Raw genomic sequence first — 57,671 nt, forward strand, 5'->3', positions numbered from 1 at the left:
AGACCGGGGCGGGGCTTAAATGATGGCAGGCGCCGGTCATCAATGAAGACCCAGAATCGGGGCTGAAAACAGGGGCTTCCGGGTAGTTGTGATTTCTAAGAACTCTTAAACACAGAACAGAGTATGATTAACTACAGTATCGTAATGCGGATTACAAATCCGCAAAGCCAAAGAGGTTAGGACGTTTTTTTAACGGCGGATTGCAAATTCGCCGAAACGCCTAACGGGTTGCAAATTTTCGGTCATTTTCATTTCCGGTATTCCCGGTCATGGTTATTCCCAGTTATTTTCATTGTATATTGCTTTTTTTTTCGTATCTTTGCAACAAATTTCGTAAAAATGAGTTATTATATAATAAATAGCTAGTTATAGGACCATAAATGAATAGGAAAATCATGAAGATAAATAAAATGAGGAAACAGTTCATCCTCTTCCTTCTGCTTGTTACGGCAGCAGGTTCAGCCTTCGCACAGACTTCCACCATGACTGATGATCAGGTGATGAGTCTGGTAGTGAGAGAGCATGAAAAAGGGTCATCAAATGCTCAGATTGTTACCAAACTGATGCAGCAGGGTGTAGATATCTCGCAGATTCGACGGGTAAGAGACAAGTATCAGCGCCAGTTGAAACAGGGCGGGGTTACTGGTACTTCCGCCCAACTGCAAGGGAAGGAAACCTCTCGTCTTCGTACCAACAATGGTAAACACCGTGAAGATTATGGTAAGGGAATCAGCGAAGAATCGAAGAACTACAGCAACTATCGCATCACTGCACAGAAGGATGATCAGTACAAGCATACTTTCGATGAGAATGACGAGGAGTATATGGATTTCCAGAACGAGATGGATGGTATCATCCCAGATACTGCGATGATGATCAAACGGCTCCTTGCTGAACGGGAAGCGAAAATCAAGAAGGTTTTCGGAAGAGATATCTTCAATAACAAAGAGTTGAGCTTCGAGCCAAATATGAATATAGCCACTCCACAGAACTATCGCTTAGGACCTGGAGATGCGGTTATCATTGACATCTATGGTGCATCACAGAAAACCATAGAAAGCACCGTTTCTCCTGATGGCGAAGTTACCATCGAAGGCTTTGGCCCTGTATCGGTGGCTGGTTTGACCGTAGCTCAGGCAAATGCCCGACTTCGCAATACGCTGGGTAGCAGGTACCGTTCGAGCAAGATAAAACTCACTGTAGGACAAACCAAGACCATTATGGTCAATGTGATGGGCGAAGTAAAAACTCCAGGCACCTATACCCTATCTGCCTTTGCCACCGTTTTCCACGCACTCTATATGGCAGGGGGCACCAACGACTTGGGTACATTGCGAAACATCAAGGTTTATCGCCATAACAAACTGGTTACCGTGGTAGATATCTATGATTACATTCTCAATGGCAAACTGACCGGCAATGTGCGTCTGGCAGATAATGATGTCATCGTTGTGGGAGCCTACGATTGTCTGGTTACGATTACCGGAAAGGTGAAGCGCCCGATGATTTATGAAATGAAGAAAAACGAGAGCGTGAACTCTCTTCTTAAATATGCTGGCGGATTCACAGGAGATGCTTACAAAAAATCAGTTCGCATCCATCGCAAGACGGGCAGAGACTATTCTGTATATAATGTAGAGGAATTCGACTTCTCCAGTTTCCATATCGACGACGGCGATTCTGTAAGCGTAGATTCCATTCTCCCCCGCTACAGCAACACCGTAGAAATCAAGGGAGCCGTCTTCCGACCTGGTATGTACAATCTAGGAGATCAGATCAACAGTGTCCGCACATTGGTAGAACACGCAGAAGGATTGACAGAGGATGCCTTTACGGCACGTGCTGTCATGCATAGAATGAAATCTGACAGATCGCTGGAAGTAATAGCTGTAGATATTGCAGGCGTGATGAATGGTACTGTGGCTGACGTTCCACTCAAGGAAAATGATGTTCTCTTTATTCCGACAAGACAGGAAAAGATTTCAGAGAGAACGCTCACCATCCGCGGAGAAGTACAATATCCGGGAATCTATCAATATGCAGAAAATGAAACGATTGAGGATTTCGTTCTGCAGGCTGGTGGATTGACCGACAAGGCTTCAACGATTAATGTTCTGGTAAGCCGAAGAGTAAATGACGCTAAAGCCACAAGACCAGACAGCATTATAGCCAAGACCTACACGCTCGCCCTGAAAGATGGTTTCGTGGTGGATGGCACTCCAGGATTCAAGCTGATGCCTTTCGATGAAGTGAGCATCCGCAAGAGCCCAGCCTATACGGAACAGCAGAACGTGATGATTGAAGGTGAAGTGATGTTTGGAGGCACCTATACCCTTGATCGCCGCAATGCCAGATTAAGCGATCTCTTCAAGAAGGCTGGAGGAAGCACAGAGCAGGCATATATCAAGGGTGCCCGTCTGATGCGTAAGGCAAACGAAGCTGAAAAAGCACGCATGGAGGCTGTTCTGAAAATGCAGAGAGAACAACAGCAGAAAAATCTTCTGCAGTTGGCTGCAAGCAGTAATAATGCCAGTGCCATTACCCAGACTGCAAAAGATACGCAGAATGCTGATCTGTTGAAGTTCAGCGTTCCTGAAGAATATCCTGTAGGCATCGACTTAGCCGAAGCGCTCAAGCATCCGGGCAGTGATGCAGATATGATTTTGCGAGAGGGTGACAGGCTGATTGTTCCACAATACAATGGAACCGTGAAAATCAATGGTTCTGTGATGTATGCAAACACAGTAGCCTATGAAAAGGGCAAGAGCATTGCCAGCTACATAGATGAAGCGGGTGGATTTGCCTCTGATGCCAACAAGAGCAAGGCTTATATTATCTATATGAATGGCAAGGTGGCTAAAGTTGGACATGGTGCCAAGGCTCAACCTGGTTGTGAGATTGTTGTTCCATCCAAGATGAAACGCAAGATGACAGTAGCTGAAACCATGAGCATGGGCAGCAGCCTTTCCAGCATCGCTGCCATGATTGCAACAATTGCCAATCTCAGCAAATAATGATAATGAAAATCCATAGAACAAAAAAAGCAGGTAACAATCTTCTGTTGCCTGCTTTTTTCTTATACTTTTTCTTATACTTTTTCTTATACTTTTTATACTTTTTCCTTGTTCTTTGATTATTATATGGATGTTTTACTGTTGCTTCAGATACTCAGCACACATCTCTGCACAGCGTTCGCCATCCACACCTGCTGAAACAATGCCACCTGCATATCCGGCACCCTCACCACATGGGAAGAGACCTTGGATACGGACATGCATCAAGGTTTCTCTGTCACGTACGATGCGGACCGGTGAAGAGGTGCGAGTCTCCATCGCAATCAGAGTAGCCTCATTGGTGAGAAAACCATGCGCATTCTTTCCAAAAGTCTTAAAGCCCTCCTGCAGGCGCTTGGAAACAAAAGATGGCATCCAGAAATGAAGCGGACTGCTGATCAAACCAGGAGCATAACTGCTCTTTGGCAAATCATAGCTTAAACGGTTGTTTACAAAATCAGCCATACGCTGTGCTGGAGCAGTTTGCTTCATATTAGCCTGCTGCCAACACTGCTTCTCTACCCTTTCCTGGAAATGCATCATAGCCAGAGGATCCTTCAATTCCTCTTCCGACTGTACAACATCTTCAGGATGTGTCTCTACCACCATACCGGAATTGCTCCAGGCGGTACCACGGTTGCTAGGACTCATACCATTCACCACCAGCTGCTCAGGACCTGTAGCAGCTGGAATCACAAAACCACCCGGGCACATACAGAAGCTATACACACCACGTCCATCTACCTGAGTTACAAAACTATACTCGGCTGCAGGAAGATACTTTCCTCTGCCATTCCTGTTGTGATACTGTATCTGATCTATGAGCTGGGAAGGATGCTCAAGTCGAACACCAACGGCAATACCCTTAGCTTCGATTTCTATTTTCGAAGAAGCCAGATAGCGATAGACATCCCGGGCACTATGACCAGTTGCAAGAATCACCGGTCCACGATAATTCTCCTCTGCACCTGTTGCCAGGTTAACAGCTTCAACCCCAATCACACGGTCACCTTCCAGGATAAACCGAGTCATCTTGGTCTGAAAATGCACCTCACCGCCACTATTGATAATTGTATTGCGCATATTCTCTATCACGCGAGGCAACTTATCTGTACCGATATGAGGATGGGCATCTGCAAGGATGTTCGTATTGGCACCATGCTGACAGAAGACATTCAGAATCTTATCCACGCTACCACGCTTCTTGCTTCGGGTATAAAGCTTACCGTCACTATACGCTCCTGCACCACCTTCACCAAAGCAATAGTTGCTCTCACTATCCACCTTCTGGGTCTTGGTGATGTTGGAAAGGTCCTTTTTACGCTCACGCACGTCCTTGCCACGCTCCAGGACAACAGGGCGATATCCCAGCTCTATCAAACGTAAGGAAGCAAAGAGACCGCCGGGTCCCTCTCCTACCACAATGACTCTCGGACGCGAACTTACATCAGGATATTCCGTATGGACATACTGATCATCCTGAGGCATTTCATTGATATAGGCACGTACCTTCAGATTCACGAAAATGGTACGTTGGCGGGCATCAATACTGCGTTTCAGTACACGCACCTTATTCAAGGTTCTTGCATCCAATCCTTTTTCTTTAGCCAGATAGCGCTTGATACCCTCTTCATTGGCTGCCTGCTCTGGCAGAATTCTAATCTGATATTCCTGAATCATTTACTTTGAAATTTGAAATTTGAACTTTATGATTAGCTTTATGAAAGTGATGAGTGAGAAGTTCATACTTCCATAGTTGCCAGCACTTCGAATGTATCTAATTGATACATTGTGAATTTACCATTCTCCATTGTAGCAAACGTTGGCACATTACCACCCTTAGGGAAGGTGATGCTACCCGTGTTGACAATGGCTTTTCCTTCATCATTGTGAGACAGTTCCCAAAGATGCGAATGGCCATAAATCATTGCATCGTAAGGACCCTTTGGCATATTCTCCTTATTGTAAATATGTCCATGTGTCAAGAGATAGCGCTTACCGTCATCTACCAGCAGAGCATAGGTTTCCATCATAGGGAAATCAAGGAGCATCTGATCTACTTCTGCATCACAATTGCCTCTGACAGCAACTATCTTGTCAGCCAGATCATTCAGTCGTTCCACAATCCCTTTAGGATCAATACCTTCTGGGATTCTGTTACGCGGACCATAGTTGATGATGTCACCCATGATACACATCATATCACACTTTTCCTTCTCGAAGAAATCGAGAACTTTTTCCAAGGCTGGCAAGCAGCCGTGAATATCTGAGAATAATAAATACTTCATTGTGCTTATCTATATCTGTTTCTGTTTCAATTTAACATCCGCAAAAGTACGCAAATTATCCGAAACCTCCAAACTTTTCGAGAAGATTTAACGCTTTTATCATATATAATAATGTATAGAAAGTATTTTAAGCTATAAAAAACTACAAAATAAGGAAAATCGCCTACATATTGCCACTTTTTTAAACTTTTCTTTGGCAGTTTGCTATAAATTTAGTACTTTTGCCCACAAGTTCTGCTTCGGCCCCGGTCGTTTCGGGGGGAGCATTACAATACCAACGCAAAATTCAATAACGTATGAAAGTATTAAAATTCGGCGGAACATCAGTTGGTTCCGTAAAAAGCATCCTCAGCTTAAAACGTATCGTTGAAAATGAGGCAAAGAAACAGAGTGTAGTGGTTGTCGTGAGCGCACTTGGCGGTATCACCGACAAACTCTTGCAAACCTCTCAGCTTGCCCTCAAGGGTGATGAATCATGGAGAGTCGAATTCGATGCCATGGTTGATCGCCACCATAAGATGATAGATACCATCATCACCGACACAGCAGATAGAGAAAATCTTTTTAAATCAGTTGATGCCCTCTTCGAACAGTTGAAGAGCATCTACTTCGGTGTGTATCTGATTCACGACCTCAGCGAGAAGACTCAGGATGCTATCGTGAGCTATGGAGAAAGACTCAGCTCGAAGATTGTTGCCACACTGATTCGTGGCGCCAAGTGGTTTGACTCACGTAACTTCATCAAGACAGCTCGCCTCAATGGCAAGGGGAAGCATACCCTCGACAGCGAGTTGACTAACAAATTGGTGAAGGATACTTTCGCTGACCTTCCTCGCATTTCTCTCGTTCCGGGTTTCATCAGCCGTGACAAAGATACAGAACGTACCACCAACCTCGGTCGTGGTGGTAGTGACTATACTGCTGCTATCATTGCAGCAGCATTGAATGCAGAAGTCCTTGAAATCTGGACTGATGTGGATGGATTCATGACAGCCGATCCACGTGTCATCAAATCAGCTTATACGATCAACGAACTGAGTTATATAGAGGCTATGGAGCTTTGCAACTTCGGTGCAAAGGTTATCTACCCTCCTACTATCTACCCGGTTTGCGTCAACAATATTCCTATCAAGGTAAAGAACACCTTTAATCCAGATGCTCCTGGTACTATCATCAAGAATAAGATAGATAGTGACCAGAAACCTATCAAGGGTATCTCTTCTATCAATGGTACTGCGCTCATCACAGTAACCGGTCTCTCCATGGTGGGTGTCATCGGTGTAAACCGCCGTATCTTTACAGCTCTTGCCAACGAGGGAATCTCTGTATTTATGGTTTCTCAGGCTTCTTCAGAGAACTCAACCTCTATCGGTGTACGTGAGCAGGATGTAGAAGAAGCAGTAAACGTATTGAACCGCGAGTTCCACAACGAGATTGCAGATGGAGCCATGTATCCTATGCATGCAGAAACCGGACTTGCTACCATTGCCATCGTGGGTGAGAACATGAAGCATGCTGCAGGTATTGCCGGTAAGCTCTTCGGTACACTGGGTAGAAGCGGTATTTCTGTCATTGCATGTGCTCAGGGTGCTTCTGAGACCAACATCTCTTTTGTTGTCAAGAGCGATTACTTGAGAAAGTCACTCAACGTATTGCACGACAGTTTCTTCCTTTCAGAATATAAGGTTCTCAACCTCTTTATCTGCGGTGTAGGTACCGTAGGTGGAAAATTGATTGAACAGATCAAAAAGCAGTCTGCAGACTTGATGGAACGCAGCAAGTTGAAGTTGAATGTTGTGGGTATTGCTTCTTCCAAGAACGCCATCTTCAACCGTGAGGGACTCGACTTGGAGAACTATCAGGCAGAACTGAAGAATTCCTTGCCTAGCACACCGGAACTCCTTCGCGATACGATCCTTGCCATGAATATCTTTAATAGCGTATTCGTAGATTGTACAGCAAGCAAGGATGTTGCAGCCTTATACCAGAGTCTTCTGGAGCATAACGTAAGTGTGATTGCTGCCAATAAGATTGCTGCTTCAAGCGAATATGAGAACTACGAGAAGCTGAAGAAGACAGCCATTCAGCGTGGTGTATTCTTCCGTTTCGAAACGAATGTGGGCGCTGGTCTTCCTATCATCGGAACCATCAACGACCTCCGAAATTCCGGAGATAAAATCCTTAAAATAGAGGCAGTTCTCTCAGGAACGCTCAACTTTATCTTTAATGCCATTTCAAGTGTTGTTCCATTCTCTGAGACAGTGAAACTGGCAAAGGAGAAGGGTTACAGTGAGCCAGATCCACGTATCGACCTCAGTGGCATGGATGTCATCAGAAAGCTTGTCATCCTCTCCCGTGAGGCTGGATATCGTGTAGAACAGGAAGATGTAGAAAAGAATCTTTTTGTACCTAACTCTTTCTTCAAGGGTAGCATTGAAGAGTTCTGGAAGAAACTGCCACAGCTCGATGCCGACTTTGAGGCTAAGCGCAAGACTCTGGATATGGAGCACAAGCGCTGGCGCTTCGTTGCCACCCTTGACAAGGGAAAGACCAGTGTAGGTCTGCAGGCTGTAGGTCCTGAGCACCCATTCTACAATCTGGAAGGTTCCAACAATATCGTATTGCTCACCACAGAGCGCTACAAGGAATACCCTATGATGATTCAGGGATATGGTGCCGGTGCCAGTGTAACTGCAGCCGGTGTCTTTGCCAACATCATGAGTATTGCCAACGTTTAATTTCGTTGTATCAATCAATAAAGGATAACAATTATGAAGCATATTATCATTTTAGGCGATGGCATGGCCGACCACCCAGTGGAAAGACTGGGTGGAAAGACCTTGCTTCAATACGCCCATACACCATATATGGATATGCTTGCCAAGAAAGGCAAGACTGGAAGACTCATTACTGTACCCGATGGTTTTCTGCCTGGTTCAGAGGTAGCCAACAGCTCTATCATGGGTTACGACCAGAATGAGGTTTACGAAGGACGCGGTCCACTGGAGGCAGCCAGCATCGGCTACGAGTTGAAGCCAACCGACCTGGCGCTTCGCTGCAACATCATCAACGTTCAGGATGGCAAGATCATTACGCACAATGGTGGTAACCTGGAGACAGAAGATGCTGATGTACTCATCAAGTATCTCAATGAAACCCTGGGAAAGGACTATCCTGATGTAGAATTCGTAACAGGTATCCAGTATCGCCATCTGCTCGTGGTGCATCATGGCAACAAGCACATAGAATGTGCTCCACCTCATGATCATCCTAACGAGAACTGGCATGAATTGCTCGTAAAACCTATCCTGCCGGAATCAGAAATAGAAGAGGGACATATCTCATGCAGCGATACTGCCGCTCTTCTGAACGAGTTGATTATCAAGAGTAAGGAACTCCTGGAAAATCATCCTTTCAATATTGAACGCAAGAAGCGTGGCGAGCGTATGGCAAACCTGATCTGGCCTTGGGGCGGTGGTTACCGTCCACACATGCTGACACTTTCACAGATGTATCCTCAAATCAAGAAGGGCTCTGTGATTTCTGCCGTTGACCTGATTCGTGGAATCGGTCATTATGCGGGTCTTCGCAACATCATCGTAGAGGGCGCTACAGGCCTTTCTGATACGAATTACGAAGGCAAGGCTGCAGCAGCTATCCAGGCCTTGAAGGATGGAGACGACTTTGTCTATGTCCATGTGGAGGCAAGTGATGAGGCAGGGCATGATGGTGATTTGGAACTGAAAATTAAGACCATCGAGAATCTTGACCAGCGCCTCATCAAGCCTATCTTCGACGAGGTTAGCACCTGGGATGAGCCAGTCTGCATCGCCGTATTGCCCGACCACCCTACTCCTGTGGAGATTCGCACCCACGTAAAGGAACCGGTTCCTTTCATCATCTACTATCCAGGTATCGAACCTGATCAGGTAGAGGAATACGATGAGGTAAGTTGTGTAAGCGGAAGCTATGGATTGCTCCAGCTGCAAGACTTCATGAAAGCCTTTATGGCAATCAATTAAATAATAACAACTTAATGATAGTATCCGAAAGCTAATTAATGATAGCGTCCGAAAGCTAATCATAAAGTTCAAAGTTCAAATCTCAAAGTTCAAAGTAAAAATGAAATATTATTCAACAAATAAAAAAGCACCGATCGCCGATTTGCACAAGGCGGTAGTTAAAGGTTTGGCAGAAGACCGTGGTCTCTATATGCCAGAAATCATCAAGAAGTTGCCACAGGACTTCTTCGACAATATCGAGAAGCTAAGCTTCCAGGAGATTGCATACAAGGTTGCTGATGCCTTCTTTGGCGAGGACGTAGATGCAGATTCTCTGAAGAAGATCGTATATGATACCTTGGCATTCGACTGCCCTGTTGTAGAGGTAGAGCCAAATATCTACTCTTTGGAGCTGTTCCATGGTCCTACACTCGCCTTCAAGGATGTAGGTGCCCGTTTTATGGCTCGCCTGCTCCAGTACTTCGTTCGTCAGGAAGGTAAAGAGGAAGTCAACGTACTCGTAGCAACATCGGGCGATACTGGTTCTGCTGTTGCCAATGGTTTCCTCGGTGTAGAGGGAATCCACGTTTACGTGCTTTATCCAAAGGGCAAGGTGAGCAAGATTCAGGAGAGCCAGTTCACTACTCTCGGTCAGAACATCACAGCCCTTGAGGTAGATGGCGTTTTCGATGACTGCCAGGCTTTGGTTAAGTCTGCGTTCATGGACGAGGAGTTGAACAAGCACATGAAGCTGACTTCTGCCAACTCTATCAATGTGGCTCGCTTCCTGCCTCAGGCATTCTACTATTTCAATGCATACGCCCGCATGAAGGAGAAGGGCTTGGCAGACAAGCTGGTCATCTGCGTGCCTAGCGGTAACTTCGGTAACATCACAGCCGGACTCTTCGGTCATGAGATGGGATTGCCTATCCACCGCTTCATCGCTGCCAACAACGCCAACGACATCTTCTACGAGTATCTGCAGACTGGCAAGTACAATCCACAGCCTAGCAAGCAGACCATCGCCAATGCCATGGACGTAGGCGACCCTTCAAACTTTGCACGCATCTACGACCTCTACAAGGGCAACCACGATGCCATCGCTGCCTACATCGGCGGTGCCACATACAAGGACGAGCAGATTGCAGACACGATGAAGAAGTGCTATAATGAAACCAAGTATGTGCTTGATCCTCACGGAGCTTGTGGCTATCAGGCATTAAAGGAGCAGTTGAAGCCAGGTGAGGTTGGCGTCTTCCTGGAGACCGCTCATCCAGCCAAGTTCAAGGAGAAGGTAGACAGCATCCTCGGAACCGACATCGAAATTCCAGCCCGTCTTGCTGAATTCATGAAGGGTGAGAAGAAGAGCATCCAGATGACCAAGGACTTCGATGCCTTCAAGAACTTCCTGATGAACGAATAGTTTTTCAGACAAATCAGAAAAAATGAAGAAAATAATCATGGGCATAGCCCTATTATCCAGTACCTTTCTGACAGTGCAGGCACAGTGCTGCCAGAAAGGTTCTTGCCATTCTGAGCAGACTTCCGGCAAGGACTGCTGCACTCAGAAAGGCCTTTACACTACATCCTATGCCGATAACCCCAAGTTGGTGAAGAAGGCAGAGAAATGGGCCAAGAAGGGAGCCTGGCGAAACGGATTCACCAAGGCAAACCCTCACGCCAGTGTCAACCTGGTAGATTTCTACCTGCAGTATCAGAAGAATCCCAAGCAATGGAAGGCGCTCTTCGAATACATCGCCAAGACCGATCTCCTGACGATTCCAAAGGGCAAGCATCAGATTCCGGGCTCTGACCTCACCGTCAGCGTAGAAGACAGCCAGAACGGACCGCTGGAGAAGCGACAGAGCGAGAGCCATTACAAGCACATCGACTTCCAGTATGTCGTAAAGGGCGTGGAGCGATTCGGCATCATCGACCATCTTACCAGCAAGCCCAACTGCCAGTATCGCCCAGACGTGATTCATTATGATTACGACCAGTCGAAGGCTCGTTTCTACGACAGCAATCCCAACGAGTTCTTTATCTTCTTCCCAAACGATTGGCACATTGCCAAGATCAACAACGATTCCAACGATCAGTCTATTCGTGTAATCGTAATAAAGGTGGATTATGTAGAGTAAAGAAAGATACTTAGAGTATAAAATATTTATTGACGAGAAAAGACATTATGAAGATAGTTATTTTAGACGGCTATGCAGCCAATCCAGGTGATCTCGACTATCACCTGCTGGAGCAGCTGGGCGAGGTAGTGGTTTATCCCCGCACTTCTGATGAAGAAAAGGTGGAACGTGCCAAGGATGCAGACATCATCTTGCTAAACAAGGTACAGATGGATGCTGAAACATTGGCGCAGCTTCCTAACTTGAAGTACATCGGAATCCAGGCTACAGGTTTCAATGTTGTGGATATAGCTGCTGCCAAGAAACAAGGCATCGTTGTTACCAACATCCCTGCCTACAGTACGGATAGTGTGGCACAGATGACCTTTGCCCTCATCCTCGCTGTTACCAATCGTGTAGAACATTACACTCAGGAAAATAGAAATGAGCGATGGGCTTACAATAAGGATTTCTGCTATTGGGATACACCTTTAATGGAACTTGCAGGCAAAAAGCTTGGCATTATGGGATTGGGCAATATCGGTATGAAGGTTGCAAATATCGCCCGTCAGTTCGGTATGGACGTTTGCGCCTGCACCAGCAAGAACTCTTGCGACCTTCCTGAATGGATCCAAAAGGTCAGCAAGGATGGACTGCTTGCCACAAGTGATGTTCTCTCTCTGCATTGTCCTCTCTCAGATGATACCTATCACCTTATCAATGAGGAGAGTATCGAAAAGATGAAGGATACGGCCATTCTGGTGAATACCGGTCGCGGACCATTGGTAGATGAAGAGGCTGTTGCAAAGGCTTTGCACGACCAGAAACTCGGTGCTTATTGTGCGGACGTGATGAGTCAGGAACCACCTTCTAAGGAGAATCCTCTTTTTAAGGAGCCTAATGCCTATCTCACTCCTCACATTGCCTGGGCTACCTTTGAGGCTCGCAAGCGCTTGAATAGGCAGGTAGCTGCCAACGTAAAGGCTTTTCTTGAGGGAAACCCAATTAATGTGGTGAACCCATAAATTGTATATTTATTTCAACAAGACAAACAAACCGCTTATTCCCTAGATTTTATGGGGGATAAGCGGTTTCATCAGCTGTCTCACTGGAACCTATCGTCTTCTTACCAGAATATAGATGATAACAGGTGCACCAAAAAGAGGAGTAACGGCATTGAGCGGAACGATTCCCCCATCTGATGGCAGCGAACAGAGAAGATTACATAGAAGGGCAATAGCCGCCCCCATCAGCATTGTAACAGGCAGAAGCGGTCGATGATTTTCTGTACCAACCAGCAGACGTGCTATATGAGGAGTGGCAAGCCCTATAAAGGCTATTGGGCCACAAAAGGCAGTAACTACTGCAGTAAGCATACCCGTTATGACGAGCAGGGCAATTCGAAGTTTCCTGATAGGAAAACCTAGATTCTCCGCATATTGCTCCCCCAACAGCATTGCATTAAGCGGCTTGATGAGCAAAAGGGAGACCAACAGACCGAGGATGGCAAATGGCACAAACCATCTCACCTCGTCCATAGAAACATTGCCGAAACTTCCCATTCCCCAAATCATATAGGATTTCACACCTTCTGCCGTACTGAAGAAATTCAATAACGAGATGGCGCTGCTGGCAAGATAACCTACCATCAAACCGATAATAAGAAGGACTGTATGACTTCTAACAATGGCAGAAAAAGCTGTGATGATTCCCATCACCAGCATTGCACCTGCAAAGGCTGACACCAGAATAGCCATGAATCCACCAATAGCATAACCACATTCTTCATCCAGAAAACCAAGACAGAGATTATCCAGACTTATGTTGCCTCCAAAGGCTAACATAACGATGGCAACAGCCAATCCTGCTCCACTGCTGATTCCAAAAACATCCGGTCCTGCCAGAGGATTACGGAAAGCTGTCTGGAGCAACAAACCGCTTGTGGCAAGGGCTGCACCTGAAAGCAAAGCTGTGATGGCTTGCGGAAGACGTGATTCGAGGATAATATAGCCATAAGTATCAGAGCCTGTCTGATTACCCGTCAATATACCGACCACCTCCCCGTATGGAATGCTGACGCTACCCCATACCAAATTGCCGAAGAACAACAGTATGATGACAACCACCAGGACAATAGAGATAATGACTTTGTTCATGGTTTCTATTGTAATTGACGATGATAGAATCTCAAGGCTCCCAACATTCTGATATCCTTTGCATACTTCGAGAACTTAGCGTAATCAGCAGGATGCGAAAGGAGGATAAACTCACGAAGCAGGATTTCAGGATGAAAACTGGTGAGTTCAAAATAGGGTTCAGTACTGGTGTCCACTTCGTAAATCTGCTGATTGGCAAAGCAATGAAGAGCCTTGTAGCCATCATACTCCTGAAGCAATTGGGCTCGGGTTAATGGCGCACCGCCGAAATACTTGAATGCCCAGACATCAATATCTTTTCCTTTCGAAAGAATCTGCTCCGGACTCATCGCAAGACTTCCACTGTGCAAATCGTCTTCAAAGACATAACGGGCATTGGCATCCTTTAACAAAATACCTATAGTACTCCGTCCTCCAGGAACATACCATACGCTTCCCGTTTTTCTTTCGGTCAACACCGACAGACCTTGCGGTAACTTCTTGGCAACAGCCTTCAGATGCTGATAATCCTGTTCTATGCGCGTAAAGAGCGAGTCCGCATTCTTATCAAAAAGCATCCCATAAAACTTCATCCATTCAGCTCTTCCCAATGGCGAAGTCTCCATATAATCGGCAACTTCAATCAGAGGAATATGAAGCTTATCCAGCTTACCATATCCTCCACTGTTCTCGAAAGGAGAAACCAGGAGAGCCTCCGGCTTCAAGGAGATGATCCGTTCAATATCCGGTTGCATACTGGAACCACAATCCACCACTCTCTTCCTGATATCTGGAATATTGATATAATTCATATCACATACGCCAGTGATGGCATTCTTGCAACCCAGTTCATACATCAGCTGACAATGAGGTCCCGTGAAGACCACGCTGCTCGTTACCGGTGTACGTACCGTATCTGTAGCGCATCTGGCAGCAGAAGCACGTCGCAGAGCAAGTCGTGTTACGGTTTCATTTCCCTCCTTCCCTTTAGGCACCAAAATGTAGCGATGCAGAAGAGTTCCCTCTTTCCAGGGATTGGCAAGAATCACCTCAGTATATTCTTCTCCGTGCTTCACCATCGTGAGATGCTGCGCATATTTTAACGGGATGGTATCCCCTGCATCCACATCATCTCCAGCCTGCGTCTTACCCACCTGGCAGGATACAAAAAGAGAAGCAATCCCCAAGAACAAAGCTGCCTTAAAAATCCTATGATTGATAAATATCTTTTTCATCATTGAACATAATTATATAATCTGTCTGCAAAAGTACAAAGAAAAAATAAGCCAGACAAGTTTTCTGCAAAAAAAATGCTCCGGGAAAAGTCTTGGAACCTTTCCCGGAGCAATAATTATTATTTCTAAAAGAGTTCAGGCAATATTACTTGCTCTCTGCCTCAGCCTTCTTGGTCTCAGCTGCTGTTGGACCATAGTAGCCGTAGTAAGCCTGGTAGCGAGTGTAACCCCAATTAGCCTGAGCCTTCTCTGGGTCGAGCTCCTTAGCCTTGTCGAGAACCTTGATTGCCTCCTGGTAAACCACCTTGCGGCCATTTGGATCCTGCAAGTTACCAGCCTTGCTGTTGTAGCAAGCACCGAGGTAAACCAAAACTACAACGTTGTCTGGCTTTGCGTCAAGAGCCTGCTTGAGGCAGTTGATAGCATTGTCAGCATCATTCTTCTGGATATACATCATACCCTTGTTAGCGAGAGCAACGAAGTTCTTAGGATTCTTAGCGATAGCACCATCCAAAAGCTCCATCTGCTCCTTCTCCATCTTCAAAGAAGAATACATAGAGTTCAAACCGTCGAGGATAACCTCGTTAGTCTGGTCCTTATCAAAGAGAGTCTTCAACTTGTTAACGTAAGCCAGAGAATCTTCCTTAGTCTTCAAACCATCCTTCATTACATAGAGCTTGAGGTTGAGAGCATCCTTAGCCTCCTTCTCACTTGTCATAGCGATGTCGCAATACTTCTCACAACGAGCAACATCCTTAGCCTGATAAGCATAACGAGCAGCGAAGAGAGCTACCTGACCGATATAATCCTTCTCAGCATCCTTCTGCTTAGCATCAATGCCAGCGAAGAGAGGATCAGAATCAGTATCGAGGAATGCACCCCAGTACTTCAATACCTCATCAGCCTTATTGTTCTGAGCAGCAGTCTGACCAGCGTTTACGAGCTGCTGGCGAGCACCCCAAACACGTGATGCATTGCCATTGAACTTAGGAGCCACCTTACCCTTAGCGTTAGGAAGCTGATCGTACTTATAGCACTCAATAGCATTCATCAATGCATTGTAAGCACCCTCGTTCATAGCATTCTCATCTACAGGATCATTCTTCTTCATGATCTGATTGGTCTGCTGGATGCTCTGCTGGTCGTTAAAAGCCTTCATTCCGAGATCAACAAGCTTGTTGTAAGCCTTTGCCTTCTCAGCATCGTTAGCCAACTGACCCAAATTCTGCTTAACCAAAGCCTCAGCCTCAGCATAAGTCTTAGCCTTCAGCACTGCCTTGAGGGCATCGCTGTCTCCTGCGAATGCTGATGTGGTACCTAGTACCATCATTGCAGCAACGATTAACTTTTTCATTTTGTTTAAAGTTTAAAAAGTTGAAATTTATAATTCTTTACGCGTCTTCAATATAATGTGAACGAGCGTTCAGGATGTTACTCCTGAACGTTCTCGTCTTCTTGATTCTCTAATTCAGTTTCAGCCTCGACTACTTCTTCTGCTGTCTTGGCACCCACTGTGTCATTCTCAATCTCCTCGCTCTTCTTGGCCCAGGCAGAACGGCTTTCCTCCTCTACCGAAGCTTCGAGCTCTGAGCTCATCACCTTACATACGCTGGCAATGACATCATTCTTCTTAGCCAGATTAATGAGACGAACACCCTGAGTTGCACGACCCATCACGCGGCAGTCTGCCACTGCAAGACGAATCACGATACCACTCTGGTTGATGATCATCAGGTCGTTTTCATCAGTAACGTTCTTGATAGCAACCAGACGACCGGTCTTTTCGGTGATGTTGAGTGTCTTCACACCCTTACCACCACGGTTGGTTACACGGTAATCAACTACGTCTGAACGCTTACCATAACCCTGCTCACTTACTACCATGACCGTCTCCTTCTCAGGATCATTGACTACAATCATACCAATCAATGCATCATCACCCTCATCGAGACGCATACCACGAACACCGGTAGAAGTACGTCCCATGGTGCGGATCTGATTCTCATCGAAACGAACGGCACGACCATTGCGGTTAGCGAGAATCAACTCATTATGGCCATTGGTCAAGCGAACATCTACCACCTCATCGCCTTCAACGATATTGATGGCAATCACACCGTTGGCACGAGGACGAGAGTATGCTTCCAGACAGGTCTTCTTGACAGTACCATTCTTGGTAGCGAAGACTACATAGTGGCTATTGATGAACTCTGCATCATTCAATCCCTTCAATCGGAGGAATGCATTCACCTGATCATCGCTCTCAATGTTGAGGAGGTTCTGGATTGCACGACCCTTTGAATTGCGGTCGCCCTCTGGAATCTCGTAGCACTTCAACCAGTAGCAGCGGCCCTTCTTGGTGAAGAACAGCATGGTCTGATGCATGGTTGCAGGATAGATATACTCTGTGAAGTCCTTATCACGGGTGCGCGCTCCCTTGGCACCAACACCACCGCGAGCCTGCTCACGGAACTCTGACAATGGAGTACGCTTGATGTATCCGAGATGACTGACCGTGATAACCACAGGATCGTTTGGATAGAAGTCCTCTGGATTAAACTCATGATCGTCTGGCTTGATCATCGTACGACGTGCATCGCCATACTTCTCCTTCACCTCATTGAGTTCATCCTTCATCACCTTCTTGCAAAGTTCTGGATCGTTCAAGATTTGGTTCAAGTAGTCGATGGTCTTCATCAACTCATTGAATTCATTGTGCAACTGCTCCAGACGCAAGCCAGTCAACTGGCTGAGGCGCATGTCAACAATAGCCTTACTCTGCAGTTCGTCGAGTTCGAAACGCTTCTCCAAGTTGCGCTGAGCATCAGAAGGAGTCTTGCTGGCACGAATGATATGAACCACCTCATCAATATTGTCGCAGGCGATAATCAATCCCTCGAGGATATGAGCACGCTCCTGTGCCTTCTTCAGTTCAAACTGAGTACGGCGGATTGTAACATCATGACGATGATCCACGAAGTACTTCACGCATTCCTTCAAACTCAGGAGACGTGGACGGCCATTAACAAGAGCGATGCAATTTACTGAGAATGAACTCTGAAGAGCTGTCAACTTGAAGAGTTTGTTCAAGAGAACATTAGCATTCGCATCACGCTTTACATCAACCACGATACGCATACCCTGACGACCAGACTCATCGTTAACATTGGCAATACCATCTACTCTGCCTTCCTTGGCAAGATCAGCAATAGCCATCACGAGCTGCTCCTTGTTGACACCATAAGGAATCTCGGTGATAACAATCTTATCGTGATTTTCGCCAGTCTCGATCTCAGCAGTAGCACGTACCACGATTCTACCCTTACCGGTCTCGTAGGCATCCTTCACTCCCTGGATACCATAGATGGTAGCACCAGTAGGGAAATCAGGAGCAGGGATATACTGCATCAAGCCATCTGTATCAATATCATTATTGTCGATATAAGCACAGCAACCATCAATTACCTCACCCAGATTGTGGGTAGGAATATTGGTAGCCATACCTACAGCAATACCGTTACCACCATTCACCAGCAGATTAGGAATCTTGGTAGGCATTACGGAAGGTTCCTGGAGGGTGTCGTCGAAGTTGTTCATCATATCAACGGTCTCCTTGTCGAGGTCGTCCATGATGTGCTCACCCATCTTAGAGAGTCGGCACTCTGTATAACGCATCGCAGCAGGAGAGTCACCGTCCACAGAACCGAAGTTACCCTGTCCATCAATCAAAGTGTAACGCATGTTCCACTCCTGACCCATACGAACCAAGGCACCATACACAGAAAAGTCACCATGTGGGTGGTACTTACCAAGTACCTCACCAACTACGCGAGCACACTTCTTGTAAGGTTTATCACTGGTGTTTCCAATACCCAGCATACCATAGAGAATACGGCGGTGCACAGGCTTGAAACCATCGCGTACATCAGGGAGGGCACGAGCCACGATCACTGACATCGAATAGTCGATGTAGCTAGACTTCATCTCCTCCTCAATGTTTATTTTCATGATTCTATCATGATCCATTGTCTGATTTTCGTCCATATTTAAATTTTAATTGTTTATACCTTATTATATATATACCTATTAACCTTTCTATTTTCAGGCGTTGACAGGTATTTGCCACCATCCAAGAGAGAAGCATCAGCGATAGCCTCCAACCAACCTTGCAAAAATGGCTCGAAATTGCGTTTAAGGGCATTTTTTTGCGTTTTAAGCCGTTTTAGCCTCTGCAAAATCACGACAAAGGTACAAAAATAAAATGAAATAAAAGGCACAGAATCGAAAAAAAACGATAATTTAGCATTAATTGTGTTTTAAATAAGTAAAAAAGTTGCCTAAACTCTTGTTTGTTACCAAAATAATGTGTACTTTTGCATTATAATTTAATGAGTAAGACATGCAAAATCCATTTCAACATATCAACGACGTACTCAACTACAGTGGCAGGGAAGCCTACCGTATGTTGGGAAATCAGGTGAACACAGAGCACCTGATGTTGGGAATCCTGCATTGTAACAACAAGCAGGTGAACGATATTTTCGAGCATTTTGGCATCAACACCGACGTACTCCGCTCCACGCTTTACGATTCGCAGGAACAGGCGATAGACAAAATCTCTGCTGAGGAAATTGCGGAAACAGAAGAAGGACGAGCCTTGAAGTACGACAAGGAGACCAGCGAAGTGATCAGCGAAGCCATTATCGAAGCTCGTCTCTGTGAGGGAAAGGCTGCTTTGGTACAACCGGAGCACCTGCTGCTCGCCATCCTGAAGAAGGACGAGTGCGACCCAGCCAAACTGCTCATCACACAAGGTCTGACCTATAAGAAACTGTTCGACTATATCAATGGCATCAACCTGGATATCGACAACAAACTCAATAAGCTGAACCAAGAAGTAGAGAACTATAAGCGCAACCAGATTGACGGAGATTCAGAACAGGAAACTGTTGATGAAAAGCCAGAAACAGAGACTGCGCTAGAGCAGGAACAAGAATCTGCCGAAAGCGACATCAACATGATTGACCTGCGAGATAAGCAACAGCTTCCGGAAAATCAGGAAGAAGCCGATACTTCTACCCTTCCTGACGGTGCTGCTTCAGCCCAGGACAACCAGGGTGATCTGCTGGATCCAGAGGAGGAACCTCTTGACTTCAGTGAAATTCAAAATTCCAACAACGGAAAGCAGGATGGTAACAACGGCAAGCGTACACGCAATGTAGTGGGCGCCAAGCCAACCAAGTCGAATACTCCATTTCTGGACAAATTCAGCTACGATCTGACCAAGGCTGCCAAGGACGGAAGCCTGGATCCTGTAGTAGGAAGAGACAAGGAGATTACCCGCCTGATGGAAATTCTGGGAAGAAGAAAGAAAAACAACCCAGTATTAATAGGTGAACCTGGTGTTGGCAAAAGTGCCATCGTAGAAGGACTGGCACAGATGATTGCCAAGGGCGACCAGAGTTCCCTCTTCTTCAACAAGCGAGTATTGAGTCTCGATATGACAGGCATTGTTGCCGGCACCAAATATAGAGGTCAGTTTGAGGAGCGCATCAAGGGTGTCATCAAGGAACTGGAAAGAAACCCGAACATCATCGTTTTCATCGATGAAATCCACACTCTGATTGGTGCGGGTGGTGCTGAAGGAAGCATGGATGCTGCCAACATCATGAAACCAGCTCTGGCACGTGGCTTCATTCAGTGCATCGGAGCCACCACCCTCAACGAATATCGCAAGAGTATTGAAAAGGATGGTGCTTTGGAGCGTAGATTCCAGAAGATCATCGTAGAACCTACTACTGCCGAAGAGACGCTGGAGATTCTGCATAACATCAAGGAGAAATACGAAGAGCATCATAATGTGAGCTACACAGACGAAGCACTGAAAGCATGTGTAAAGCTTGCAGACAGATATATGCACGACCGCTCCTTCCCAGACAAGGCCATTGATGTGATGGACGAGGCTGGCGCTCACATTCACATCAACAGCGCAACCGTCCCTGACGAACTCATAGAGGCTGAAAAGAAGCTCAATGCAACCATCGCCAAAAAACAGGCTGCCGTGGCAAGCCAGAATTTCGAGATGGCTGCAACATTGAGAGACTACCAGACAAAGCAGGAACGCGACATTGAGATGATGCGCAAGCAATGGGAACATGGTGATCCGAACCACCGTGTCACCCTAGACGAAACGGAAATCGCCAAGGTAGTAAGCAACATGACAGGCATCCCTGTCCAGCAAATGGCAGAGAGTGAGAATATCCGTCTGAGAAATATGGGCAAGGTACTCAAGGAAAAAGTGATTGCCCAGGACGCTGCCATCGACAAGGTAGTGAAATCCATCCAGCGCAACCGCATGGGACTGAAAGACCCTAACCACCCTATCGGTGTGTTTATGTTCCTTGGTCCTACCGGTGTCGGAAAGACCTACCTCGCCAAGAAACTGGCAGAAGAGATGTTCGGTTCGGCAGATGCACTCTTCAGAATCGACATGAGCGAGTATGCTGAAGGATTCAACACTTCACGACTCATCGGTTCGCCTCCAGGATATGTAGGCTACGATGAAGGTGGACAGTTGACAGAGAAAGTACGCCGCAAACCATACAGCATCGTTCTGCTGGATGAGATAGAGAAGGCAAACAGCCAGGTGTTCAATCTCCTGCTGCAGGTAATGGATGAAGGAAGACTGACAGATGGAAACGGTCGTCTGATAGACTTCCGTAACACCATCATCATCATGACCTCCAACGCCGGTACCCGACAGCTCAAGGAATTCGGCAGAGGCGTTGGTTTCAATGCTGGCGGAATCGGCAGCAACGGAATGCCTATCGACGAAAAGGATAAGGAGTATGCTCGTAGCGTCATTCAGAAGCATCTGTCCAAGCAGTTTGCTCCGGAATTCCTCAACCGTCTCGATGAGATTATCACCTTCGACCAGCTCGATTTGTCAGCCATCACCAGCATCGTAGATCTGGAGCTGAAATTTCTTGTAAAGCGAGTTGAAAATCTGGGTTACCATTTCCAGATGACCGACAAGGCCAAGGAATTCGTAGCCAGCAAGGGATACGATGTGCAGTTTGGTGCCCGTCCACTGAAGCGGGCTATTCAGAACTACGTGGAGGACGGACTCTGCGAGCTGCTGATGGAAGGTAACCTGAAGCCAGGAGCCACCATCAGCATCGGAAAGAATCCGAAGAAAGACGAATTGACTTTCAAAAATATGATAAAAGATTAATTTGGTATATAAAATCTTACATCGGGGAGTTTGCCTGTGAAGGTAGGCTCCCTCCCATTTTGTTAATGATGGTTAACGCAAAGAAAACTCTTCACAAATTATTTTCTCAATTAGAAAATTTTAGTTACCTTTGCATTCACGTAAAGAGAAAAGCCATGATGGCTCAGTTGGTAGAGCAACGCATTCGTAATGCGTGGGTCGCGGGTTCGAGTCCCGCTCGTGGCTCTCTTTTCTTCAGCAAGCCGTGCTTGCATCTCCCTCCAAAAGTTTTTTGTCTGCGAGATTAGCACATCGGTAGTGCACGGGCTTCCCAAGCCTGTGAGGCGGGTTCGACTCCCGTATCTCGCTCCATCCCTCGTAAAGGCTCTTTCCTTATTTAGTCGCTCCCTTATTTAATTCATCCCTGCCATTGTCTGAAAATTCAGCACTAGAAGCGTAAACCTTTACGCACGATTTTTTGGGTTTTTCGATATAAGATACCGATATTTTTTATACCTTTGCATCAGATTTCAGAAAGATAAGAATTTCTTTTCTAATAGGTACGGGTTCCTTTTTAATTAGGTTCAAATTCCTTTTCAGAAAGATATAGGTATCGAGAAAGAAATAGATGATATTCTATTATGAAACTAACGAATAAAACAAATAACAAACAATATAAACAGATCATGAAAGAGCTTAAAGCATTGAACAAGCGCACTGCTCCTAAGAGCGTAGCGCCAGAGAAAATCATTCAGTTTGGTGAAGGTAACTTCCTCCGTGCATTCGTAGATTGGATTGTATGGAATATGAATAAGAAAACCGACTTCAATGGTTCTGTCGTTGTCGTTCAGCCATTGGCTGGCGGTATGGTAGATTGGTTGAATGGTCAGGACTGCCTCTATCATGTTAACCTTCAGGGTAAGGAGAACGGCCAGGCTATCAATACATTGGAGCGTATCGACGTAATCAGCCGTGCATTGAATCCATATTCTCAGAACCAGGCTTTCATGGCTTTGGCAGAGCAGCCAGAAATGCGTTTCATCATCTCTAACACAACAGAGGCAGGTATTGCGTTCGATGATTCTTGCAAGTTCACAGATGCTCCTGCAGCTTCTTACCCAGGCAAGTTGGTTCAGTTGCTGTTCCACCGTTACAAGTTCTTCGAGGGCGATCCTACCAAGGGTATGATCCTGATGCCTTGCGAGTTGATCTTCTTGAACGGTCACCACTTGAAGGAGTGCATCTACCAGTATATCGAGCTTTGGAAGGAAGATATGGGTGCTGACTACGAAGGCTTCAAGGAGTGGTTTACCAACCACTGCTACGTTTGCGCTACCCTCGTTGACCGCATCGTTCCTGGCTTCCCACGCGACACCATCAAGGAAATCCAGCAGAAGGTTTGCTACAAGGATAACCTCGTAGTAAAGGCTGAGAGCTTCCACCTCTGGGTTATCGAGAAAGCAGAGAACATGACCGTAGAGCAGATGCAGGAAGAGTTCCCTGCCCACAAGGCTGGTCTCCACGTTCTCATCACAGACAACGAGAAGCCATACCACGAGCGTAAGGTTACTTTGCTGAATGGCCCTCACACAGTATTGAGTCCTGTTACATACCTCAGCGGTGTGAACATCGTTCGCGATGCTTGCGAGCACCCTGTATTGGGCAAGTACATCCACAAGGTACAGTTCGAAGAGTTGATGCAGACATTGAACCTCCCTATGGACGAGCTTCAGAAGTTCGCTTCTGACGTATTGGAGCGTTTCGAGAACCCATTCGTTGACCACCAGGTAACCAGCATCATGCTGAATTCATTCCCTAAATTCGAGACTCGCGACCTCCCAGGCGTGAAGATCTACTTGGAGCGTAAGGGTGAGTTGCCACAGGGATTGGTATTCGGTCTTGCTGCCATCATCACTTACTACAAGGGTGGAGTTCGTGAGGATGGTGCTCCTATCCAGCCAAACGACGACCAGAAGATCATGGACAAGCTGACAGAGCTTTGGGCTACTGGCGACACCCAGAAGGTAGCAGAGGGCGTACTCGGCTTCGACTACATCTGGCATGAGAACTTGAACGAGACTGTTCCTGGCTTGACAGAGTTGGTTAAGAAGGATCTCGACCTCATTCAGGAGAAGGGTATGTTGGAGGCTGTGAAGACTATCCTCTAATTTTTGAACAGAAAAACAATACCAATTGAAAAGACAATATAAATAGGTATTATTAGAAGGTAAAAAGATAACGTAAAGTCCGGTAAGGCAAGCGAAAGCTTGATTCTTACCGGACTATTTTTTATGAAATGGTCTGATGCTTAAGAAAAATTAAAGCCAATAGCTTAAGATAAATAAAGCCAATAGATGGCTGCAAGAACAGCTACGAGAATAACTCCCACCACCGTCTTGACCAAACAGGTTGCAACCTTCTTCAGGGTAAAGAGACCAACAACCAGCGCCACCAGGGCAAAAGCATAATAAAGGAAATTATTATCCATTTCGTCCCTCCTTTCTGAATGGCTTGCGGTTTGCCTCCTTAGGATTTCTTCCTCTTTCATCGAATGGTCTGTTATCTTCCTTCATCGCTCTGACGAATTCATTTGGAATCGGAGTCTCGAATTCCATTGGCTGATGGGTTACCGGATGATAGAAGCAGAGAACATAGGCGTGCAGGCAAAGGCGACCGCATGGATCATCACCATTACCATACTTGATGTCTCCACATACAGGATGACCCATATCGGCTGTATGAACACGAATCTGGTTCTTGCGGCCTGTTTCCAACTTATACTCTACCAGAGAATGCGCTGTGGTTCGCTGCAGGGTATGAAAATGGGTAACAGCATACTTGCCACCATTGCCAGTATCGCTGGCAAAGGTAATGTACGCCTTGTTGTCCTTCAACCAGTTGGCAACCGTACCTTCATCTTCCTCCATCTCTCCAGAAACCAGCGCCACGTATCGGCGGTCATATACATTATGGTGCCAGTCGTCTTCCAGGGCAAGTTCAGTCTGCTTGTCCTTGGCGTAAATCATCAAGCCCGAAGTATCTCGGTCAAGGCGGTGCACCACGTGAGCCTGACAGTTCTGACGGGTCTTGTGGAAGTAATCATCCAATACGCTCTTTACATTCAGAGTAGAATGACCGGCAGCCATACTGAGAATGCCTACGTTCTTTTCAATGACGATGAGATAACGATCCTCATAGACTATCTTAAGATAACGGCTCTTGAAGACATCCTGGTTCTTCTTGGTCTTGCTCACGCTTACCTTCATACCAGGTTTCAGGGCATAGTCAAATTGGGTGATGGTTTTGCCATCCACCTTGATTCCCCTACCCTGCAGAGTCTGCTTCACCTTGGTCTTGCTAGGACCTTTCACGTTTTCCATCAGCCATTCCAACAACTGAGCAGGCTTTTCCACCTTGTAGTGGTCGTATTCATTGGGATTTCCGTAGCCATAGGCATTGTTGGTGTGCTTACTAAAATTTCCTTTTCTATTTTGTTGTCTCATGTTCTAAAACCAATTTCGTGTTTTGGATTCATCTTTTGTTCTTAACACTCAAACCGAAGAATCAGCCCCTATTGGCGCCAATTCAGCCTACAAAAGTAAGACTTTTCTGCAAAATAACAAAGAGGAGACCAGTTTTTAACTAAAAATTAGTAACTTTTGCCAATAAAACATTGATATACAAATAATTTTTCGTACCTTTGCACCCAAATAAAGATAAAATCAGATAAAAAGATATTTAGAAATAAGGAATGATTACAGTAACAAATCTTGCAATTCAATTCGGTAAGCGAGTGCTTTACAAAGATGTAAACCTCAAGTTCACACATGGTAATATTTACGGCGTAATCGGTGCCAACGGTGCCGGTAAGTCTACCCTGCTCCGTGCCATCAGCGGCGACCTGGAGCCAAACAAGGGAACTGTGGAGATGGGACCAGGCGAGCGCCTTTCCGTTTTGGAGCAGGACCACTTCAAGTATGACGAGTTCCGCGTGATGGACACCGTTCTGATGGGTCATCAGCCTTTGTGGGAAAACATGAAGGAGCGCGAGCGACTCTACTCTAAGCCAGAGATGACTGAAGAGGATGGTAACCTCGCAGCAGAATTGGAGCTTAAGTTTGCCGAGATGAACGGTTGGGAGGCTGAGAGCAATGCTGCCCAGTTGCTTCAGAACCTTGGCGTAAAGGAAGATCGCCACGACAAGCTCGTAGGTGAGCTTTCCAACACAGAGAAGGTGCGCGTGATGTTGGCGAAGGCTCTCTTCGGTAACCCAGACAACCTCCTCCTCGATGAGCCTACCAACGACCTCGACCTCGACACAGTAGAGTGGCTGGAGGAATACCTCAGCAACATCGAGCAGACTGTTCTCGTGGTTTCTCACGACCGTCACTTCCTCGATGCTGTCAGCACACAGACCGTGGATATTGACTTTGGCAAGGTAACTATGTTTGCCGGTAACTACTCTTTCTGGTACGAGAGTTCTCAGTTGGCTCTCCGTCAGGCTCAGAACCAGAAGATGAAGGCCGAGGAGAAGAAGAAGCAGCTGGAGGAGTTCATCCGCCGATTCTCTGCCAATGTGGCTAAGAGTAAGCAGACCACATCCCGCAAGAAGATGTTGGAGAAGCTGAATGTTGAGGAAATCCGCCCATCTAGCCGTAAGTACCCAGGCATCATCTTCCAGATGGATCGTGAACCAGGTAATCAGATCCTGGAGGTTGAAGGTCTGAAGGCTTGCGATGAGGACGGAACAGTTCTCTTCGACAATGTAAACTTCAATATCGAGAAGGGTGAGAAGGTAGTATTCCTCTCTCACAACCCTAAGGCGATGACAGCCCTCTTCGAGATCATCAACGGCAACCGCAAGGCTGACGCAGGTGAATATAAGTGGGGTATTACCATCACAACAGCCTATCTCCCACTCGACAATACAGAGTTCTTCCAGAGCGACATGAACCTCGTAGATTGGTTGAGCCAGTATGGTCCAGGCAACGAGGTGGCCATGAAGGGTTACTTAGGTAGAATGCTCTTCAGCGGTGAGGAAGTACTGAAGAAGGTGAACGTGCTCTCAGGAGGTGAGAAGATGAGATGTATGATTGCCCGCATGCAGTTGCAGAACGCCAACTGTCTGATTCTCGATACTCCAACCAACCACTTGGACTTGGAGAGTATCCAGGCATTCAACAACAACCTGGTAGCATTCAAGGGTAATGTACTCTTCGCCAGCCACGACCACGAGTTCATCAACACCGTGGCAAACCGTATCATTGAGCTCACTCCTTCTGGAACCATCGACAAGCTGATGTCTTATGATGAGTACATCTACGATGAGGCTATCAAGGAGCAGAAGGCTAAAATGTACGGAGTACAATAATAATAGAAAAACATATTAATTCATTTAGTTTTATACAAGTGCCAATTCGATGAGAATCGAGTTGGCACACTTTTTGTCAAAACAACCAATAAAAGAATAATCATGTTTAAAAAATTTAAGGCTATGTCAAAAGAAAAGAAAATTAATATAGAGGACGGTAACGCAAAGGAGCAGGTTCTCAATGAGAATGCAGAACAGAACGCTACCCAGAATAACGATAACGTAGAGAATAAGACTGATGAGCAGAATGCGGAAAAGACTGACACAAAGTCGGCAGATGCTGACAATCAGACAGAGAATACTGACAATGAGGCAGACAAGGCAGAAGTTGACCCTCTGAAGAAGGCTCAGCAGGAAGTAGAAGAGCTCAAGAAGGCTTTGCTTTACAAGACTGCCGAGTTTGAGAACTACCGCAAGCGCACCATGAAGGAGAAGACAGAACTGATTCTCAATGGTGGCGAGAAGACCATCTCTGCCATCCTTCCTGTCCTCGACGACTTTGAGCGCGCACTCGCCGACAAGAGCGAAGATCCTAAGGCTATCAAGGAAGGTGTACAGATGATTTTCAACAAGTTCATCAAGACACTCGAAGGTCTCGGCGTGAAGAAGATTGAGACTGCAGACAAGGATTTCGATGTAGATTTCCACGAGGCAATCGCTATGGTACCAGGAATGGGCGATGACAAGAAGGGTAAGGTAATCGACTGCGTACAGACTGGTTACACCCTCAACGACAAGGTGATTCGTCACGCTAAAGTAGCAGTAGGTCAATAAAAATATAGAGAAAATGGCAAAGAGAGACTATTACGAGGTGCTGGGCGTAGATAAGCAGGCATCAGAAGACGAAATTAAGAAGGCTTACCGCAAGATAGCCATCAAATATCATCCAGACCGCAACCCTGGCAACAAGGAGGCTGAGGAAAAATTCAAGGAAGCTGCCGAAGCATACGAGGTTCTTCACGACCCTCAGAAGCGCCAGCAGTACGATCAGTTTGGATTCAACGGTCCTCAGGGAGGATTTGGCGGTTTCGGCGGTGGCGCAGGCATGGACATGAACGACATCTTCTCGATGTTTGGCGACATCTTCGGCGGTCACGGTGGATTCGGTGGCGGTTTCGGCGGATTTGGCGGAAGTGCCCAGCCACAGCAGTATCAGGGTAGAGACTTGCGCGTACAGGCTAAGCTTACTTTGGAAGAGGCTTACGCAGGTTGCACCAAGAAGTTCAAGATTCGCAAGGACGTACCATGTTCTTCTTGCCACGGTACAGGATGCGAAAGTGGTTCTCAGCCTGAGACCTGCCCTACCTGTCACGGAACAGGTTACACCGTTCGCACTGTCCGCTCTATGTTCGGTACGATGCAGACCCAGGCTGCCTGCCCTACTTGCGGCGGCGAAGGTCACATTATCAAGAACAAGTGTAAGGCTTGCGGCGGCGACGGAATCGTAACTGGCGAGGAGGTTGTAGAAATCAACATCCCTGCTGGCGTTGATGATGGAATGGTTGTAACAGTTCCTGGAAAGGGAGGCGCCGGTAAGCACAATGGTGTAAACGGCGATCTTCAGGTGATTGTACGTGTAGAAAAGAGTGAGAACTTTGAGCGTAAGGACAAGGATCTCTACTACAATCTCGTACTCGACTTCTCTACAGCCGTTCTCGGTGGTGAGGTAGAAATCCCTACATTGGAGGGAAAGACCACCATCAAGATTGAACCGGGCACCCAGCCGGGCAAACAGGTTCGCCTTCGTGGCAAGGGAATGCCAGCCATCCAGGGATACGGTTACGGAAAAGGAGACATCATCGTGAACATCACTGTCTATATTCCTAAGACGCTGAACAAGGAGGAGAAGGAACTGGTGAAGAAGTTCAAGGAGTGCGAGAACTTCCAGGCCGACAAGGCTACCAAGAAGTCTCTCTTCGACAGCATCAAGAATCTCTTCAATAAATAACTCTCTCCCATCATGAGGAGAAAGTGATTTCTAGAGAACAATATCTTTCTAGACAAACAAAAGATTACTGGCAATCTCATCATTGGCTGACGCCGGTGTTGGGATTGCCTCTTTTTGTTTATACACATTATTATATATATAGAGAAAATGAATTATCAAGAAACAACAGAATATCTCTTCAATAGTACTCCTGTCTTTGAGAAAATCGGAGCGAAGGCTTACAAGCCAGGCTTGCAGACGACATTCGCCCTGGATGAACACTTTGGTCATCCTCATCAGAAGTACAAGACCATTCACATTGCCGGAACCAACGGCAAAGGATCCAGCTCCCATACCCTTGCTGCCATTCTCCAAAGTCAGGGTTACAAGGTAGGCCTCTACACTTCTCCCCATCTGGTAGATTTCAGAGAACGTATCCGAGTGAACGGCGAATGCGTTCCGGAGCAGTATGTCATTGATTTCGTTGAAGAGAACCGTGCTTTCTTCGAACCACTTCATCCATCCTTCTTTGAACTCACCACTGCCATGGCACTGAAATACTTCGCAGAGCAGAAGGTGGATTATGCAGTCATCGAAGTGGGACTGGGCGGAAGACTCGACTGCACCAACATCATCACCCCAATCCTTTCCATCATCACCAACATCAGCTTCGACCACACCCAGTTCCTGGGCAACACCCTTGCCGAGATTGCCGGTGAAAAGGCAGGAATCATCAAGCCTGGCGTTCCGGTAGTCATTGGAGAATACCTCCCGGAAACCCGACCTGTATTCGAGAACAAGGCGAAGGCTGAGAATGCTCCTATCCTCTTTGCCCAGGACTTCGACGCAGATCATCTGGAAAACAGCGAAACCTGCGATGTGGACATGGAACTCAAAGGTTCCTATCAGGAGCGCAACAAGAAGACAATCCTGACTGCACTTCATATACTGCGCCAGAAACTCGCCATCAGTGATGAAGCCATCCGTGAAGGATTCGCCCACGTATGCGAACTGACTGGTCTGCGCGGAAGATGGGAAAAGCTCAATGATGCTCCCCTCACCATCTGCGATACGGGCCATAATCTCGCCGGCTGGAACTACCTTGCACCGCAGATCAACTCCGTAAAAGCCGAGACCAAGCACATCGTTTTCGGCATGGTGGATGACAAAGATGTGGTGCACGTATTACAACTATTGAAGGAAATGCTGGAAAACCGGGTAAAATACTACTGGACGCAGCCTTCTACCAAAAGAGCCATCCCTGTAGAGAAACTGAGCGAACTTGCATTAAAGCTTGGCTTACACGGAAGTCTATATCATTCTGTAAAAGAAGCATATAACGCTGCTCTAAAAAATGCAGGAAAAGACGATTTTGTCTTCGTTGGCGGTTCAAGTTATGTAGTGGCAGATTTGCTCTCCTGAAAATTTTTAGTTTTTTTAAATCAAATAATTGCTAAATAATTTGTCACATTCATTTTTTTTTAGTTACTTTGCAGTAGATTACTTTAGAACATAAAGTAGAGTAACTAAAAAAATGACATATTATGAATACAGAACCAGTTAACAAGTGTGGTTTGAAAAGAGAAGATTTTCAGACCACAGTACAGGGAAAGAAGACTGATCTCTTCGTGTTGAGAAACAATCAGGGCAACGAGGTTGCTGTGACGAACTACGGTGGTGCTGTTGTAGCTATCATGATGCCAGACAAGGACGGCAACTATGCCAACCTCGTTCAGGGTCACGACAACATCCAGGACGTCATCAACTCACCTGAGCCTTTCTTGAGCACGCTCATCGGTCGATACGGTAACCGTATTAAGGAGGGTAAGTTTACTCTTCATGGCAAGGAGTATCAGTTAGCATGCAACAATGGCAAGAACCACTTGCATGGAGGTCCTACTGGATTCCACGCACATGTTTGGGATGCTACTCGCATGAGCGACAACGCAGTTGTCCTGAAGTACACCAGCCCATACGGCGAGGAAGGTTTCTCAGGTGAATTGACTGTCTGGGTGGCTTATACCTTGACAGACGACAACGAGTTCGTCATCAAGTATCAGGCAACCACCAACAAGATGACCATCTGCAACCTCACTCACCATGCGTTCTTCTCAATCCAGGGCATTGCTAACCCTACCCCAACAGTTGACAACATCATCTGTCAGGTTAACGCAGACTACTATCTTCCTATAGATGAGACATCTATCCCTACAGGTGAGATCTTGAAGGTAGAGGGTACTCCATTCGATTTCCGCACTCCAAAGCCAATCGGACAGGACATCGATGCAGATGATGAGCAGATTAAGAATGGTTCTGGTTACGACCATAACTATGTATTGAACAAGAAGGAAGAGGGCGAGTTGAGCTTTGCTGCTCGCATCAAGGATCCTGTAAGCTGCCGCACCATGGAGGTTTACACCACAGAGCCAGGTCTGCAGATGTACACAGGTAACTTCCTGGCAGACTTCAAGGGTCAGCATGGTGCAACCTTCCCACGCCGCAGCGCAGTATGCTTCGAGGCACAGAAGTTCCCAGACACACCTAACCACCCTTACTTCCCAAGCTGCAGATTGTGTCCAGGTGAGACCTACTCCCAGAAGACCATCTACAAGTTTGGTGTAGAGAAATAGGATAAATCACTAATAATCAGATAGGAGTTGCTGCCTCTGAAAGAGAACTTCGAGGCAGCCACTCCTTTTTGCGGTAAAATTCTGACTAGAATAAACATTAAATAATAACAATATCAACTATCAAGTTTAAACAATGGAACAAAACAATGGAAACAACAACGGTCGTGTCATTGCAATCATCACGATGTGTTTTATCTTTGCAATGATCTCGTTCGTAACTAACATGGGAGCACCTTTTGGCAACATCTGGGGCTTCAAGTACTCTTGGGCAGCCATGATGGGTAACTTCATGAACTTCGCCGCTTACCTCTTTATGGGTATTCCTGCAGGTAAGATGATCGAAAACAAGGGTTACAAGAAAACAGCTCTCATCGCACTTGCAGTCGGTACAATCGGTTTGATGATCCAGTACTTATCAAGCATCTTCGGTGACGACATCCCAGTATTCACACTCAGCTCTGGCGCAGTTTGCCTCAACCTCATCATTTATCTGTTGGGTGCATTCATCTGCGGTTTCTGCGTATGTATGCTTAACACGGTGGTAAACCCAATGTTGAACTTGCTCGGTGGCGGTGGTAACCGTGGTAACCAGCTCATTCAGATTGGTGGTACATTGAACTCATTGAGTGGTACTCTTACCCCATTGCTGGCAGGTGTGCTCGTAGGTACTGTTACAGCCAACACCAGTATGAGCGACGTTGCTCCTCTCCTCTTCATCGGTATGGCAGTATTCATCGCAGCCTTCTTCATCATCTGGTTCGTAGCTATTCCTGAGCCAAACATCAAGAAGGAAAACGTGCAGTACGACCACAGTCCTTGGTCTTTCCGTCACTGCGTACTCGGTGTCATCGGTATCTTCTTCTATGTAGGTGTTGAGATTGGTATTCCTGCTCAGCTTATCTTCTACATCAGTAGCATGGACTTCACAGGTGCAGCTTCTGTAGGTGGTGCTTTCGCAGCGGTTTACTGGTTGCTTATGATGTGCGGCCGATTCCTCAGCTCATTCATCAGCGGTGCCGTTTCTACCAAGACACAGATGACAGTAGTATCAACAGTAGCTATCCTCCTGTTGCTCACAGCCATCTTCTTGCCAGAGGCAAACACATTGAACTTCTCTTTGGCAGGTGATTCAGAGATTGCAAGCCTTCTCAAGCTCGACGACCACGGTACTGGCATTGTAGCATTTACAATTCCTACCAAGTGTGTGCTCATCGCCATCTGCGGTTTGTGTACTTCTATCATGTGGGGTGGAATCTTCAACCTTGCTGTTGAGGGTCTTGGCAAATACACTGCTCAGGCATCTGGTATCTTCATGATGATGGTAGTTGGTGGTGGTGTAATGCCTCTCATCCAGGATGCAGTTGCTAAGGCTGCTGGCCCTATCGCATCTTACTGGGTTATCATCGCCATGATCGCATACATTCTTTTCTATGCGCTCGCAGGTTGCAAGAATGTCAACAAGGACATCCCTGTAGAGTAAATTCCGGAAAAATCTATTCCCGGGTGAAGCAAAACTTGATTTATCCGGGAATAACTAGTTTATAATCAAATCTTTAACAATAACTTTTTAAACAACAACTATTATGGATATCGAAAAAGTAAGAAGCCGTTTCATCAAGCACTTTGATGGCAAAACAGGTAACATCTATATGTCACCAGGTCGTATTAACCTGATTGGCGAGCACACAGATTATAATGGTGGATTCGTATTCCCAGGTGCAGTAGATAAGGGTATTATGGCAGAGATCCGTCCTAACGGAACAGAGACAGTGATGCTCTACTCTATCGACCTGAAGGACCGTGTAGAGTTCAAGGTAAACGACCCAGAGGGTCCTCGCGCATCATGGGCACGCTACATCTACGGTATCTGCCAGGAGATGAAGGCCCTGGGTGTTGATGTAAAGGGCTTCAATGCTGCATTCTATGGCGACGTGCCTCTCGGTGCAGGTATGTCTTCTTCTGCTGCTCTTGAGAGCTGCTTCGCTTTCGCTTTGAACGATCTCTTCGGTGACAACAAGGTTTCTAAGTGGGATCTCGTTCTCGCTGGCCAGGCTACTGAGCACAAGTACGTAGGTGTAAACTGCGGTATTATGGACCAGTTTGCTTCTGTATTCGGCAAGGAGGGCAAGTTGATGCGTCTCGACTGCAACAGCCGTGAGTTCGAGTACTTCCCATTCGAGCCTAAGGGTTACAAGCTCTGCCTGGTTAACTCTAAGGTTAAGCACGAGTTGGCTGGTTCTCCATACAACGACCGCCGCAACTCTTGCGAGAACGTGGTTAAGCACATCGCTGCCAAGCACCCAGAGGCTAAGTTCGAGACTCTCCGCGATTGCACATGGGAGCAGTTGGAAGAGGTTCGCGCTGAGGTAGGCGAAGAGGATTACAGCCGCGCTCACTTCGTATTGGGCGAGAAGGACCGCGTATTGGCAGTCTGCGATGCTCTTCAGAAGGGTGACTACGAGACTGTAGGTCAGAAGATGTATGAGACTCACCACGGTTTGAGCAAGGAATACGAGGTAAGCTGCGAGGAGCTCGACTTCTTGAATGAGGTTGCCAAGGAGAACGGTGTTACCGGTAGCCGTATCATGGGTGGTGGCTTCGGTGGCTGCACCATCAACTTGGTTAAGGACGATATCTACGACAAGTTCGTTGAGGATGTTACAGCTAAGTTCACAGCTAAGTATGGTCACGCACCTGAGGTTTACCCAGTAGTTATCTCTGAGGGTTCTCACAAGGTTTGCTAATAGATACACATTATTATAATATAAAGGAACTGCAGTTGGTGTTTGCCAGCTGCAGTTTTTTCGTTATAAGATATTGTCCTGACTTGAAAGCTTTTGCCCTTTCAGGGCGACAGGCTTGCATCCACAGTAACCCAGGGCGTTGCCCTGGGCTAGGAGCTTCTGCCCTTTCAAGGGCGTCTGATCCTGGAGCTTTTGGGCGGAAATCAACCATTGATTGAAAAATGAAAATGACCGAAAATGACCTTGACCGGAAATGACCGGAAAAGCTTAATGACACTTAATGACCCAGACCTTAATGACACGACCGAATCATAAACTAACCCAATCATAAAACGAACCCATCATAAAACGAATCTTTGATAAAATTCCACATCTTTACACTACTCCATCATAAAACACAGAAAAAGACAAAAAACACGGGAAAAAGAGCAGAAAAGAGGGGGCTTTGATGCAAATAGTGTTAAAAACACACTATAGAAGAAAAAAAGTTTGGGAAAAGTATTGTGGTTTCAAAATAAAATTGTAATTTTACACCCAAAATTAGTAAACAACATTAAAAGCAACCTAGAAATGAACAACGTAAAGAACCTTTTTATGGGAGTTGGTTTCGCAGCAGTCGCTACCCTCTCAGCATGTTCTTCAAGCAGCAATGCTAGTTTAACACAGTCAGGCTTGAATCCAGCAGACTTCGATTCTACTGTTTTGGGCAAGAAGACTGAGTTAGTTACCCTCAAGAATGCCAACGGCATGGAGGTTTGCCTCACCAACTATGGTGGTCGTGTAGTTTCCATCTCTGTCCCTGACAAGGATGGCAAGCCTACAGATGTAGTGCTCGGCTACGACAACATCCACCAGTATGCAGACACACTCAACTCTCCTTCTGATTACGGATCATCAGTTGGCCGTTACGCCAATCGTATCAAGGACTCCAAGTTGACTCTTGCAGGCAAAACATATAATCTGAAGCCAAACGACAATGGCAACTGTCTTCACGGTGGTGGTGCTACCGGTTGGTTGAACCAGGTTTACGACATTACAGAGAAGAATGATTCTTCTGTAACCTTCACTATCCACGCAAAAGATGGCGAGAATGGTTTCCCTGGCAATGTTACTGCAACAGCAAAATATACGGTAAAGAGCAACAATACACTCGACATCGAGTTTGGTGCTACAACCGATAAGGAGACCGTGGTTAATATGACCAACCACAGTTACTTCAACTTGAATGGCGATCCTTCTAAGGAAGGTTTCGACCAGGTAATGTACATCAATGCTGATAAGTTCACACCTGCAGATTCACTCTATATTCCAACAGGTGAAATCAAGGACGTAGAAGGAACTCCAATGGACTTCCGCACTCCTACCGAGATTGGCAAGAAGGTAGATTACAGCTTCGACCAGATCAAGAACGCTACAGGTTACGACCACAACTGGTGTCTGAACACCTATAAGGATGGCAAGGGCGACGACAAGACCGTCTGCGCAAGCCTCTACTCTCCAAAGAGCGGAATCCTCCTTGAAGTCTTCACCAATGAGCCAGGAATCCAGGTTTATACAGGTAACTTCCAGGGCACAGGTATTGCCTGCAAGCATGGAATCAAGTATCCTAAGCACGTGAGCGTCTGCTTCGAGAGCCAGAAGTATCCAGATTCACCTACCAAGATAGCCCAGGGCGTAAAGGGATGGACAGATGCAACCTTGAAGCCAGGAGAGAAATACTACTCTCACCTCGCTTACAAGTTCAGCGTTAAGAAGTAAGGAATGGCTATGCGGCGGATTGCAAATCCACCGAGACCCAAGTAAGGAATGGCAAAGCGGCGGATTACAAATCCGCCGAACTCCATAGGATTAAGCATCCTATAAAAGAAAGAATAAACAATAATAAATAAACAAACGATCTTATAGTAATTATGAATTGGAATTCAACAGAATTCGTATGGCTTGATTGGACAGTACTCGCCATTGGTGTAATCGGCGTTATCTGGGCAGTCTGGCATGCGATTGTGAAAGACAGAAAGGCTCAGAAGGGCGAAGACTCTTCTGCTTACCTCTTCGGTAAGGGCGAGCCATGGTATGTAATCGGTATGGCTATCTTCGCAGCCAACATCGGTTCAGAGCACCTTGTGGGTCTTGCTGGTACTGGCGCTAAGAGCGGTGTAGGTATGGCTCACTGGGAGATGCAGGGTTGGATGATCCTCATCCTCGGTTGGTTGTTCGTACCTTTCTATCAGTTGCTCATCAACAAGATGGGTAAGATCATCACCATGCCAGACTTCCTGAAGTTCCGCTACACTCAGCGCACAGGTTCATGGCTCTCAATCATCACACTCGTAGCTTACATCCTCACCAAGGTGAGCGTTACTGCACTTACAGGTGGTATTTTCTTCGAGTATCTCTGGGGCTTGAACTTCTGGGTAGGTGCTATCGGTTTGATCATCCTCACCACCATCTTCACCGTATTCGGTGGTATGAAGGGTGTAATGACCTTGTCAACCATCCAGACTCCTATTCTCGTCATCGGTTCATTCCTCGTGCTCTTCCTCGGTCTCTCTACCCTCGGCGGTGGAAGCATCTCTGCAGGTTGGGCAGATATGATGGACTACTGCGGCAAGTTGAACAACGGCTACGGTACAACCCACATGTTCCACTGGGAGGCAGGTGACTCAATGTATCAGGAGTATCCAGGTTTCGTAGTATTCATCGGTGCAACCATCATTGGTTTCTGGTACTGGTGTACTGACCAGCACATCGTTCAGCGTGTACTCGGTCAGGTTCCTGGCGAAAGCAACGTAGAGGTAATGAAGCGTGCCCGCCGCGGTACTATCGCTGCCGGTTTCTTTAAGGTTCTCCCTTGCTTCATGTTCCTCATTCCAGGTATGATTGCAGCAGCTTTGGCTCAGAAGGGCGCAATCCAGATGAACGAGACTGATGCAGCCTTCGCCATCATGGTAAAGACCGTACTTCCTGCAGGTATCAAGGGAATCGTAACCATCGGTTTCATCTGCGCACTCGTTGCTTCATTGGCAGCATTCTTCAACAGCTGTGCTACCCTCTTCACCGAGGACTTCTACAAGCCATTGAAGAAGGGAATGTCTGAGGCTCACTACGTACTCGTTGGCCGTATCGCTACCGTAGTAGTTGTAGTTCTCGGTTTTGCCTGGTTGCCAATCATGATGAAGATGGACACCCTTTACAACTACCTCCAGGGAATCCAGTCACTCCTGGCTCCAGCCATGGTAGCAGTATTTGCGATGGGTATTTTCTTCAAGAAGATTACTCCAAAGGCAGGCGAATACACCATGATTACCGGTTTCCTCATCGGTATGCTCCGCCTCGTTACCAACGTCATTACTGATACAGGTAAGGCAACAATGGATGGTGCGTTCTGGGATTACACAGCATGGTTCTGGCAGACCAACTGGCTCGTGTTCGAGTGCTGGCTGCTCGTCTTCCTCATCATCTTCATGGTAGTAGTGAGCTGCTTCACTCCAGCCCCAAGCAAGGAGCAGGTAGAGGCAATCACCTTCACATCCGACTTCAAGAAGTCTATCCGTGAGAGCTGGGGTGCGTTCGATATCATTGGTACAATCGTAGTAATCGGCCTCTGCGCTGCATTCTACGCTTACTTCTGGTAAAATATAGAAAAAGTTAGGAGTTAGAAGCTGAAAGGATGGAATTTTCCTTTAGTGTGTAATAGTTAGCAGGTTCCTTTCTTCTCCTTCTGACTCCCAACTTCCCTAAAAAAAACTATCAATCAAATTCATTGAATCTTAACATCAAAAATCAACACGACCATGACGCAGTTTTATAATGAATACTCCAAAGTTCTGGTTTCCGTGGACTGCATTATCTTCGGATTTAACGGCAACAACCTTCAAGTTCTGATAGGCAAACGTAAAATGGACCCGGGACGCGGCGAATGGTCACTCTATGGTGGTTTCGTTGGAGCCAACGAAAATCTAGAGGACGCTGCAAACAGAGTCATCCTGGATCTTACTGGAATGAAGAACCTCTATATTAGACAAGTGGGTGCGTTCGGCCGAATCGACCGTGACCCAGGTGAGCGAGTCATCTCCATCGCCTATTGCGCCCTCATCAATGTGGTAGATTACGATGATAGTCTCCGCATCGAGCACGGCCTGGAATGGGTAAGTCTGAACGAACTTCCAGAACTCTATTCCGACCACCGCACCATGATTCACGACGCCATCTGTCAGATCCGCCGTCGCATCAATCATGAGCCACTGAGCTTCAAGCTCCTCCCCGACCTCTTTACGCTGACTCAGCTTCAGCACGTGTTCGAGGCTGTGATGGGAGAAGAGATTGACAAGCGCAACTTCCGCAAGCGCGTGAAGGATATTGACTTTATCGAGAAGACAGAACTCATCGACAAGGTTACTTCGAAACGAGGCGCCGCCCTCTACCGCTTCAACAAGAAAGCATACGAGGAAGACCCATCGTTCAACTTGAAATAGAAAACAAACAGTTCCTTTGCTGAAGGAACTCCCAATATAGAAACAAATAACTTTAACGAAATATATTATGTTAGAAGAATTAAAAGAAAAAGTGTTCAAGGCAAACCTTGACCTGGTGAAGCACAACCTCGTGCTCTTTACATGGGGAAATGTAAGCGGAATCGACCGCGAGAAGGGTCTGGTTGTCATCAAGCCATCAGGTGTTGACTATGACACCATGAAGGCTAGCGACATGGTGGTAGTTGACCTGGAGACCGGCAAGGTTGTTGAAGGCGACCTGAATCCATCTTCAGATACTCCTACCCACCTGGTTCTCTACCGTGCATTCCCAGAGTTGGGCGGCGTGGTTCACACCCACTCTACCTACGCTACAGCCTGGGCTCAGGCAGGATTGGACATCCCTAACATCGGTACTACTCACGCAGACTATTTCCACGACTGCATTCCTTGCACCGATGCAATGACAGAGGATATGATGGCTGAGTATGAGCACAATACAGGTGTAGTAATCGTTGACAGATTCAAGAAGGACAACATCAACCCGGTTCACACTCCAGGCGTACTGGTGAAGAACCACGGTCCTTTCACATGGGGTAAGGATGCTGACCAGGCAGTTTATCACGCAGTGGTAGCCGAGCAGGTGGCAAAGATGGCGTTCATCTCTTTCAGCGTGAATCCAAACACCACCATGAACCCATTGCTCGTAGAGAAGCACTTCAACCGCAAGCACGGTCCTAACGCTTACTACGGACAGAAGAAGCACTAATCTCCGAATGAGATTGATGCTGACAGAAGAAGTAAAAAAAAGATTTTCAATAACAACATTAAAAACAACAAACAATCATGATTAAAGCATTTGAGAATTTAGAGGTATGGTTTGTAACTGGTGCACAGCTTCTTTACGGAGGCGAGACAGTTAAGATAGTAGATGGTCACTCAAAGGACATGGTAGATGGTCTGAACAACAGTGGCATCATCCCAATCAAGGTAGTTTACAAGGGCACAGCTAACTCTTCTGCAGAGGTAGAGGCTGTAATGAAGGCTGCCAACAACGACGCTAAGTGCGTCGGTATCATCACATGGATGCACACCTTCTCACCAGCTAAGATGTGGATCAAGGGCTTGCAGGCTCTCGAGAAGCCTCTCCTCCACTTCCACACTCAGTACAACGCAGAACTCCCTTGGGATTCTATCGACATGGACTTCATGAACCTCAACCAGTCAGCTCACGGTGACATCGAGTTCGGTCACATCTGCACCCGCATGCGCATCCCGAGAAAGGTAGTTGTAGGTTACTGGAAGAGCGAAGAGGCTCAGAAGCAGATTGCAACATGGGCTCGCGTAGCTGCAGGTGTTGCTGATGCTCACAACGTACGCTGCCTCATGTTCGGTATGAACATGAACAACGTAGCCGTAACAGATGGCGACCGCGTAGAGTTCGAGCAGCGTATGGGTTACCACGTAGATTACTACCCAGTATCTTCACTCATGGAGTACTTCAAGAAGGTAACTGATGCAGAGGCTGATGCTCTCGTTGAGGAGTACAAGAAGGAATATACCATCAAGATTGATGAGTCTGGTGAGGAAGTTTACTGGGAGAAGGTAAAGAACGCAGCTAAGGCAGAGATTGCTCTCCGTCGCGTATTGAAGGATGAGAATGCAGTAGCATTCACAACCAACTTCGATGACCTCGGCGATGCAGACATCGACGATCCTAACTTCTGCGGTTTCGACCAGATTCCTGGTTTGGCTTCACAGCGCCTGATGGCAGAGGGTTACGGTTTCGGTGCAGAGGGTGACTGGAAGACAGCTTGCCTCTACCGCACACTCTGGGTTATGAACCAGGGCTTGGAGAAGGGTTGCTCATTCCTCGAGGACTACACACTCAACTTCGCTGCCGACCGCACATCTAGCCTCCAGAGCCACATGCTCGAGGTTTGCCCATTGATCGCTACAGACAAGCCAAAGCTCGAGGTTCACTTCCTCGGCATCGGTATCCGTAAGCAGCAGACAGCTCGCCTCGTATTCACATCTAAGACCGGCAAGGGTGTAAAGGCAACAGTAGTTGACCTCGGCAACCGTTTCCGTCTCATCGCAAGTGAGGTAGAGTGCATCGAGCCAAAGGCAATGCCTAAGCTCCCTGTAGCTTCAGCTCTCTGGGTTCCACAGCCAACCTTCGAGATTGGTGCAGGTGCCTGGATCCTTGCTGGTGGTACTCACCACAGTGCATTCTCTTACGACATCACTGCTGAGTACTGGGAGGACTTCTGCGAGATTCTGGGTATTGAGTTCGTCAACATCGACAAGAACACAACTATCAGCAGCTTCAAGCAGCAGCTCCGCAACAACGAGATTTATTACATGCTCAACAAGGCATTGCGATAATTTTTAATATATATAAGAAATGAGCGCAAAAACTATTATAGAATCAGGTAAGGCCATTCTCGGTATCGAGTTTGGCTCTACCCGAATCAAGGCTGTCTTGATTGACACCGACAACAACCCTATCGCACAGGGTAGCTTTGAGTGGGAAAACCAGTTGGTTGATGGCCTCTGGACTTACAGCATCGACACCATCTGGAAGGGTTTGCAGGATTGCTACGCCGACCTCCGCAAGAACGTGAAGGCAGAGTACGACTGCGAAATCAAGCAGTTGGCTGCCATCGGTATCTCTGCGATGATGCACGGCTACATGGCTTTCGGCAAGGATGAGAACATCCTCGTTCCTTTCCGCACCTGGCGCAATACCAACACCGCCCAGGCAGCCGCCGAGCTTTCAGAGCTCTTCCACTTCAACATCCCATTGCGTTGGAGTATCTCTCACGTTTACCAGGCTATCCTGAACGGTGAGGAGCACATCAACAAGATTGACTTCCTCACCACGCTCGCCGGTTACATTCACTGGCAGCTCACAGGCAAGAAGGTTCTGGGCGTAGGCGACGCATCAGGTATGCTCCCTATCGATTCCAACACCAACAACTACGATGCTGAGATGGTGGCTAAGTTCGACAAGCTCATCGAGCCTAAGAACCTGGGCTGGAAGATTCTCGACATTCTCCCAGAGGTTTTGAACGCAGGTGAAGACGCAGGCGTTCTGACCGAGGAAGGTGCGAAGAAGCTCGACCCATCTGGCACACTCCAGGCTGGTGCTCCTCTCTGTCCTCCAGAGGGCGATGCTGGTACGGGCATGGTAGCTACCAACGCCGTACGTCAGCGCACCGGTAACGTAAGTGCAGGTACTTCTTCTTTCTCAATGATTGTATTGGAGAAAGCCTTGAGCCAACCTTACGAAGTCATTGATATGGTGACAACTCCAGACGGCAGTCCTGTTGCCATGGTTCACTGCAACAACTGTACTTCCGACCTCAATGCATGGGTTGGCTTGTTCAAGCAGTACCAGGAGTTGCTCGGCGTTCCTGTAGATATGAACGAAGTGTTCGGCAAGCTCTACAACCACGCTCTCGAGGGCGATGCAGACTGCGGCGGACTGATTGCTTACAACTACATCTCTGGTGAGCCTGTAACAGGTCTTGCAGAAGGTCGCCCAATGTTCGTACGTTCTGCCAACGACCACTTCAACCTCGCCAATTTCATGCGCGCCAACCTCTACGCTTCAGTAGCCGTATTGAAGATTGGTAACGATGTATTGTTCAAGGATGAGAAGGTACAGGTGGACCGCATCACCGGTCATGGCGGTTTGTTCAAGACCAAGGGTGTAGGTCAGCGCATTCTTGCAGCAGCCATCAACTCCCCTATCTCTGTCATGGAGACTGCAGGCGAAGGTGGTGCATGGGGTATTGCCCTGCTCGCAGGCTACCTCGTCAACAATGCTGAGAAGCTGAGCCTGGCTGATTACCTCGACCAGAAGGTATTCGCCGGCAACACCGGTGTAGAAATCGCGCCTACAGCAGAAGACGTAGCAGGTTTCGACAAGTACATCGAAACCTACAAGGCTGGTCTTGCCATCGAGCAGGCAGCTGTAGCCAACAAGAAATAATCCCATCTTTTTCAGTACGTTTGTGGGGGGAATTGACCCTCACAAACGTACTATCAATAAATTTAAACTTCAATTTACCCCTATTCTTATAACAACACAAAACTTACAAACATGATGAATAAACTTTTCGCTGCTGCCCTCCTCTCTTCAGCAGTTGCATTCTCAGCCCAGGCTCAGGATGTAACAGGAACCATCCATGCGAGCCAGGGAACGCAGAAGATAAACCGTGAAATCTACGGACAGTTTGCCGAGCACCTCGGTAGCTGCATCTATGGTGGACTCTGGGTAGGTCCGGAGTCAAACATTCCTAACACCCAGGGTTACCGCAACGACGTGCTCCAAGCCCTCAAGGACCTCAAGGTTCCAGTTTTGAGATGGCCAGGAGGATGCTTCGCCGACGAGTACCACTGGATGGACGGAATCGGTCCGCGTGAGAATCGCCCTAAGATGCAGAACAACAACTGGGGAGGAACCATCGAGGACAACTCCTTCGGAACCCACGAGTTCCTGAATCTCTGCGAGATGCTGGGCTGCGAGCCTTACATCAGCGGTAACGTAGGTTCGGGAACGGTAGAGGAACTGGCTAAATGGGTAGAATACATGACCAGCGACGGCGATACTCCGATGGCAAAGCTCCGCCGAAAGAACGGACGCGACAAGGCATGGAAGGTGAAATACCTCGGAGTGGGCAACGAGAGCTGGGGATGCGGTGGAAACATGCGCCCAGAATACTACGCGGACCTCTTCCGCCGTTACTCCGTATATTGCCGCAACTATGATGGCAACGAACTCTACAAGATTGCATCAGGAGCCAGCGACTATGATTACAACTGGACCAAGGTGCTGATGGACCGTGTAGGTCACCGTGCCAACGGAATTTCCCTACATTATTATACAGTAACCGGATGGAGCGGAAGCAAGGGTTCGGCTACCAAGTTCAGCAACGACGACTACTACTGGACCATGGGCAAGTGCCTCGGCATTGAAGACGTAATCAAGAAGCACGAAGCCATCATGGACAAGGCTGACCCTAAGAAGCAGATCGGTCTGCTCGTAGATGAATGGGGAACCTGGTGGGATGAGGAACCAGGAACCATCAAGGGTCACCTCTATCAGCAGAACTGTATGCGCGATGCTTTCGTCGCAGCTCTCTCATTGAATGTCTTCCACCGTCACGCCGACCGCATCAAGATGGCAAACATCGCTCAGGTAGTGAACGTGCTCCAGTCTATGATCCTCACCGACACCAAGGGCACCGGTCACATGGTTCTCACTCCAACCTACCACGTGTTCAAGATGTACAAGGACTTCCAGGATGCAACCTATCTCCCTATGGACGTGAAGTGCGATTCTATGGATGTTCGTGGCGATGATCACGCCAAGGATGGCAGAAAGATTCCAGTGGTTTCTACATCAGCTGCCAAGAAGGCAGACGGCACCGTAGTGGTTTCACTCGCCAACGTAAGCCTCGACAAGGCTCAGGAGGTAGTGTTCAGCCTCGATGGACTGAAGGCTCCAAAGACAGTGGCAGGCGAGATCCTGACCTGCAAGAAGGTGAGCGATTTCAACGATTTCGAGCACCCGGATGTAGTGAAGCCAGCAACATTCAAGGATGCAAAATTGAAGAAAAACACCTTGAAAGTGAAAATTCCTGCAAAATCTATCGTAGTTTTGAAAATAAAATAGTACTTTTGTAGGGTAAATTGCTCATATCATCAGTCCTCTTCACGATAAGAGGCTGATGAGCAATCAGTTTCAGCAGAAAAACAATAACAACAACATTAAATACAATTGTATGATGAACGACATTAAAGTAATGAATCATGCAGCAGATAATATCCGTATCTTGGCTGCTTCAATGGTAGAAAAGGCAAACTCTGGTCACCCAGGTGGTGCTATGGGTGGTTCTGACTTCATCAACGTGCTCTTCTCTGAGTACCTGGTTTATGATCCAGCAGATCCAACATGGACTGGCCGCGACCGCTTCTTCCTCGACCCAGGTCACATGAGCCCAATGCTCTATGCAGGTTTGGCTTTGCGCGGTTTCTTCTCTATCGAAGACCTCAAGCAGTTCCGCCAGTGGGGTTCTGTAACTCCAGGTCACCCAGAGCTCGATCTTCAGCGTGGTATCGAGAACTCATCAGGTCCTCTCGGTCAGGGTCACGCCCTCGCAGCTGGTGCAGCTGTTGCTGAGAAGTTCCTTGAGGCACGTCTGGGTTCAACCATGATGCAGCACAAGATCTACGCATACATTTCTGATGGTGCTGTAGAGGAGGAAATCTCTCAGGGTGTTGGTCGTATCGCCGGCAACCTCGGTTTGAACAACCTCATCATGTTCTACGATTCCAACGACATCCAGCTCTCTACAGAGTGTGGCGTTGTAATGAACGAGGATACTGAGATGAAGTACAAGGCTTGGGGCTGGAATGTCATCAAGATCAACGGTAACGACGTGGCTCAGATTCGTGAGGCTCTCGATGCTGCCCAGAAGGAGCAGGATCGCCCTACCCTCATCATCGGTAAGACCGTTATGGGTAAGGGTGCTCTCCGCGCAGACGGCACAAGCTACGAGGCTTGCATCAATACTCACGGTGCTCCTCTCGGTGGCGACGCTTACGTTAATACCATCAAGCACCTCGGTGGTGATCCTGAGAATGCATTCGTTATCTTCGACGATGTAAAGGAGATCTACGCTAAGCGTGCTGAGGAGTTGAAGAAGATTGTTGCTGAGCGCAAGGCTGCAGAGGCTGAGTGGCGCAAGGCTAACCCAGAGAAGGCTGCTCAGATGGATGAGTGGTTCAGCGGCAAGGCTCCTAAGGTAGATTGGAGCAAGGTTGAGCAGAAGGCTGGTTCAGCTACACGTGCTGCTTCTGCTGCTTGTCTCGGTGTTTTGGCAGAGCAGGTTCCTAACATGATCTGTGCATCTGCTGACCTTTCTAACTCAGATAAGACAGATGGTTTCTTGAAGAAGACCAAGAGCATCGTTCGCGGTGACTTCTCAGGTGCTTTCTTCCAGGCAGGTGTTGCTGAGTTGACAATGGCTGATATGTGTATCGGTATGATGCTCCACGGTGGTGTAGTTGCAGCAATGGGTACATTCTTCGTATTCTCTGATTATATGAAGCCAGCTGTTCGTCTCGCTGCCCTGATGCAGGTTCCAGTTAAGTTCATCTGGACTCACGATGCATTCCGCGTTGGTGAGGACGGACCTACTCACGAGCCAGTTGAGCAGGAGGCACAGATCCGCCTGATGGAGAAGTTGAAGAACCACGCAGGCAAGGACAGCGTTCGCGTATTCCGTCCAGCTGATGCTGACGAGACTACTGTTTGCTGGAAGCTCGCTATGGAGAATGTTGAGACTCCTACAGCTTTGATCTTCTCTCGCCAGGGCATCGCTAAGTTGCCAGAGGGAACAGACTACGAGCAGGCTGCCAAGGGTGCTTACATCGTAGCAGGCAGCGACGAGAATCCAGACGTTATCCTCGTAGCAAGCGGTTCTGAGGTTTCTACATTGGAGGCTGGTTGCGAGGCTTTGCGTGCCGACGGCATCAAGGTTCGCGTGGTAAGTGCTCCATCAGAGGGCTTGTTCCGTGGTCAGAGCAAGGAATATCAGGAGAGCGTATTGCCAAAGAACGCTAAGATCTTCGGTATGACTGCTGGTCTTCCTGTAACACTCCAGGGTCTCGTAGGCGCTAATGGTAAGGTTTGGGGCATGGAGAGCTTCGGTTTCTCTGCTCCTTACAAGGTGCTCGATGAGAAGCTCGGCTACACAGGTGAGAACGTTTACAAGCAGGTAAAGGCTTTCTTGGCTGAAGCTTAATTAGCATAAACTAAACAGGAGTTGGAAGCTGGAGTTGGAGATTTTGCCGGATGGCAGATTTCCATTTCCGGCATCCGACTCCTTTCACTCTTTTAATATTAACCTTGTGAAGGATAAGGGTTTACCCCGGTTTCTTCACTTAAAAACTTAAAGTATTATGGAAGTAAAGACAGTTGGTATTGCATGCGACCATGCAGGTTTTCCATTGAAGCAGTTCGTATTGGAATATTTGGAGAAGAAGGGTTATCCTGTAAAGGATTACGGTACATACAGCGATGCGAGTGTTGACTATCCTGACTTCGGCCATGCGCTCGGCGAAGGCATTGAGAGCGGCGAGGTTTATCCAGGTATCGGCATTTGCGGCAGTGGCGAGGGAATCGCCATGACTTTGAACAAGCATCAGGGTGTACGTGCCGGTTTGGCATGGTGCAAGGAGATTGCTCATCTCGTTCGTCAGCACAATGATGCCAATGTATTGGTACTTCCAGGACGTTTCATCGACAATAAGACCGCCGAGGCTATCCTCGACGAGTTCTTCGCTACTACCTTCGAGGGTGGTCGCCATGAGCGCCGCGTCAAGAAGATTCCTCTCCAGAAGTAAGGAAGGAATTTAAGGAAAGGAGTTAAGGAGTTAAGAAGTTAAGAAGTTAAGGAGTTAAGACGAATGCCTAGTAGATTAAAAACTACGCCAAAAGACTGTTGTCTTAACTCCTTTAACTTCTTAACTCCTTTAACTCCTTAATATCTATAACCATCAAAACATAAAGATTATGAGCAAATACTTTGCAGAATCAGAACTCATCATCAATGAGGATGGAAGTTGCTTCCACCTCCATTTACGCCCGGAACAGGTGGCGGATAAAGTAATCCTCGTAGGCGACCCAGGCAGAGTAGCCCTCGTAGCATCCCATTTCGAGGAGAAGGAATGCGAGGTGGCAAGCCGCGAATTCCACGCCATCACCGGTACATATAAAGGCAAGAGAATCACCGTGCAGAGCACCGGAATCGGATGCGATAATATTGACATCGTGGTCAACGAGTTGGATGCACTGAAGAACATCGACTTCGCTACTCGCACCGAGAAACCGGAGCACACCACCCTCACCCTCGTGCGCATCGGAACCTGCGGCGGATTGCAGTTCAACTGTCCTGCCGGAACCTTCGTCGCTTCACAGAAGAGCATCGGTTTCGATGGACTCATCAACTTCTATGCCCGCCGCAACGAAATCTGCGACCTCGAGACAGAGGCTGAATTCAAGCGCCAGGTAAAGTGGAACGACCAGATTGGCAATCCATACTGCGTGAACAACGACCCGGAGCTGCTCAATCAGATTGCCGGCGACGATATGGTTCGCGGAATCACCATCGCCTGCGGCGGATTCTACGGTCCTCAGGGCAGAGAACTCCGTGCCCCGCTTGCCGACCCGGAACTTAATCAGAAGATTGAAGCATTCGAGTATAAAGGCTTGCGCGTCAATAACTTTGAGATGGAGAGTTCAGCCCTGGCTGGTCTTTCTCTCCTCTTAGGCCATAAGGCACTCACCTGCTGCATGGTCATCGCCAATCGCCGTGCCCTCAGTGCCAACACAGGCTATAAGAGCACCATCGACAACTTGATAAAAGTAGTATTAAACAGAATTTAAAGTAAAAGAAAAATGAATCAAGAAGAATGTATCTGCGCCCTGGCAACTCCAGCTGGCGGTGCAATCGGAATCATCCGACTCAGCGGCTCCGACGCCATTACCCTCACCGACAAAATCTTCCAGTCTGCCAACGGCAAATCCCTGGAAGAAGCCAAGCCCTACACCCTGCATTATGGAGAAATCAAGGATAAGGATGGCAACACCATCGATGATGTTCTGGTGAGCGTGTTCCGTGCACCCCACAGTTATACAGGCGAGAATTCCACCGAAATTTCCTGTCACGGCAGCCGGTACATTCTTCAGCAGGTTCTCCATCGCTTTACGGAGGTAGGATGTCGCCAGGCAGAACCCGGCGAATACACCCGTCGTGCCTATCTCAACGGCAAGATGGACCTCTCGCAGGCAGAGGCAGTAGCTGATCTCATCGCCTCTACCAACAAGGCAACCCACAAGATGGCGCTTAGCCAACTGAAGGGTCACTTCAGTAACGAACTCTCCCTGCTGCGCGAAAAATTATTAAAGATGACTTCGCTCCTGGAGTTGGAGCTGGACTTCAGCGACCACGAGGAACTGGAGTTTGCCGACCGCAGCGATCTCCAGGCACTAGCCGAAGAAATCAATCATAAGATTACCGCCCTCGCCCACTCCTTCGAGACCGGCAACGCCCTGAAACAGGGAGTAGCCGTAGCCATCGTAGGCAAGACGAATGTGGGCAAGAGCACCCTGCTCAACCGTCTGCTCCACGAGGAAAAAGCCATCGTGAGCGACATTCACGGAACCACCCGAGACGTAATCGAAGACACCACCCTCATCGACGGAATCACCTTCCGCTTCATAGATACGGCAGGAATCCGCAAGACGGATGATGTGGTAGAGAACATCGGAATAGAGCGCACCTTCCAGAAGATGGAAGAGGCGAAGATAGTAATCTGGCTATTGGACGAGCAGCCATCGGTCTCAGAAATCGAGGAGATGAAGCAGAAGAACCAGGGCAAGAAGCTGCTGGTGGTATTCAATAAGATGGATAAGCTGGAGGGTGAAAAGCTTGAGTTCGATAAGTTCACTCATTCCTGCGGTTCAGATTCCAGTGAAGCAGAATCCACTGAAGCAGAATTCCCACTCTTTATCAGTGCCCGCACGGGCGAGAACGTTTCATCCCTGGAACAGGCATTAGTAAAAGCCGCTGATATTCCGGAGATTACCGAGAACGACGTCATCATTACGAGTGCCCGCCACTACGAGGCACTTCTCCGTGCCCAGGATTCCCTCTCCCGCGTATTGGAGTCGATGGAAATGGGAATGAGCGGCGACATCATCGCCGAGGATTTGAAAATGGTACTGGAGGAGCTGGGAGAAATCACCGGTGGACAGATCAGCAGCCAGGAAACGCTGAACAATATCTTCAAGCACTTCTGCATCGGAAAATAAGTCGTGATAAACAACGATTAATATCGACAACAAATGATAGTTAAGGTGCTCAAAATGAGCACCTTTCTTTTTAGCCTTACTATTGGTTATAATCAATGGTAAGGCTTTTTTAGCACCTTTTTGTACCGCTCTTGTACCTCCACTTTTCAAAAGTAATAATTTGAGACTCCATTTTTGGCAAATGAGTGCAAGATTGCCGAGAGTTTTGGACAATGATGGACGATGATATAAGACTATTGAAAATAAACGGAGTAATGACAGACGACTTTTTCTACAATAAATTAAGTAAAAAAGTATAAAAAGCGTACAAATGACAGCAAGCAAAGAAAGAATTCTAAAAATTTGCGAGTATTGCGGGAAGAGCTTCTATGCATCAAAATCCACAACTCGTTATTGCTCCAAGCAATGCAACAGTTATGCCTATAAGGCAGCAAGACGTGAGGAGAAAGTAAAGATGGCTGAGACAATGAGCCACCGAAAAGCTTCCGAGAAATCCATGTCTGAAATCCTCGTGAAAGAATACCTCACTATTCAAGAGGTCGCTATACTTTTGGGACTAAGCAGACAGACCATATATAATATGGTGTATAGTGGTAAGTTGCGAGCATCCAAGATTACTTCTCGTTTATCTTTAATCAGAAAGCGAGATATAGATTATCTTGTTGATAGTTTGCCATACACCACAAAAAAAAGTGCTTCAAAAGAAGCAGTTCATGCAAACCGAGAGCTACCTGTTCCAGAATATTACTCTGCCAAGGAAATTGCAGAAGTCCACAACACTTACGAGACTGCCATCTATGAGATAGTCAAGAAAGTCAAGATTTCAAGAATATCCATACAAGGAAGAGTATATTGGAACAAGAAAGAGGTGGATGATTATTTTGCACACCTGTCTCCAGATCCAACCATCAGTGAATGGATGACTGTTATGGACATTCAACAGAAATATTGTATGACGAAAACAGCCGTATATAGTTTCGTTAGTCACAATGCTATTCCAAGAAAAATGGAAGGTAACAAAATTCTGTATTCCAAGCGTCATGTACAATTGGCAAAAGGGGAATCCGTAGAAGACCAACTTTATTATACAATACCGGAGGCCATGAAGTTGTATGGTTTAAGTCAGGACCAGATTTATAAGCGTATCAAGAAATACGCCATTGAAAAGGTGAAGATTGGCAAGTATATCAAGATTTCCAAGCGAGATTTAGAGAAAGCTATCGGCAAGCCTAAGGTTATTTAGCGGTTATCAAAAGGTTAAGTTGTACCCCATTACATAACTCTATTATTTTGCAATCGATTTCAAAGATCTCTTAATACGGGATCATATATGAAACATAAGTATCACATTATAAAAAGTAAACATCATGGTAAATACATGTACAAGAGTTTCTCTTCGCCAAAGAGCGATTAAAAACGACCGTATTTCTCTTTATTTGGATTTCTATCCACCAGTACGCAACCCTGAGACTATGCAAATGAGTCGCAGGGAATATTTAGGTATCTATATCTATGCTCATCCAAAGAATGAGATGGAACGTGAGTTTAATACAGATATGCTCAACAAAGCAGAGGCCATCCGTTGTATCAGAACCCAATCACTCATCAATGAAGAATTTGGTTTTTTGGACAAAACACGACAGAAAGCTGATTTTTTGGCATACTTTGAGAAGATGACACATAAGAAAGATGACAAGTGGACATGCGTCTACAAGCATTTCTTCAAATTTGTTCAAGGTCATTGTACATTTGGGGATGTGACAGTGGAACTTTGCAAAAAGTTCAGAGAGTATCTTCTGAATGCAAATCAGTTGAGGCGAACAAAACAAAAGGTATCTCTCAACTCTGCAGCAGGTTACTACTCTACTTTCCGTGGTCTCTTAAAAATCGCCTATCGTGACAAGTGGCTACGTGAGAACATCAATGACTATCTGGACAAGATTGAGCCACAAGATGTAAAGAAGGAGTTTCTAACCCTCGATGAAGTAAAGCAGTTGGCAGCTACTCCTTGCGATATACCTGTACTGAAGTCTGCCTCCCTTTTCGCTTGCCTCACAGGATTGCGTATCAGCGACATCTTGAAATTGCGCTGGGAAGATTTCGAGATTGCTCCTGACCAAGGCTATTGCATTCGCATCCGTACCCAGAAGACACAAACCGAAGCAACCCTACCTATAAGCAATGAGGCGTATGAGCTTTGCGGAGAACCAAGCACGGGAATCGTCTTCAAAGAATTGAAACGTAGTATGATTAATTATCCTCTCAAGATATGGGTAAGAAAAGCAGGAATTAAGAAGCCAATTTCATTCCATTCATTTCGCCATACGTATGCAACCATCCAGATTTCTTTGGGTACAGATATTTATACGGTTTCTAAAATGCTTACACATAAGAACGTAAGCACAACACAAATATACGCTGATCTCGTCAATTCAAAGAAAAGAGAGACGGCAAACAAGATTTCTCTGAAATAATGCCATTGCATTCATTTCATACCGCCCGATATTGAAAAAATGTTCAATATCGGGCTTTTTAGTTAAAGGCTCCTAAAAGTTTTACGTGAGTCACGCGTGACTCACGTGTCTGTTTCTGCAGTTTTTCCTATTTTTGCGCCACAAATAATTAATAATACGCAATATGAAACAGTTTAAAAAAGAATTTTTGACACAGCATTTATTGGTTTTGTGTGCAATGTCTATCATTGGTGCACTTGTTCGCAACGAAGCTATGCAATATGGTGTAGACACCTTTAGCTGCAACTTGACGTTCGTTATCTCAACTACCATACTGATGGTTGTTTATCTCCATGCATTAGATAGTATCGTACGATTGCTTGCCTCATGGTTTAAGCATATCTTTTGTAATACAGTAAACAATACAGAAAGAAAGCGTCTGTCTTCTATTGCCATCAATGAAACAAATACATATGACGAGGGGGAAGAGCTAAACCTGGAAGATGTAACTTTCGTCTATGCAGATGAAGCCTCTTCTTGTATTACAAGCTATGAACAGTTGAGACAGGAAGCATTGGAAGACAAAGCCAAAAAGGAAAAGGTCTTGTTAAACTCAGCTATCGATTATACCAGAAGAACTTTTGCTGCCTACATGAAAGAGGAGCATTTGAACCAACTTTGTGACAACATCGCTATTTTCCAGTGTTGTACCTCTACACACATGAGGCATCATTCATTGATTGTTGATAAGGCTATTCGTACTATAGACTTAATGCATTATGCTTGGAATATAGGAAATCTCTTCAAGAAGAAAGGCATTGATACAGCAACCTTTATAAAACAAGTTTTTGCTGATGCGCTGGTTGATGTGGAAATATCCACTATTATAAGGAAGTTAAGAATGGAAGGTACCTGCATCATAGAATTACTACCAAGCTTAGATGTTCAAGGCGGAATCAAGACACATTATTGTTGCTGATAAGCATTGAGCAGTTATTCAGAGGTTATATCTCAGTGATATTTATCTCCATTACATAACTCATTTACTTTGTACCCGAATAATAAAAAATGAACAGATATGATAAATGAAAGTATCACCTTTGATAAGTTACCACAAGCGGTATCTTATTTAACAGAACAAGTTATCGAGTTGAAGCAAATGGTATCAGCACTTCAACCTACATCATCAGCAAATAACCATATATTGGTTGAGATTGATGAGGCTGCTATTATTATAATGAAGTCGAAGCCAACCATTTATCGATTGGTTAACCAAGGCATTCTGCCATCCTATAAAAAAGGTAAGAAGCTATACTTCTATAAGGATGAGCTGCTTGCATGGATTGAGAATGGTCGAAAAGCTACCAAGGAGCAGAACCATTCTGAAATGCTAAAAGCCATGCAAGGTGGAATGAAGCGCAAACCCAAGTCAATGTATAATTTTTAACTCTATGCCAAATGACAGCTTTAAATAACAATAAGGAAACTTCCATCAATCCAATGATTATCATGGATAAGGCTATTGATATGAGTACTCGCCTATCAGGAAGCCAGTTTCCCGTAAGCATCTTTCCAGCCAAGATTCAGAGAATCATCAAGGAGGTACACGAATGCCACAGTTTTCCTACCGACTATATATCAGCAGCCATACTCACTGCATTGGCTGTTGGTATCGGCAACACGCACTTGGCACAGATGAAACAAGGTTGGCTTGAAAGTCCTATCTTATACATGGCTCTTATCGGAAGACCAGGAGCCAACAAGAGCCACCCACTTAGCTTCGCTATGAAGCCATTCCTCGATTACGACTATGAGCAAAACAAGTTGTTCGAGGAGCAATACAGTAAGTTTGAGGAAAAGATGTGCATGTCTCGCAAGGAACGCATTGAAAATGGAGAGGATGGATTTCCGCAAGAACCTGTACGCAAACGTTTCTTGGTCTCTGATGTCACACCAGAAGGCTTGAGCTATATTCATGCGCAGAACAAGAGGGGTTTATGCCTATGGACAGACGAGTTGTCTGCATGGTTCAAGAACTTCAACCGCTATAACAATGGTTCAGAGGAACAGTTCTGGTTATCTGTCTTTAGCGCCAAGACAACCATATCAGACAGAAGAAGTTCCAAGAGTTCCATTTTCATTAAACGCCCCTATATCTCAGTAATCGGAACCATCCAAAAGAAGATACTTAGTGAGTTGGCGAAAGGCGAACGCTCCAGCAACGGCTTCATCGATCGTATTTTGTTCGTCATGCCTAACCTTCAGCAGAAAGCGAGATGGAGTGACCGAGAGTTGCCCGATAATATAGAGCGAGATTGGCAAACCATCATTCAACACCTTATTGATATGGAGTGTCCAATAAATGAGCAACAGGAAATCGAGCCTCATGTCTTATCATTCACTGAAAAAGCTAAGGCAAAGCTCTATGAATGGCAGCATCATTTCTCCGAGCAATGCGACAATGAAACAAATGATACCATTGTCAGCATCTATTGCAAATTGGAGATATACATCATCCGTTTCTGTCTGATTATTCAATTGGCACGATGGACATGTGGAGAATGTGATAAGGAAGCCATCGACCTGCTGAGTGTAGAGCGAGCCATCCGATTGACAGAGTATTTCAAGAACTCTGCCATATCTGTGCAAAATATCCTCAACGAGAATATGCTTACAGCTCAACAACAAGCAATCGTCAACCATCTTCCTGCAACATTCACCACGGCCCAAGCTCATGATGTCGCCAAAGAGAACGACATGAAGTCAAGGACATTGGAAAGATTTCTGAATGATAACATCGGAGTCCTATTTCGCAAAGAGAAGCATGGAGAATATTCAAAGATTAACTCGTAACGGTATTGTCGGTTTTGTCGCTTTTGACGGTTTTAATACCAAAAGCGACAAAACCGACAGAACCGCCACATAAAAAAGAAATGAAATGAGTACACATAGATTCATATTAGAGCCATACAAAGGCATCGCTACCCGACATACATGTCCAGAATGTCATAAGAAACGTAGCTTCGCCCGATATATTGACACAGAAGGGAAGATTGAGTTTCCTCCCTACGTGGGTCGTTGCAACCATGAGCAAAGTTGTGGTTATCACTTCACTCCCAAGGATTTTTTTGAGAAGAATCCCGAGAAGAATGAGACATTCACAAAGGATGAGACTATTTCATATAAGAAGAGAGAAATGCTGAAGCCATTACCCACTTCTTATATAGACGAGAACATCATGCGAAGTTCTCAGAAATGTTATGAGGCAAACAACCTTTTCTTGTTTCTATCTTCTCACTTCGGTGAAACAGCTACTCTTTCTTTGATGGAGAAATATCATGTCGGAACTTCCAAACACTGGACTGGTGCCACGGTATTTTGGCAAGTTGACAATCAAGATAAGGTGAGAACTGGTAAGGTAATGCTCTATAATCCTGAGACAGGTAAGCGAGTAAAAGAACCATACAGCCATGTTTCATGGGTACACTCGCTTATCCCCCACAAGGATTTCAATCTCTGTCAATGCTTCTTTGGTGAGCATCTTATCAATGTAGCCAAGACCAAGCCTATAGCATTGGTTGAAAGTGAGAAGACAGCCTTGATAGCCTCCTACTATCTTCCTCAATTCTTATGGATAGCAAGTGGTGGTAAGAATGGTTGCTTTAACACGAAGTCGCTATCTGTTCTGAAAAACAGAGATGTGATCTTATTCCCTGATTTGGGAGCGACAACAGTTTGGCAAGACAAGCTGCCAATGATGCAAGTTCTCGGCATCCGTGCAACGCTTTTCGACTTTTTAGAGCATCAAGCCTGCGAAGAAGATAAAGCTAAAGGCCTGGACATTGCTGATTATTTGCTCAAAATCAAGCCTGCAGAAGCAAAACTTCAAGCCCTCATCAAACAGAATCCTGCCATTCGGAAGTTGATAGATGTCTTCAAACTCGAAATTGTTGACGAGCCTCAACCACGTTTCCTCACTCCTAAAAGGCAACGTGGTTTCAGACTCTGAGATGATTTGAAAAATCGAGGTATCTGACGATAGCAAGTTATGTTTTGAGTTACTCAAAACCTTTCGAGTTACTCTCGAAAGCACTTGCCTATCGGTAGATACCTCTCCAAAGTCGAGTATCTGAATCAACCTATCGGTAAGCAGAGAATTGCATATATGATGACTTACTGTCGTATAGATTCATTGATTTACTGTCGTATATATATGCATGTCATATGATAAAACGTTTTACATGGAATGAGTAGAAAAAGCCAATTTTTTCTTTCTACTATATATGTCATCGATTAATGATTCCTATTCTTGCGACAACTCCCAAGGCATACACCTACTATATGAAGATAAAGGCATTTGCTTGCCATCATACTCTTGTACGATTTGTTTGCGAAATAAAAGTCCAGAGTCATGTTCTTCCCACTTTATGCCCGTCACATAAGCCTTACCTTCTATCATTTTGATACCTATTGTATAATAAATCTTGTACCCATTACCATCACCATATGAAAGAATGAAGTCACTGCGTTCTACAAAATCCGTAGTTTTGTCTTTCCATGGTTTAACCAGCATTTCATATGGTAACCACCCTCCAGTAGGCTCTCCATTGCCTATCACATTATCATAAACCTCCTGTTTATTTTTATACTCAACAAGCAAGAGACGATCAGAGCAAATCGGAGGTATAGGAGCATCTTTCCAACTATCAAAATTAGGAGACAAAATTGCCACCCTAAAATCTTTAGCGAGCTTTAAGCTATCAACTACATCATAATTGGTTGAGATAGCAACTCCATGCCAATTATTAAATTCATCAATACATTGAGGACAATCCTTTATCCATAATGTGTCATTACAAAATACCATGGGAAGTTTGCGTTTGCCAATGGCAGAGATTTTCATTTTTCCACCCTGTTTGGTAAGTGTATATGGTCTTTGAATATGTAGGGAATCTGTTTGCAGATGCACTATATAAACATTCTTGTCATATTTCATCTTTTCCACATACAAAGAACCAAATACACTATCATTAAGGGTATCTATATCGCACCCATATATATCAAAATTCATCCTATTAACGTCAGCAACAATATCATCACAGCAGAAGTTTTTGAGGAATGATACAAAATCGTCTTGC

The 57,671-nt window shown here is 46.3% G+C and carries 40 protein-coding genes, 2 tRNA genes and 2 pseudogenes (1 of these 44 running past the window's edge); 34 read left to right on the forward strand and 10 right to left on the reverse strand.

Features of this window, described 5'->3' with window-relative positions; genetic code table 11:
* The first annotated feature begins 395 nt into the window (after positions 1 to 395).
* Entirely contained in the window at positions 396 to 3,014 is a 2,619-nt protein-coding gene (locus DXD25_RS09745; protein ID WP_233522261.1) for an SLBB domain-containing protein, read from the forward strand.
* Positions 3,015 to 3,149: 135 nt separating this feature from the next.
* Here DXD25_RS09745 and DXD25_RS09750 read toward each other — a convergent pair whose 3' ends face one another.
* Positions 3,150 to 4,733, reverse strand: a complete 1,584-nt coding sequence (locus DXD25_RS09750; RefSeq protein ID WP_117663328.1) for an NAD(P)/FAD-dependent oxidoreductase — start codon at positions 4,731 to 4,733, stop codon at positions 3,150 to 3,152.
* Between the two features lie 62 nt (positions 4,734 to 4,795).
* Positions 4,796 to 5,341, reverse strand: a complete 546-nt coding sequence (gene yfcE / locus DXD25_RS09755; RefSeq protein WP_117663330.1) for a phosphodiesterase — start codon at positions 5,339 to 5,341, stop codon at positions 4,796 to 4,798.
* A 296-nt stretch (positions 5,342 to 5,637) separates the two neighbouring features.
* Here yfcE and thrA point away from each other — a divergent pair, with 296 nt between their 5' ends.
* The 5 genes from thrA to DXD25_RS09780 all read left to right on the forward strand — a co-directional run bounded on the left by thrA (position 5,638) and on the right by DXD25_RS09780 (position 12,487).
* Positions 5,638 to 8,079 carry a bifunctional aspartate kinase/homoserine dehydrogenase I gene (thrA, locus tag DXD25_RS09760; RefSeq protein ID WP_117663332.1) on the forward strand — a complete coding sequence of 814 codons (2,442 nt, stop codon included), beginning with the start codon at positions 5,638 to 5,640 and terminating at the stop codon, positions 8,077 to 8,079.
* 33 nt (positions 8,080 to 8,112) lie between these two features.
* Positions 8,113 to 9,363, forward strand: a complete 1,251-nt coding sequence (locus DXD25_RS09765; protein ID WP_117663334.1) for a cofactor-independent phosphoglycerate mutase — start codon at positions 8,113 to 8,115, stop codon at positions 9,361 to 9,363.
* Positions 9,364 to 9,463: 100 nt separating this feature from the next.
* On the forward strand, positions 9,464 to 10,765 hold the full coding sequence (thrC, locus tag DXD25_RS09770) for a threonine synthase (RefSeq protein WP_117663335.1): 1,302 nt from the start codon (positions 9,464 to 9,466) through the stop codon (positions 10,763 to 10,765).
* Positions 10,766 to 10,787: 22 nt separating this feature from the next.
* A complete protein-coding gene (locus tag DXD25_RS09775) occupies positions 10,788 to 11,483 on the forward strand; it encodes a YhcH/YjgK/YiaL family protein (RefSeq protein ID WP_233522262.1) in 696 nt (231 codons plus the stop codon).
* A 47-nt stretch (positions 11,484 to 11,530) separates the two neighbouring features.
* Positions 11,531 to 12,487 carry a D-2-hydroxyacid dehydrogenase gene (locus tag DXD25_RS09780; protein ID WP_117663336.1) on the forward strand — a complete coding sequence of 319 codons (957 nt, stop codon included), beginning with the start codon at positions 11,531 to 11,533 and terminating at the stop codon, positions 12,485 to 12,487.
* Positions 12,488 to 12,577: 90 nt separating this feature from the next.
* On the opposite strand, the gene DXD25_RS09785 is transcribed toward DXD25_RS09780, so the two are convergent.
* The 4 genes from DXD25_RS09785 to gyrA form a co-directional block, all read right to left on the reverse strand.
* Positions 12,578 to 13,618 (reverse strand): iron ABC transporter permease, encoded by a 1,041-nt coding sequence (locus DXD25_RS09785; protein WP_117663337.1) that lies wholly within the window; start codon positions 13,616 to 13,618, stop codon positions 12,578 to 12,580.
* A 5-nt stretch (positions 13,619 to 13,623) separates the two neighbouring features.
* Positions 13,624 to 14,835 carry an ABC transporter substrate-binding protein gene (locus DXD25_RS09790; RefSeq protein ID WP_233522263.1) on the reverse strand — a complete coding sequence of 404 codons (1,212 nt, stop codon included), beginning with the start codon at positions 14,833 to 14,835 and terminating at the stop codon, positions 13,624 to 13,626.
* A 142-nt stretch (positions 14,836 to 14,977) separates the two neighbouring features.
* Positions 14,978 to 16,186 carry a M48 family metallopeptidase gene (locus tag DXD25_RS09795; protein WP_117663338.1) on the reverse strand — a complete coding sequence of 403 codons (1,209 nt, stop codon included), beginning with the start codon at positions 16,184 to 16,186 and terminating at the stop codon, positions 14,978 to 14,980.
* A 77-nt stretch (positions 16,187 to 16,263) separates the two neighbouring features.
* Positions 16,264 to 18,876, reverse strand: coding sequence for a DNA gyrase subunit A (gene gyrA, locus DXD25_RS09800; protein WP_117663339.1), 2,613 nt, complete (start codon positions 18,874 to 18,876; stop codon positions 16,264 to 16,266).
* 355 nt (positions 18,877 to 19,231) lie between these two features.
* Between gyrA and DXD25_RS09805 the strand changes: the two genes are divergently transcribed.
* The 4 genes from DXD25_RS09805 to DXD25_RS09820 all read left to right on the forward strand — a co-directional run bounded on the left by DXD25_RS09805 (position 19,232) and on the right by DXD25_RS09820 (position 24,213).
* Positions 19,232 to 22,066, forward strand: coding sequence for an ATP-dependent Clp protease ATP-binding subunit (locus DXD25_RS09805; RefSeq protein WP_117663340.1), 2,835 nt, complete (start codon positions 19,232 to 19,234; stop codon positions 22,064 to 22,066).
* Positions 22,067 to 22,218: 152 nt separating this feature from the next.
* Positions 22,219 to 22,291 (forward strand) — tRNA-Thr (locus tag DXD25_RS09810).
* Between the two features lie 52 nt (positions 22,292 to 22,343).
* A tRNA-Gly gene (locus DXD25_RS09815) sits at positions 22,344 to 22,417 on the forward strand.
* Positions 22,418 to 22,731: 314 nt separating this feature from the next.
* Positions 22,732 to 24,213, forward strand: a complete 1,482-nt coding sequence (locus DXD25_RS09820; protein WP_117663341.1) for a tagaturonate reductase — start codon at positions 22,732 to 22,734, stop codon at positions 24,211 to 24,213.
* A gap of 164 nt (positions 24,214 to 24,377) precedes the next feature.
* Here the strand turns inward: DXD25_RS09820 and DXD25_RS09825 are convergent, their stop codons facing one another.
* Together DXD25_RS09825 and DXD25_RS09830 are read right to left on the reverse strand one after the other, a co-directional pair.
* Complete coding sequence (locus tag DXD25_RS09825) at positions 24,378 to 24,533, reverse strand: sulfate transporter (protein ID WP_117663342.1); 156 nt, start codon at positions 24,531 to 24,533, stop codon at positions 24,378 to 24,380.
* Between the two features lie 79 nt (positions 24,534 to 24,612).
* A pseudogene (locus DXD25_RS09830) lies at positions 24,613 to 25,548 on the reverse strand (RluA family pseudouridine synthase); the annotation flags it as partial.
* A gap of 248 nt (positions 25,549 to 25,796) precedes the next feature.
* Here DXD25_RS09830 and DXD25_RS09835 point away from each other — a divergent pair.
* The 8 genes from DXD25_RS09835 (at position 25,797) to DXD25_RS09870 (ending at position 36,475) form a co-directional block, all read left to right on the forward strand.
* Complete coding sequence (locus DXD25_RS09835) at positions 25,797 to 27,416, forward strand: ABC-F family ATP-binding cassette domain-containing protein (protein WP_089542626.1); 1,620 nt, start codon at positions 25,797 to 25,799, stop codon at positions 27,414 to 27,416.
* 123 nt (positions 27,417 to 27,539) lie between these two features.
* Entirely contained in the window at positions 27,540 to 28,190 is a 651-nt protein-coding gene (locus tag DXD25_RS09840) for a nucleotide exchange factor GrpE (RefSeq protein WP_117663343.1), read from the forward strand.
* Positions 28,191 to 28,203: 13 nt separating this feature from the next.
* Complete coding sequence (dnaJ, locus tag DXD25_RS09845) at positions 28,204 to 29,364, forward strand: molecular chaperone DnaJ (protein ID WP_117663344.1); 1,161 nt, start codon at positions 28,204 to 28,206, stop codon at positions 29,362 to 29,364.
* Positions 29,365 to 29,511: 147 nt separating this feature from the next.
* Positions 29,512 to 30,765, forward strand: a complete 1,254-nt coding sequence (locus DXD25_RS09850) for a folylpolyglutamate synthase/dihydrofolate synthase family protein (protein WP_117663345.1) — start codon at positions 29,512 to 29,514, stop codon at positions 30,763 to 30,765.
* 122 nt (positions 30,766 to 30,887) lie between these two features.
* Positions 30,888 to 31,973, forward strand: a complete 1,086-nt coding sequence (locus DXD25_RS09855; RefSeq protein WP_370453415.1) for an aldose epimerase family protein — start codon at positions 30,888 to 30,890, stop codon at positions 31,971 to 31,973.
* 133 nt (positions 31,974 to 32,106) lie between these two features.
* The gene (locus tag DXD25_RS09860) at positions 32,107 to 33,453 is read left to right on the forward strand and encodes an MFS transporter (protein ID WP_117663347.1); all 1,347 of its coding nucleotides are present in this window, start codon (positions 32,107 to 32,109) and stop codon (positions 33,451 to 33,453) included.
* A 103-nt stretch (positions 33,454 to 33,556) separates the two neighbouring features.
* Positions 33,557 to 34,717, forward strand: coding sequence for a galactokinase (gene galK / locus DXD25_RS09865; protein ID WP_117663348.1), 1,161 nt, complete (start codon positions 33,557 to 33,559; stop codon positions 34,715 to 34,717).
* A 570-nt stretch (positions 34,718 to 35,287) separates the two neighbouring features.
* A complete protein-coding gene (locus tag DXD25_RS09870) occupies positions 35,288 to 36,475 on the forward strand; it encodes an aldose epimerase family protein (RefSeq protein ID WP_117663349.1) in 1,188 nt (395 codons plus the stop codon).
* Here DXD25_RS09870 and DXD25_RS17465 read toward each other — a convergent pair.
* On the reverse strand, positions 36,451 to 36,573 hold the full coding sequence (locus DXD25_RS17465) for a hypothetical protein (protein WP_255415691.1): 123 nt from the start codon (positions 36,571 to 36,573) through the stop codon (positions 36,451 to 36,453). The two genes, DXD25_RS09870 and DXD25_RS17465, sit on opposite strands and share 25 nt — an antisense overlap.
* A 54-nt stretch (positions 36,574 to 36,627) precedes the next feature.
* Between DXD25_RS17465 and DXD25_RS09875 the strand changes: the two genes are divergently transcribed.
* The 16 genes from DXD25_RS09875 to DXD25_RS09950 all read left to right on the forward strand — a co-directional run bounded on the left by DXD25_RS09875 (position 36,628) and on the right by DXD25_RS09950 (position 56,542).
* Positions 36,628 to 38,352 carry a sodium:solute symporter gene (locus DXD25_RS09875; protein ID WP_117663350.1) on the forward strand — a complete coding sequence of 575 codons (1,725 nt, stop codon included), beginning with the start codon at positions 36,628 to 36,630 and terminating at the stop codon, positions 38,350 to 38,352.
* A gap of 159 nt (positions 38,353 to 38,511) precedes the next feature.
* Positions 38,512 to 39,192: an NUDIX domain-containing protein gene (locus DXD25_RS09880; protein WP_117663351.1), complete on the forward strand. Its 681-nt coding sequence runs from the start codon at positions 38,512 to 38,514 to the stop codon at positions 39,190 to 39,192.
* Between the two features lie 67 nt (positions 39,193 to 39,259).
* Positions 39,260 to 39,958 (forward strand): L-ribulose-5-phosphate 4-epimerase, encoded by a 699-nt coding sequence (locus tag DXD25_RS09885; protein WP_006846778.1) that lies wholly within the window; start codon positions 39,260 to 39,262, stop codon positions 39,956 to 39,958.
* 77 nt (positions 39,959 to 40,035) lie between these two features.
* Positions 40,036 to 41,577, forward strand: a complete 1,542-nt coding sequence (gene araA, locus DXD25_RS09890) for an L-arabinose isomerase (protein WP_117663352.1) — start codon at positions 40,036 to 40,038, stop codon at positions 41,575 to 41,577.
* Between the two features lie 19 nt (positions 41,578 to 41,596).
* Entirely contained in the window at positions 41,597 to 43,189 is a 1,593-nt protein-coding gene (locus DXD25_RS09895) for a xylulokinase (RefSeq protein ID WP_117663353.1), read from the forward strand.
* Between the two features lie 111 nt (positions 43,190 to 43,300).
* Positions 43,301 to 44,875, forward strand: a complete 1,575-nt coding sequence (locus DXD25_RS09900) for an alpha-N-arabinofuranosidase (protein ID WP_117663354.1) — start codon at positions 43,301 to 43,303, stop codon at positions 44,873 to 44,875.
* A 112-nt stretch (positions 44,876 to 44,987) separates the two neighbouring features.
* Positions 44,988 to 47,009 (forward strand): transketolase, encoded by a 2,022-nt coding sequence (locus tag DXD25_RS09905; RefSeq protein ID WP_117663366.1) that lies wholly within the window; start codon positions 44,988 to 44,990, stop codon positions 47,007 to 47,009.
* A gap of 157 nt (positions 47,010 to 47,166) precedes the next feature.
* Positions 47,167 to 47,610: an RpiB/LacA/LacB family sugar-phosphate isomerase gene (locus DXD25_RS09910; protein ID WP_117663355.1), complete on the forward strand. Its 444-nt coding sequence runs from the start codon at positions 47,167 to 47,169 to the stop codon at positions 47,608 to 47,610.
* Positions 47,611 to 47,779: 169 nt separating this feature from the next.
* Entirely contained in the window at positions 47,780 to 48,652 is an 873-nt protein-coding gene (locus DXD25_RS09915) for a nucleoside phosphorylase (RefSeq protein WP_117663356.1), read from the forward strand.
* A gap of 12 nt (positions 48,653 to 48,664) precedes the next feature.
* Complete coding sequence (mnmE, locus tag DXD25_RS09920) at positions 48,665 to 50,080, forward strand: tRNA uridine-5-carboxymethylaminomethyl(34) synthesis GTPase MnmE (RefSeq protein WP_117663357.1); 1,416 nt, start codon at positions 48,665 to 48,667, stop codon at positions 50,078 to 50,080.
* A gap of 310 nt (positions 50,081 to 50,390) precedes the next feature.
* Positions 50,391 to 51,323, forward strand: coding sequence for a helix-turn-helix domain-containing protein (locus DXD25_RS09925; protein WP_117663358.1), 933 nt, complete (start codon positions 50,391 to 50,393; stop codon positions 51,321 to 51,323).
* Between the two features lie 124 nt (positions 51,324 to 51,447).
* Positions 51,448 to 52,554 carry a site-specific integrase gene (locus DXD25_RS09930; RefSeq protein ID WP_117663359.1) on the forward strand — a complete coding sequence of 369 codons (1,107 nt, stop codon included), beginning with the start codon at positions 51,448 to 51,450 and terminating at the stop codon, positions 52,552 to 52,554.
* Positions 52,555 to 52,717: 163 nt separating this feature from the next.
* Positions 52,718 to 53,512: a hypothetical protein gene (locus DXD25_RS09935; RefSeq protein WP_117663360.1), complete on the forward strand. Its 795-nt coding sequence runs from the start codon at positions 52,718 to 52,720 to the stop codon at positions 53,510 to 53,512.
* A 99-nt stretch (positions 53,513 to 53,611) separates the two neighbouring features.
* Entirely contained in the window at positions 53,612 to 53,980 is a 369-nt protein-coding gene (locus tag DXD25_RS09940) for a helix-turn-helix domain-containing protein (RefSeq protein WP_089542644.1), read from the forward strand.
* A gap of 11 nt (positions 53,981 to 53,991) precedes the next feature.
* A complete protein-coding gene (locus DXD25_RS09945; RefSeq protein ID WP_117663361.1) occupies positions 53,992 to 55,386 on the forward strand; it encodes a DUF3987 domain-containing protein in 1,395 nt (464 codons plus the stop codon).
* Positions 55,387 to 55,471: 85 nt separating this feature from the next.
* A complete protein-coding gene (locus tag DXD25_RS09950; RefSeq protein ID WP_117663362.1) occupies positions 55,472 to 56,542 on the forward strand; it encodes a DUF6371 domain-containing protein in 1,071 nt (356 codons plus the stop codon).
* Positions 56,543 to 56,836: 294 nt separating this feature from the next.
* Here the strand turns inward: DXD25_RS09950 and DXD25_RS09955 are convergent.
* A pseudogene (locus tag DXD25_RS09955) lies at positions 56,837 to 57,671 on the reverse strand (hypothetical protein); its annotated part runs 312 nt beyond the window's last position; the annotation flags it as partial.

This window comes from Prevotella sp. TF12-30 (genome assembly GCF_003436715.1).
GTDB lineage: Bacteria > Bacteroidota > Bacteroidia > Bacteroidales > Bacteroidaceae > Prevotella > Prevotella copri_A.

Bases quoted from the DNA above. Each gene is read 5' to 3' on its own strand.
- DXD25_RS09745 (WP_233522261.1), top strand. From the start codon at position 396: ATGAAGATAAATAAAATGAGGAAACAGTTCATCCTCTTCCTTCTGCTT.
- DXD25_RS09750 (WP_117663328.1), bottom strand. From the start codon at position 4,733: ATGATTCAGGAATATCAGATTAGAATTCTGCCAGAGCAGGCAGCCAAT.
- yfcE (WP_117663330.1), bottom strand. From the start codon at position 5,341: ATGAAGTATTTATTATTCTCAGATATTCACGGCTGCTTGCCAGCCTTG.
- thrA (WP_117663332.1), top strand. From the start codon at position 5,638: ATGAAAGTATTAAAATTCGGCGGAACATCAGTTGGTTCCGTAAAAAGC.
- DXD25_RS09765 (WP_117663334.1), top strand. From the start codon at position 8,113: ATGAAGCATATTATCATTTTAGGCGATGGCATGGCCGACCACCCAGTG.
- thrC (WP_117663335.1), top strand. From the start codon at position 9,464: ATGAAATATTATTCAACAAATAAAAAAGCACCGATCGCCGATTTGCAC.
- DXD25_RS09775 (WP_233522262.1), top strand. From the start codon at position 10,788: ATGAAGAAAATAATCATGGGCATAGCCCTATTATCCAGTACCTTTCTG.
- DXD25_RS09780 (WP_117663336.1), top strand. From the start codon at position 11,531: ATGAAGATAGTTATTTTAGACGGCTATGCAGCCAATCCAGGTGATCTC.
- DXD25_RS09785 (WP_117663337.1), bottom strand. From the start codon at position 13,618: ATGAACAAAGTCATTATCTCTATTGTCCTGGTGGTTGTCATCATACTG.
- DXD25_RS09790 (WP_233522263.1), bottom strand. From the start codon at position 14,835: ATGATGAAAAAGATATTTATCAATCATAGGATTTTTAAGGCAGCTTTG.
- DXD25_RS09795 (WP_117663338.1), bottom strand. From the start codon at position 16,186: ATGAAAAAGTTAATCGTTGCTGCAATGATGGTACTAGGTACCACATCA.
- gyrA (WP_117663339.1), bottom strand. From the start codon at position 18,876: ATGGACGAAAATCAGACAATGGATCATGATAGAATCATGAAAATAAAC.
- DXD25_RS09805 (WP_117663340.1), top strand. From the start codon at position 19,232: ATGCAAAATCCATTTCAACATATCAACGACGTACTCAACTACAGTGGC.
- DXD25_RS09820 (WP_117663341.1), top strand. From the start codon at position 22,732: ATGAAAGAGCTTAAAGCATTGAACAAGCGCACTGCTCCTAAGAGCGTA.
- DXD25_RS09825 (WP_117663342.1), bottom strand. From the start codon at position 24,533: ATGGATAATAATTTCCTTTATTATGCTTTTGCCCTGGTGGCGCTGGTT.
- DXD25_RS09835 (WP_089542626.1), top strand. From the start codon at position 25,797: ATGATTACAGTAACAAATCTTGCAATTCAATTCGGTAAGCGAGTGCTT.
- DXD25_RS09840 (WP_117663343.1), top strand. From the start codon at position 27,540: ATGTCAAAAGAAAAGAAAATTAATATAGAGGACGGTAACGCAAAGGAG.
- dnaJ (WP_117663344.1), top strand. From the start codon at position 28,204: ATGGCAAAGAGAGACTATTACGAGGTGCTGGGCGTAGATAAGCAGGCA.
- DXD25_RS09850 (WP_117663345.1), top strand. From the start codon at position 29,512: ATGAATTATCAAGAAACAACAGAATATCTCTTCAATAGTACTCCTGTC.
- DXD25_RS09855 (WP_370453415.1), top strand. From the start codon at position 30,888: ATGAATACAGAACCAGTTAACAAGTGTGGTTTGAAAAGAGAAGATTTT.
- DXD25_RS09860 (WP_117663347.1), top strand. From the start codon at position 32,107: ATGGAACAAAACAATGGAAACAACAACGGTCGTGTCATTGCAATCATC.
- galK (WP_117663348.1), top strand. From the start codon at position 33,557: ATGGATATCGAAAAAGTAAGAAGCCGTTTCATCAAGCACTTTGATGGC.
- DXD25_RS09870 (WP_117663349.1), top strand. From the start codon at position 35,288: ATGAACAACGTAAAGAACCTTTTTATGGGAGTTGGTTTCGCAGCAGTC.
- DXD25_RS17465 (WP_255415691.1), bottom strand. From the start codon at position 36,573: ATGCTTAATCCTATGGAGTTCGGCGGATTTGTAATCCGCCGCTTTGCC.
- DXD25_RS09875 (WP_117663350.1), top strand. From the start codon at position 36,628: ATGAATTGGAATTCAACAGAATTCGTATGGCTTGATTGGACAGTACTC.
- DXD25_RS09880 (WP_117663351.1), top strand. From the start codon at position 38,512: ATGACGCAGTTTTATAATGAATACTCCAAAGTTCTGGTTTCCGTGGAC.
- DXD25_RS09885 (WP_006846778.1), top strand. From the start codon at position 39,260: ATGTTAGAAGAATTAAAAGAAAAAGTGTTCAAGGCAAACCTTGACCTG.
- araA (WP_117663352.1), top strand. From the start codon at position 40,036: ATGATTAAAGCATTTGAGAATTTAGAGGTATGGTTTGTAACTGGTGCA.
- DXD25_RS09895 (WP_117663353.1), top strand. From the start codon at position 41,597: ATGAGCGCAAAAACTATTATAGAATCAGGTAAGGCCATTCTCGGTATC.
- DXD25_RS09900 (WP_117663354.1), top strand. From the start codon at position 43,301: ATGATGAATAAACTTTTCGCTGCTGCCCTCCTCTCTTCAGCAGTTGCA.
- DXD25_RS09905 (WP_117663366.1), top strand. From the start codon at position 44,988: ATGAACGACATTAAAGTAATGAATCATGCAGCAGATAATATCCGTATC.
- DXD25_RS09910 (WP_117663355.1), top strand. From the start codon at position 47,167: ATGGAAGTAAAGACAGTTGGTATTGCATGCGACCATGCAGGTTTTCCA.
- DXD25_RS09915 (WP_117663356.1), top strand. From the start codon at position 47,780: ATGAGCAAATACTTTGCAGAATCAGAACTCATCATCAATGAGGATGGA.
- mnmE (WP_117663357.1), top strand. From the start codon at position 48,665: ATGAATCAAGAAGAATGTATCTGCGCCCTGGCAACTCCAGCTGGCGGT.
- DXD25_RS09925 (WP_117663358.1), top strand. From the start codon at position 50,391: ATGACAGCAAGCAAAGAAAGAATTCTAAAAATTTGCGAGTATTGCGGG.
- DXD25_RS09930 (WP_117663359.1), top strand. From the start codon at position 51,448: ATGGTAAATACATGTACAAGAGTTTCTCTTCGCCAAAGAGCGATTAAA.
- DXD25_RS09935 (WP_117663360.1), top strand. From the start codon at position 52,718: ATGAAACAGTTTAAAAAAGAATTTTTGACACAGCATTTATTGGTTTTG.
- DXD25_RS09940 (WP_089542644.1), top strand. From the start codon at position 53,612: ATGATAAATGAAAGTATCACCTTTGATAAGTTACCACAAGCGGTATCT.
- DXD25_RS09945 (WP_117663361.1), top strand. From the start codon at position 53,992: ATGACAGCTTTAAATAACAATAAGGAAACTTCCATCAATCCAATGATT.
- DXD25_RS09950 (WP_117663362.1), top strand. From the start codon at position 55,472: ATGAGTACACATAGATTCATATTAGAGCCATACAAAGGCATCGCTACC.